Source organism: Aeromonas sp. FL131 (genome assembly GCF_049860615.1).
Taxonomy (GTDB): Bacteria; Pseudomonadota; Gammaproteobacteria; order Enterobacterales; family Aeromonadaceae; genus Aeromonas; species Aeromonas hydrophila.
This window is the reverse complement of record NZ_CP187595.1, coordinates 1-54,012: the sequence shown is the minus strand read 5'-3', so window position 1 is coordinate 54,012 and position 54,012 is coordinate 1. Positions and strand designations below refer to the sequence as shown.

Below are 54,012 nucleotides of genomic sequence, written 5' to 3'. Positions count from 1 at the left end.
GAGTCCCCTGCTGGCCCTGCTGGGCTGCGCCTGTGTCCAGGCTGCCGATGTTCCACCCGGCACCCAGCTCGCCGCCGAACAGGCCGTCGTGCGTCATCTGAAAGACGAGCCCGCGAGCCTGAGCCCGCTCAAGCTGGTCGGCCTGCCCGAGTTGCAGGTACTGCGGGATCTCTACGAGGGGCTGCTGACCCAGGGACCGGACGGCAAGGTACAGCCCGGGGTCGCCGCCAGCTGGGACAACCAGGGCAATCAGCGCTTCACCTTCCATCTGCGCCCGGACGCCCGCTGGTCCAACGGCGATCCCGTGCAGGCCGCCGACTTCGTCTACGGCTGGCGCAAACTGGTCGATCCCAAAGAAGCCGCCACCTTTGCCTGGTTCGCTCAGCTGGCTCGCTTCGACAAGGTGGATGAGATCGTGGCCGGCAAGCTGCCCCCCGCAGAGCTCGGGGTGAAGGCCCTCGACCAGCATACCCTGCAGGTGACCCTCTCCCAGCCGGTGCCCTACTTCCTGAGCCTGCTGACCCACCCCAGCCTGTCTCCACTGCATCGTGCCAGCATGGAGCAATACGGCAACCAGTGGACCCAGCCCGGCAAGCTGGTCGGCAACGGTGCCTTCGTGCTGAGTCACCGGGTGGTGAACGAGAAGCTGGAGCTGACCCCCAACCCCTACTACTGGGATCGCGCCCATACCGTGCTGACCAAGGTCACCTTCGTGCCCATCAACCAGGAGAGCGCGGCCACCAACCGCTACCTGGCCGGCGACCTGCACATCACCGAATCCTTCCCCAAGGAGCAGTATCACAAACTGATGCAGCAGATCCCGGGCGAGGTCTATACCCCGGATCAGCTCGGCACCTACTACTACGCCTTCAATACCCAGCGCGCCCCCCTCAACGACGTGCGGGTGCGCAAGGCGCTCTCCTACACCATTGACCGGGGCCTCATCGCCAGCAAGATCCTGGGCACCGGAGAAAAACCGGCCTATCACTTCACCCCGGACGTGGTTGCCGGCTTCGAGCCCAAGGCCAACCTGCTCTCCAGCAGCAGTCAGCAGGAGCTGGACGACAAGGCCAGAGCCCTGCTCAAGGCGGCGGGCTACGGCCCGGCCAACCCGCTCAAGCTGACCCTGCTCTACAACACGGCCGAGGTACACAAGAAGATGGCGCTGGCCATCGCCAACCTGTGGAAACAGAAGCTGGGAGCCCGGGTCGAGCTCACCAATCAGGAGTGGAAAACCTATCTCGACAGCCGCCAGAGCGGCCAGTTCGAGGTGATCCGCTCCTCCTGGGTGGCCGACTACAATGACCCGTCCGCCTTCCTCGGCCTGTGGGGCTCCCACCACAGCGGCAACATGGCCCGCTTCGCCAACGCCGGCTACGATGCCCTGCTGGCCAAGGCTGCCAACAGCCAGGATCCCCGTGAACGGGCCCGCCTGTTCGATGAGGCCGAAACCATACTGCAGGACGAGGCGCCCATCACCCCCATCTATCAGTACACCAACGCCCGGCTGATCAAGCCCTGGCTCAAGGGCTATCCCATCAACAATCCGGAAGACGTGGCCTACAGCCGCCAGCTCTACCTCGTCAAGCACTGACCCTGTGGGGGCCGACCATGCCGGCTCCCTCTCTTCCCCTGTTCATGCTCAAGTTTTCGGCATAGAATGCCGCCCTTTCAGACAACCCTCCCTCAGTCACCGATGTTGTTATGCGCTATTTATTGATCATCGCCCTGCTGGCGGCCCTGCCCGCCCAGGCGGCCAGCGAGGCACAGTGCCGCCAGGCCTTCACCGAGTGGATGCTGGCCCAGCACAAGCAGTTCAGCGACCGCAAGGCCAGCAAGATGGAGCGGCGCAGCGCGGAGCGGGCCATCGATCAGGTGCGCAGCGAGTTCTCGAAGCGGGAGAGCTTCTGTCAGGCCATGGAGTGGGTGGAACACAACCGGGATCAGGATCCCCGCTTCACCCCGCGGATCGGGGAGATCCACGACTTCACCCCGCCGGCCGACTCGCCGTCATGAAAAAAGCCCCGAACCTGCGTTCGGGGCTTTTTCTGGGCATGACAGGTACCGATATCAATCGACGTAGAAGGTCTGCTGGAAAGTCAGCGTCTGCTGCTGCCCCTCCCCCATGATCTTCAGGGTGAACTGGTAGGTATCCTCGTTGCGATAGGGCAGCACCGCCAGATAGTAGATGGCATCCCCCTCCTTGACCTCCTGGAAGCTCAGGTTGCGGATGGTGCCGGTGAGGTTCTTGGCCTCGCCGCTGATCCCCACCGCCTGGGCGACCCCCTGCTTGTTCTGCACCGCGATGTTGACGATGCCGTTGTAGCGGCTGCGCTCCAGGCCATAGGCCTTGGCCACCTCGGGAGTGAGGAAGCTGGAGTTGAAGGCGCTGTAGTGCACCTGCCAGGGGCCCAGCTCCTTCATCTGTTCGGCCCGCAGGGGCAAGGTCAGCAGCAGTGCCAGCAGGCAGCTTATCCAGGCTGTTTTCATGGTGTCATCCTTCTCGTGTTAACCCTGATTGTCCAGCAGGGCACTGACCTCGGCGGGGATCTGCCTGGGCGCCTCGATGGCGACCGTCTTGTGCCGTCCCAGCTCCCCCCGCACGATGCGAACCTGCCCCTTGGCCACCTTGAACTGCTTGGCCAGATACTTGATCAAGTGGCTGTTGGCCTGGCCATCCACCGGCGGCGCCGTGATGGCCACTTTCAACTCTTCTCCATGCAATCCGACGATCTGATCCCGACTCGCCTTGGGCTGGATCATCAGATGCATTATCAGCTCATCCCCTTCCCGCAGGACGGCTGCCATCAAATCATCCACCACAGCTGGCCGAACAGATCACCCAACAGATAGTTTATGGCCTGCAGCCCGATAAAGGCGACCAGCACGGAGAGATCCAGCCCGCCCAGTGCCGGCAGAATGCGGCGGATGGGGGCCAGGAAGGGCTCGGTCAGCTGGTGCATCACGTATTCGATGGGGTTACGACCCTGGCTGACCCAGCTCAGGATGGCGCGGATCAGCAACACCCAGAAGATCATGGAGCCGGCCTTCTTCAGCACAGTCAGCCCGGCAAACAGGCTGAGGGTGAGCCAGTCGGCCAGCAGCACGTTCATGCTCTTGAGCAGCGCCAGTTTGGCGAAGGCGATGATGATGGCCAGCAGCACAGAGGCCATGTCGAGCCCGCCAAACCCGGGAATGACCCGGCGCAGCGGCACCACCAGCGGATTGGTCAGCTTGACCACCATCTGGCTCATGGGGTTGTAGAAGTCTGCGCGGGCCCACTGCAGCCAGACGCGCAACAGCACCACCATGAGATAGAGGTCAAAAATCGTGTTAATCAGAAAGTAAGCAGTGTTCATCTGGGCTCCAGGTTGAGACAGAGAGTAAGAGAAATCGGGTTCAGAACAGGGTTTCCATTTCGCCGGCCCGGGCAACGGCCGCCTGCATGGCGTGTGCCGTCAGCGGCATCAGTCCCTGCTGCTGGAAAGTCTTGATCGCCTCGGCGGTGGTGCCGCCCTTGCTGGTCACCTGCTCGCGCAGGGCCTGCAGCGACAGCTCGGGATTCTGCTCGACCATGGCGGCCGCCCCAAGGGCAGTCTGCTGCACCAGCAGGCGGGCCTGCTCGGGGGAGAAGCCCATGGCCTCGGCCTCCTCGGCGATGGCCTGCATGAACAGGAAGAAGTAGGCAGGTGCACTGCCGGCCGCGGCGATGACGCCGTTGATGGCTGACTCCTGCTCCACCCACAGGGTTTTGCCCACCGCCTGCATCATCTGCTCGGCCAGCTCCCGGTCAGCCTTATCGATGCCGGGCGGGGCGTACAGCCCGGTCATGCCCAGCCCCAGCAGAGAGGGGGTGTTCGGCATGGTGCGGATGATCCGGCCGTGGCCGCCCGCCATCTCGGCCAGCCGCGCCACCTTGATGCCGGCAGCGATGGAGATGAGCAGCTTGCCCTCCAGCGTGCCCAGCTGTGCCACCAGCGCGCTCAGCATGGCGGCCATCAGCTGCGGCTTGACCGCCAGCACGATCACCTCCGCCGCCCGGGCCGCCTCGGCGTTGTCCTGGGTGATGCGGATGCCATAGTCGTTGGCCAGCGCATCCAGCTTGGGCCGACTGGGGTTGGCTGCGATGATCCGGTCGGCCGGATAGCCCGCCTGAACCAGGCCGGCAATGATACTGCGGCTCATGTTGCCCGCCCCGATAAAGGCGAGGATTCTATGCTGCATCAAACGCTCCTGTTACCTGAAAAAAGCACTGCCCGATGCATCGCATCCCGGGCCTTGCTCATGAATAGTCGCGGGCACCGAAGATGGCGGTACCGACCCGCACCATGGTGCTGCCGTGGCCGATCGCCAGTTCGAGATCCTCGGTCATCCCCATCGAGAGGGTATCGACACCCGGGTATTGTTGCGCAAGCTCGGTGAACAGAGTCTGCATGCGCACCATCTGGGCGGCCAGCACCGCCTCGTCGCTGGTGTGCTCCGGAATCGCCATCAGGCCGCGCAGCCGCAGCCGTTCACAGCGGGAGACCAGTTCGGCCAGGCGGAAAATCTCTTGCTCCGACGTTCCGGATTTGCTGCTCTCTCCGCTAATATTGATTTGCAGACAGACATTTAGCGGCGCGAGCCCGCTCGGGCGCTGGTTGTTCAGGCGTTCGATCAGCTTCTCTCTGTCCACGCTCTGCACCCAGTCGAAACGCTCGGCCACCAGCCTGGACTTGTTCGATTGCAGCGGGCCGATAAAGTGCCACTCGATGTCTGCACAGATCCCTTGCTCACGCAGGGTATCTATCTTGGTCGCCGCTTCCTGGGCGTAGGATTCGCCAAAGCGGCGCTGACCGGCGGCATAGGCCTCGCAAACGGCCTCCAGCGGTTTGGTCTTGCTGACCGCCAGCAGTTGGATGTGATCGCGGCTTCGGCCCGCGCGACTGGCGGCTTGTACAATACGTTCCTTGACCTGAAGCAGGTGCTCGGCAATCTGGTTCATGTTTCGTTAGTGATCTTGTGATGGGAGAATGACAAATCTATGGATATCACAGAGTTATTGGCTTTCAGTGTAAAACATAAAGCCTCGGATCTACACCTCTCGGCCGGGGTTCCCCCGATGATCAGGGTTGATGGCGAGGTTCGCAAGATCAATTTGCCCGCCCTGGAACACCGGGAAGTGCACGCCCTCATCTACGACATCATGAACGATCACCAGCGCAAGGAACTGGAAGAGAACTTCGAGGTGGACTTCTCGTTCGAGGTGCCGAACCTGGCTCGCTTCCGGGTCAACGCCTTCCAGCAGGCACGCGGCTCAGGCGCGGTATTTCGTACCATCCCCAGCACTGTGCTGAGCCTCGAAGATTTGGACGCGCCGGAGATCTTTCGCAAGATTGCCGAATACCCGCGCGGCCTGGTGCTGGTGACCGGCCCGACCGGCTCGGGTAAATCCACCACCCTGGCGGCCATGGTCAACTACATCAACGAGAACTTTCATCACCACATCCTCACCATCGAGGATCCCATCGAATTCGTGCACGAGAACAAGCGCTGCCTGGTGAACCAGCGGGAAGTGCACCGCGACACCAAGAGCTTCAGCAACGCCCTGCGCTCGGCGCTGCGGGAAGACCCGGACATCATCCTGGTGGGCGAGATGCGCGACCTGGAAACCATTCGCCTCGCCATGACCGCGGCCGAGACCGGTCACCTGGTGTTCGGCACCCTGCACACCTCGTCGGCGGCCAAGACCATCGACCGGATCATCGACGTCTTCCCCGGTGCGGAAAAAGACATGGTGCGCTCCATGCTCTCAGAGTCGCTGCGGGCGGTCATCTCCCAGACCCTGCTCAAGCGCATCGGTGGCGGCCGGGTGGCGGCCCACGAGATCATGATGGGCATTCCCGCCGTGCGTAACCTCATCCGGGAAGACAAGATCGCCCAGCTCTACTCGGTGATCCAGACCGGGATGACCCACGGCATGCAGACCATGGACCAGAGCCTCAAGCAGCTGGTGAGCCGCGGCGTAGTGGCGGCGCTGGATGCCAAGGCCAAGGCGGTCGATCCCAACACCATCTAACCACGACGAATCTAGGGAAGGAGTCGTTATGAATCTGGATGCCCTGCTGACCGAGCTGGTCGCCCGTAAAGGCTCGGATCTGTTCATCACGGTCGGCACGCCGCCGACCCTCAAGGTCAACGGCCATCTGCAGTCGCTGGCAGAAGCCCCCCTCGACAAGGCAAGGGCGCTGGCGCTGGTCAAGGAGACCCTGAGCCAGGAGCACTTCGAGCGCTACCTGCACACCAAGGAGGCCAACTACGCCATCCACCGCGAGGAGCTTGGCCGCTTTCGGGTCAGCGCCTTCTGGCAGCAGGAGCTGCCGGGCATGGTGCTGCGCCGTATCGAGACCCGCATCCCCACCTTCGACGAGCTGGCGCTGCCCCCCATCCTACAGGAGATCGCCCTGGCCAAACGCGGGCTGGTGCTGTTCGTCGGTGCCACCGGCGCTGGCAAATCCACCACCCAGGCGGCCATGATCGGCTATCGCAACCAGCATGTGGACGGCCACATCCTGACGGTGGAAGATCCGGTGGAATTCGTGCATCAGCACGGCCGCAGCCTGATCACCCAGCGCGAGGTGGGCATAGACACAGCGTCATTCGACGTGGCGCTGAAGAGTTCGCTGCGCCAGGCGCCAGATGTGATCCTGATCGGCGAAATTCGCAGCCAGGAGACCATGGAGTTTGCCCTCCAGTTTGCCGAGACCGGCCACCTCTGCCTCGCCACCCTGCACGCCAACAATGCCAACCAGGCGCTGGACCGCATCCTGCACCTGGTCCCTCAGGAGAAACACCGCCAGTTCCTGTTCGATCTCTCCTTCAACCTGCGTGCCATCGTGGCCCAGCAACTGCTGCCCAGCCTAGACGGGCGCCGTCGCTGTGCGGCCTTCGAGGTGCTGCTCAACACCCCGCTCATCACCGACATCGTCCGCAAGGGGGAGATGCACCGGCTCAAGGAAGTGATGACCAAGTCCACCGAGCTCGGCATGCAGACCTTCGATCAGGCGCTGTTCGCCCTGTTCTGTGCCGGCCAAATTGGCTACAGTGAGGCCCTTGCCCATGCCGACTCGGCCAACGACCTGCGACTGCTGATCAAGCTGTCGGGGCGCGAGCAGCTGGGTGCAGGCACTCTCGACAACGTTACCCTGGATGAATGAGGGGCGTGCGTCACCGCTATAAAGGATCGTTATGCTGATTGTGGTTTCCCCGGCCAAGACGCTGGACTACGAGTCGCCGCTGGTGACTTCCCGTTTCACCCAACCCGAGCTGCTGGACCACTCCGCCGAGCTGATCGGCCGGGCCCGCCAGCTGAGCCCGGACCAGATCGCCAGCCTGATGAAGATCAGCGACAAGCTGGCCGGCCTCAACACCGCCCGCTTTGCCGACTGGCAACCCGACTTCAGCCCGGCCAACGCCCGCCAGGCGCTGCTAGCCTTCAAGGGGGATGTCTATACGGGGCTGGCGGTGGAAGATTTCAGCGAGGCAGATCTCGACTTCGCCCAGGCACACCTGCGCATGCTCTCCGGTCTCTACGGGGTGCTGCGCCCGCTCGATCTGATGATGTCCTACCGGCTGGAGATGGGGATCCGCCTCAACAACGCGCGTGGCAAGGATCTCTACCAGTTCTGGGGCGACATCATCACCGCCCACCTGAACAAGGCGCTGGCTGCCCAGGGAGACGAGGTGTTGATCAACCTGGCTTCCGACGAGTACTTCAAGTCGGTACGCCCCAAGGCCCTGCAGGGGCGCATTATCACGCCGGTGTTCAAGGACGAGAAGAACGGCCAGTTCAAGATCATCAGCTTCTACGCCAAGAAGGCGCGCGGCATGATGGCCCGTCACATCATCAAGCACCGGCTCACCAAGGTGGAGCAGCTGACCGGGTTCAACGCCGATGGCTACTACTTCGTACCGGAAGAGTCCGACGCCAATACCCTGATGTTCAAACGCGCTGAAAATTAATTACGGCCCGAGGGAACCAAATTCAGGATCCCCAAGTCTGAATAGGTGAATCCTCTGTTGTAAGCACTTTTTATTGGCCGACGTTTATACGTCGGCTTTTTTCTTTTCTGGCCCCCGTCGAGTGAGCAGCAGATAGCACAACGGCCATCCGGGGATGGCCGTTGTGGCGGGCAGGCTTACTTCTTTTTCTTCTTGGCCGACTTCTTCTTGTCGTCCTTCGGCTTTTTCTTCTTCACCGGTACCCGTGCCTCTTTATGTTTGGGGCGCAGTTCGTCGATCACCCGACGCTTGAGACGCTCTTCGGTGTAGCGCTCGATCTTGGCGACCATCGCCATGTCGTGAGCTTCCACCAGGCTGATGGCGCAACCGCGGTTGCCGGCACGGCCGGTGCGGCCGATCCGGTGGACGTAGACATCGGCGCCGTAGGGCATGTCGTAGTTGATGACATGGCTGACGTTGGGCAGGTCGATGCCGCGGGCGGCCACATCGGTGGCGATGAGGAAGGGCACTTCCCCTTCATGGAACTTGCGGATCGACTCGATGCGCTTGCTCTGCTCCATCTCGCCGCGGATCCAGGCGCAGGAGACGCCAGCCGCCTGCAGCTGACCGGACAGCTCCGCCAGCCGCTCACGGGTCTTGACGAAGATGATGGCCTTCTGGGTCTCGGGATCTTTCAGAATATGCACCAGCAGGGCCAGCTTGTGAGCAGCATCGTCGGCCAGGTGCACCCACTGGGTGATGGGGCGACGTTCGCTGCGGGGCGGCTCGGCGTGCAGCTCCACCGGCTCCTTCAGGATATCGTTGGCGAATTTCTCAAGCCCAGCCCCTTCCAGGGTGGCGGAGAAGAGCATGGTGTGCTTGCGGTAGCGCGCCTCTTCCACGATGCGGTTCACATCCTTGATGAAGCCCATGTCCAGCATGCGGTCCGCTTCGTCCAGCACCAGTACCTCGATGTCGTGGCTCTCGAACTCCTCTTTCTCGATGTACTCGAGCAGACGGCCCGGGGTGGCCACCACAATGTCGGTGGTTTTGGTCAGGGCCGGCAATTGCTCTTCATGGCTGACACCGCCGATGATGGTCTCGATGCTGAGGTTGGTGTGAGCCGCCAGCGCCTTGGCGTGGGCGGTAACCTGCAGCGCCAGCTCGCGGGTCGGGGTCAGCACCAGCATCCGGCACGGGCCCGGCTTGCGGCGCGGGAAGTCCAGCAGGTGCTGCAGAGCAGGCAGCAGGAAGGCGGCGGTCTTGCCGGTACCGGTCGGAGCGGATGCCAGAATATCGCGGCCGTCCAGGGCTGGCTCCAGCACCATCTGCTGAATGGTGGTGGGGCGGGTGAAACCCATCTCGGCCAAGGCCCGGTTGAGGGCTGGATTCAGGTCGAAATCATCAAAGGACTGGCTCATGGCAATACTCGGTCATTAAGGAAACGGCAGATTATAGGCGATTATGTCGTCGGCTCCTATGGCGACTGTGGCTTAGTCGCTATAATCGCCGACCATTTTCTGCGGCGCTGGCACAGGACGGGAGTCGGATGGGACGAAACAGCGGTTTTACCTTCAAGCAATTTCACGTCGCGCACGATCGCTGCGCCATGAAAGTCGGCACCGATGGCATCCTGCTCGGCGCCTGGGCACCTGTCACCAACGCCCGCCGGGTGCTCGACATTGGCAGCGGCAGCGGCCTCATCGCCCTGATGCTGGCCCAGCGCAGCCCTGCCGACTGTCGCATCGATGCGGTAGAGCTGGATAGCAATGCAGCCCGGCAGGCTCGCGAGAATGCGGCAGCCTCCCCCTGGCATGAACGGGTCACCGTCATCGAGAGTGCCATTCAAACCTATCAGGCCGCCCCTTACGATCTCATCGTCTCCAACCCGCCCTACTTCGTGGCGGGCCAGTCATTTCGCGATCCGGCCAGGGCACTGGCACGTCATACCGGCGGCCTCGACAGCCGGGATCTGCTGGCCGCCTGTGACCGACTATTGGCCCCCAACGGCGAGGTTGCGCTGGTCGTGCCAACGGCCATGGCCGATGAAATTTTATGCATCTCGGCGGATTATGATCTGCACGCCGTTTGTTATACAGCTGTTATCACCAGAGCTGGAAAAGAGGCAAATCGTGTTTTATTGCGACTTGGCAGAGGATTAAACAAGTGTGAGCAGGGTGAAATTGTGATCCATTCTGCTGATGGAACCTATTCCGACAGATACATCCAACTAACCAGCCCCTTCTATTTGAAGATGTAAATTTCGTCTTGAACTATTTTTTCACGCCATTATGCTGACTCCTAAACGAGCGCCCGCTCAAGACCAGCTCAAACCACTGGTTGCGATGAAAAAACAAGCGGGGCTCCTTTTTTTTACCCCTGAACAATATCGGTCACTGACCAATAAAAAACTATAACAAGCAATAGTTTACAAGACAGACGAGGTTGAACTTGACGAAATCACTCACATTGTCCGACGTGCTCGGATTGGGCTTCATGACCTTCGCCTTCTATCTGGGCGCCGGCAACATCATCTTCCCGCCGCTGGCTGGTTACATGGCAGGTGAGCACCTCTCTCTCGCCATGCTGGGTTTCCTGGTCACTGCCGTCGGTCTGCCCCTCATCACCATCATCGCCGTCGCCAAGGCAGGCAACGGCTGGGCCGGCATGACCAAGCTGCTGCCGGCCGGCGTCGCCACCGCACTGGCCGTCGCCATCTACATCATCATCGGTCCGGCCTTCGCCGCCCCCCGTACCGGGCTGGTGGCCTACGAAATGGGCCTCAAACCCTTCATCGGTGACATGGGTCAGGCCGGTCTGGCTGCCTACACAGTGCTGTTCTTCGGCGTGGCCATCCTGGTCTCCATGAATCAGGGCAAGCTGATGGATGCCATCGGCAAATACCTGACCCCGGTGCTGATGCTGTTGCTGCTGACCCTCGCCATCGGTGTGTTCGTCGCCCCGCAAGGTGATATGCCGGCCTCTTCCGGTGACTATCAGAACGGCCCCTTCGTGAAAGGGATCCTGGAAGGCTACAACACCATGGACACCCTGGCGTCCCTGATGTTCGGTGCCCTGATCGTCGACCTGCTGCGCCAGAAAGGCATTCATGACTACCAGAGCCAGTTCAAGTACCTGGCCATTGCCGGCATCATCTCCGCCATCGGTCTGTCCGTGGTCTACGTCTCCCTGTTCCAGCTGGGCAACACCGCAGCCGGCGTCGCCACCGACATCAGCAACGGCGGCGCCATCGTCAACGCCTACGTGTTGAGCCTGTTCGGTCAGCCGGGTCAGTTCATCCTGGCCGCCATCATCACCCTGGCCTGTTTCACCACCGCCGTGGGCCTGATCTCCGCCTGCTCCGACTTCTTCCACAACCTCACCGGCATGAGCTACAAGAAGCTGGTGGTGTTGCTGGGGGTCATCTGCGCCGTGGTCGCCAACGTGGGCCTGAGCCAGCTCATCAGCCTCTCCATCCCGGTGCTGGTCGCCATCTACCCGGTTGCCGTGGCACTGGTGCTGGTCACCTTCCTGAAGGGTTACTTCGGTCGTCCGCGCCTGGTGTTCCGCGCCGTGCTGATGGTCGCCTTCCTGTTCGGCTGCCTGGACGGCCTGGGCGCCGCCGGCATGAAGATGGATGCGTTTGCCTTCCTGCCGCTGTTCGACAAGGGCCTGGCCTGGCTGCTGCCGACGCTGCTGGCCTGTGGCCTCGGCATGGCGGTACGCTCCGGCGAGAAACTGGCCGCCGAAGCCGCCTGATTTCACTCCCGTCCGTATTAAAGAGCCTGCCTTGCGCAGGCTCTTTTGTTTGTCTGTCCACAGCCTTTTACCACCCGTTACCCCTTTCCTGCGGCCAGCCCCCTGCCGCCATGCCGACCTCTTTCACTGCTGCCAACCGCTGGCTAATCGGTGATTTATTCTGGCCAATTAAATTGTTTCAAGATATTAATGTGTGATTGAGATCAAATTTCTCTTCTTTATGCTCAGAAGAGAACTCCTTCGCCGATGTGCTCATCGTGGAGGAGAGGGAAGCATTGTTATCCGGTTATCTGCCAGGCAGTGGGTGCAATCAACAAGAACAAGCTGATAAGGCAGATGAGGTCAGGTTTGACGAAATCACTGAAGTTGTCCGACGTATTCGGACTGGGTTTTATGACGTTTGCTTTCTATCTGGGGGCAGGCAACATCATTTTTCCACCGCTCGCCGGCTTTATGGCCGGTGAACATTTGATGCCAGCCATGGTCGGCTTTCTGCTGACAGCGGTGGGCCTCCCTCTGCTGACGCTGGTCGCCGTTGCCAGAGGCAGCGCCGGACAAGGCAGCAGCGGCTGGACGGCAATGACCCGCTATCTGCCGACGTGGGCAGCCACGGCGCTGGCCATCGCCATCTACATCATCATGGGGCCGGCCTTTGCCACCCCCCGCACCGGGCTGGTGGCTTATGAAATGGGGCTCAAGCCCTGGCTCGGTGAAGCTGGCCAACACGGGCTGCTGCTCTACAGCCTGCTCTTCTTCGCGCTGGTGATCCTGGTATCGCTGGATCGGGGCAGGCTGCTCGATGCGGTGGGCAAGTACATGACACCTGTCTTGATGGTGATGTTGCTGATCCTGGCGGTCGGAGTCTTGGTTGACCCGCAAGGCACCCTGCCAGAGGCCAGCGGCGACTATACGGATACGCCGCTCATCAAGGGGATGCTGGAGGGGTACAACACCATGGATACCCTCGGCTCGCTGATGTTCGGTGCTCTCATCATCGGTCTGCTGCAACGCAGGGGCATCGAGGGCTACCCGAGCCAGTTCAAGTACCTGACCATCGCGGGCCTCATCTCGGCGGTTGGCCTCTCAGCGGTCTACATCTCCCTGTTCTACCTGGGCAACAGTGCAGCGGGCGTGGTGACCAACGTCGACAATGGCGGCGCCATCGTCAACGCCTATGTTCTGAGCCTGTTCGGCCACTACGGCCAGTTGATCCTGGCCGCCATCATCACCCTGGCCTGCTTCACCAGCGCGGTCGGCCTGCTCTGCGCCAGCGCCGACTACTTCCACGGTCTGGCCGGCTGGACATACCGCAAGTGGGTACTGCTGATGGGATGCGTCTCCATCCTGGTGGCCAACGTCGGGCTGAGCCAGCTCATCAGCCTCTCCATCCCGGTGCTGGTCGCCATCTACCCGGTCGCCATCGCACTGGTGCTGGTGACCTTTGTACAGGGCTATTTTGGCCGGCCACAGCTGGCGTTTCGTGCCGTGCTGCTGGTGGCGTTTCTGTTCGGCTGTCTGGACGGGCTGGGCGCGGCCGGCATGCAGATGGATGCGTTCGCCTTCCTGCCGCTGTTCGACAAGGGGCTGGCCTGGCTGCTGCCCACCCTGCTGACCTGCGGCTTCGGCATGCTGCTGCGCCCCCGCGAAGATCTGGCCGCCGAAGCGGCCTGATCAACCGGGCGACCAACGACAAGAGGCCAGCATCAGCTGGCCTCTTGCATTGCATCCGTCATCCTGGCTGCTACAGCAGCGGGTCTACCTGCTTGGGTCTGCCTGCCAGGCCATACCAATGGGCCTCAACCTGCCCGGCATGCCACTCAAAGGTGCCCCAGGGCTGGTCTGCCTGCCAGCGCGGAAAGTTCACCACCACCCGGTTGTCTTCGTACTTGTAGAGCGAGGTGGTGATCTGGAGATCAGACAGGATGAGCAGCAGGGCCCAACCGATGAAGAACCATTTCAGCGCTTTCCACATAGGGTTACTCGAAACAGATCTCGATGGTGGCACGACCGTAATCTGATTCGAATGGCATCATGATCTTGGTGCCGTCGGCGCGATGGGTGATGGTGTGATTGGGGCCGGAGACGATGATGGGGGTCGCCATGTCGAACTCATACCCCTTCTCCCCCAGCATGCGCTTGGCGCCGCCAGTCACCATGTTGGTGATCTCGCCCACCATGTCGGTCACTTCTTCATTGATGGTGGCCGGAGCCTCGCCCAGCATCCGGCGCATGATCTCCAGCGCCAGCCCCTTCTCGAAGCTGATGGAGAGCGAGCCACGGGTCTGCGGGCCGACCATGCCGATGAGGCCAGAGACATCGCCGCGCGCCAGCTCGTCCATCTTGCGTTTGGGTTTGCCCGGCTTGAGCTCGAGCTGTGCCATGGTGGAGAGCACATTGAGCAGGGAGAGCAGGAACGGGTTTACAAAATCAGCCTTCATGTTGACTTCCTACGGTGGGCGTACAGCGAGCACATTGGCCATGTGCCTCTATTGTCTTATTGGTAATAGTAAAGCCATGCAAGTGGGCTTGCTCGGAAAACGCGCCATCGATCGCCGCGTCATGCAACTCGACCACCTCGCCACACCGATCGCAGATGAGCAGTTGCATCGGGTGGGCATGATCGAAGTGACAGCAGAAAATGAAGGCGTTGAGCGACTCCACCTTGTGGGCAAAGCCCTGTTCGAGCAGAAAATCCAATGCCCGATAAACGGTCGGCGGCTTGGCATGGGCCTCGGTCTGCTGCAACTGGGCCAACAGATCATAGGCGCTGATGGCATTGCCGTGGGCAGCCAGCAGCCTGAATACCTGACGTCGGGTAGGGGTGAAGCGGATCCCGCGTTGTTCGCAGAGTCGTTCGGCTCGTTGTAAAAGTTGGTCTTGATTCATGATCACGCAATTACCCTTTTTATTAGCCGGATACTATCACAGGGCCTCGCATGGCGCGGCGACAAAATTCATTTTCTGGGGCTGCCTCACGTTGTGGTAAAATCCGCCCCCTTTGTTTAGCCAACCCGGATGATTTTTATGCAGGCGCAGCGTTTTTCCATCGCCCCCATGCTGGACTGGACCGATCGGCATTGCCGTTATTTCCATCGTCTGATGACTCGCCAGACCTTGCTTTATACCGAAATGGTGACCACCGGTGCCATCATCCACGGCAAGGGAGATTATCTGGGTTACAGCGAGCAGGAGCACCCCATCTCCCTGCAGCTGGGTGGTAGCAATCCGGCCGATCTGGCGCGCTGTGCCAAGCTGGCCGAGGAGCGCGGCTATGACGAGGTGAACATCAACGTCGGCTGTCCCTCCGATCGAGTGCAGAATGGTCGCTTTGGTGCCTGCCTGATGGGTGAGCCCGCCCTGGTGGCTGACTGCGTCAAGGCGATGCGCGATGTGGTAGGCATACCGGTAACGGTGAAGACCCGCATCGGCATCGACGATCAGGACTCCTACGAATTTCTGCAGGCCTTCATCGAACAGGTTCGTGACGCCGGTTGCGACACCTTCATCGTCCATGCCCGCAAGGCGTGGCTGAGCGGCCTGAGCCCCAAGGAAAACCGCGAGATCCCGCCGCTCGATTATCCCCGTGTCTATCGGGTCAAGCAGGATTACCCGGAGCTGACCATCGCCATCAACGGCGGCGTCACCTCCATGGAGCAGACTCTCGAGCACCTGCAGCACCTGGATGGTGTCATGATGGGGCGCGAAGCCTATCAGAATCCCTACATTCTGGCGCAGGTGGATAACCTGGTGTTCGGCCAGAACAATGCCGTGCCGAGCCGCCACGAGGTGGTGCGGATGATGCTGCCCTATATCGAGCAGGAGCTGGCCAAGGGTAACTATCTCTCCCACATGACCCGCCACATGCTGGGGCTGTTCCAGAACATGCAGGGAGCTCGCGCCTGGCGCCGTCACCTGAGTGAAAACGCCTGCAAGCCGGGAGCGGATATCCAGGTGGTGCTGGATGCCATGGCCAAGGTGCCGGAATTCGCCACCACGGAGGCGGCGGAGTAACCATGTACCGTTTCACCGGCTCCTGGCTGCACAAGGCCATCGTCCGGCTCTGCGCCGGCCTGCTTGCCATTCTGGGCATCAAACTCAGCGCCTTTTACTTCCTCGGCTTGCTCATCGTGCTGGGGCTGCATCGGGATCAGTTGCTCGGCTGAGTTAGCCCCACGTCGACCAATAAAAAAACCGGCAACACCCTGTGTTGCCGGTTTTTTATTGTCTCTTCAGCCTCGCTAATCGCCTTTGTCCACGAACTGCAGCTCGGGCGCTCTGGACGTCAGCACATCGGCGCAATAATCCCAGGTCGAGATGCGGTAGTGCTGCAGATCTTCGTCCAGGTGCAGACCATCCGACTCCTGATGGAACCAGCTGGCAAATCGGGACGGGGTGATGAGCTGGATCTGCTCCTCGATGGCATGGCTATCCTTGCCCTCCGCCAGATCGCAATCCTCCATCACTCGCACCGCAAAGATATGCCGAAAATAGACCCGACAGAGGATCTGCGGCGGCAGATCGATGCTGCGAGCCCTGCCCAGCATGATGGTAAGGGAGTCGCTCCAGATATCCTGATGAAGTTCGGCCACAACCAGGCCCGGGGGGAGTTGGCGGGACGGAGCCCAAGGTACGGCAACCTGCCGAATGGCATTTTTCTGTTCCATCATCCACCTCACTACGGCGCACGCCATATCTTGAGTGTATCTGAAACAATTTCCGCTGACGATGGCAATAAAAAACCCGGCTGGCGCCGGGTTTTTGGGGATTACTTGACGGCGTCTTTGAGCGCCTTGCCTGCCACAAAGGACGGCACATTCGCGGCTGCAATCTGGATCTCTTTACCAGTTTGCGGATTGCGACCGGTACGGCCAGCACGATGGTTCACCTTGAAGGTGCCAAAACCCACCAACTGCACAGCATCACCTTCTTTCAGGCTCTGGGTAATACCATTGATGATCTCTTCCAGAGCGACTTTGGCCTGAGCTTTGCTCAGATCTGCTTTGGCTGCAATTGCATCGACAAGTTGAGCTTTGTTCATAACATTTCCTTTATGATCGGGCATTTAGCACCGGGCCACTCTATTCAAAAAAAAACACTCAGGCAAAGGCTTTATCAGCCGGATTGGCTTGAATGCTGGGGTTTTCATCAAGATCTGCGGAAATAGTCACATATCTCGCCCCTTCGTGATCGTAATTGACGGGAAGAGGAGAGCAAATGATGGTGCCTTGTAACCAAAACGCCACCCGGTGTAACAATATCCCCATGCCCCTATTGACGGTCAACTGGATTTTCCCTAGTTATAGGAGGGTGTCGTCAGTCAATAAAAAGGCCGGAGGCCCGTCACGATAGCACTCCATGCCTATGCCCCACGGAGGGACTATGTTAACTGAACTGGAACAAACCAAACGCGCATTGGCAGGAAAGCACAGAGCTATCGACGACTGGCTGGATGCCAGGCAGGCATTGCTGGTCGAATACATGCGACTTGCCGGACTGACTCCCGCCCGCACCAAGCAGCGTTCGCTGCCCGGCCATGTGGAACTGCAAGGCTTCTGTGAACGCCTGGTCGACTACGTCAGCGCCGGACACTTCGAGATCTACAACCACGTGGTGACCGCCTTCGAACAGGCCAGCGGCGACAAGCTGGAACTGGCGAAACGCATCTATCCCCACATCCGGGCCTGCACCGAGTTCGCGCTGGAGTTCAACGACAAGTACAGCAATGCCGATGAGGCCCAGTTGCTGTTGCTGGATGAGGATCTGAACCAGCTAGGTCCCGTGCTGGAAGATCGTTTCAAACAGGAAGATCGGCTGATCAAAGCATTGCAGGTCGTGGAGTCACTCAGCGCCCAGCAGGTTTGATATCCAATTTCGGAGCCAGTTCAAGATCCTGATGTGCAAGGTGCATTACACTCTATGTCATGACCTTTAGCTCCAATTCCTATTGCTGACAGGAGATGAGAATGTCCGAGCGTCGCCGTTTTTCACGGATCCTCTACTTGACCATGGCCGACCTCGTCCAGGGAGATAAGAAATGGCGGACCCAGCTGGTGGATATCTCCCTGCAGGGCGCCCTGTTGATCCGGCCCGATGACTGGGAAAGCCACGACAACAAAGAGTATTCACTCAGCTTCGTGCTGAGCGGCAGCGACATCGAGATCAAGATGCAGGTCATGCTGACCCATGAAGCCAGCAAGAAGCTGGGGTTCTACTGCCATCACATCGACATCGACAGCGCCACCCACCTCAAGCGGATGATCGAGCTCAACGTCGGGGATGAAGACTTGCTGCACCGGGAGCTGGAGCAGCTGCTGAGCGAACATCTCGAACACCCCCACCCCTGAGCGGTATACCCGATGTAAAAAGGAGCGCCATTGCGCTCCTTTTTATTGCCTGCCTACGGCCACCATGCCGATTACAAAGCCTCCAGGGCATCGGCCAGCTTCTTGACCGGCACCACTTCCATGCCTTCGATGGGATGCTTGGGTGCGTTGGCGTACGGCACTATGGCCCGGCGGAAGCCATGCTTGGCGGCCTCCTGCAACCGCTCCTGGCCGGAGGGCACGGGCCGGATCTCGCCGGACAGCCCCACTTCCCCGAACACCACCAGATCCTTGGGCAGGGATTGATCCCGGAAACTGGAGACCATGGAGAGCAGCAGGGCCAGATCCGCGCTGGTCTCTTCGACCTTGACCCCGCCAACCACGTTGATGAAGACATCCTGATCCGCCATCTGCAGGCCGCCGTGGCGATGCAGCACCGCCAGCAACATGGCGAGACGGTTGTGATCCATCCCCACCGCCACCCGGCGCGGGTTGGAGAGCTGGGAATAATCAACCAGCGCCTGCAGTTCCACCAGCAGGGGACGGGTGCCCTCCCAGATCACCATCACCACCGACCCCGGCGCCTGCTCTTCACCGCGGCTGAGGAAGATGGCGGAGGGGTTGCTCACCTCCCGCATCCCCTGCCCGGTCATGGCGAAGACACCGAGCTCGTTGACCGCCCCGAAGCGGTTCTTGTGGGAGCGCAGGGTCCGGAAGCGGGAGTCGTGGCCGCCATCGAGCAACACGGAGCAGTCGATGCAGTGCTCCAGTACCTTGGGGCCGGCCAGGGTGCCATCCTTGGTCACGTGGCCCACCATGAAGATGGCGACATGATTCTGTTTGGCATAGCGGGTCAGCAGGGCGGCGGCTTCCCGCACCTGAGACACTGAACCCGGCGCCGACTGCACATCCGCCACATGCATCACCTGGATGGAGTCGATGACCATGATCTGTGGCTGCTCCTGCTGGGCAATCAGGCAGATCTGCTCGACCGAGGTCTCCGACAGCATGCGCAGCTTGTCGGTCGGCAGGCCGAGGCGAGAGGCCCGCATCGCCACCTGCTGCAGCGACTCCTCGCCGGTGACATAGAGGGTCTTCATCCGCTCCGCCAGACCGCACATGGTCTGCAGCAGCAGGGTCGACTTGCCCGCCCCCGGGTTGCCACCGATCAGGATTGCCGAGCCCGGCACCACCCCGCCACCCAGGACCCGGTCCAGCTCCTTGAAACCGGAAGAGAAGCGTGGGATCTCGGTGGTGGCGATCTCCGCCAGCGTCTGCACCTGGCTGCCGATGGCGCCGGCATAACCGGTATAACGGGCACTCTTGCCCGGGGTCACCGAGCCGAGGCGCACCTCGCTGATGGTGTTCCACTCCTTGCACTCACTGCACTGGCCCTGCCAGCGTGTGAAGTCGGCGCCACATTCAGTACAAACATAGGCAGTTTTGTTTTTGGCCATGGATAACTCGGGGACAGGATGAATTCCTGCTTGATATACTTGTTTGCGACCGACAGATCAAACCCAGAATCGGAAAAGTGACTTTCCGTGGCAGGAACACATGGATTCAGAACAACAACAGCACCTTATTGAACAGCTCATCCCCCTGCTCAGAGAAAAGGATTTCGATGACATCTTCAATCGCCTGACCCAGGATGAAAACAGCAACAGCCGTTTTCTGATCAAGATGGAGATCAAGCGCAGATGCACCCCCTGCCGTCGCGTGATCGACATGCGGGACGAACTGGGTGACGAGTGTCTGGTCCATGAATCCGACGGGATCACCCACTTCATGCCGGCCGAAGCCATCGGTCTGTTCCAGTCCCAATGCTATCTCTACAAAGACGATTACACCCTGGGAGTCTATGAGGCACTGCAATACTGGCAGAAACACCACCATGGCAAGAGCGATGGCCCGCTGCAGCCACCTGCCAGCCCGTTTCGCCAGTACGATGTCAACCCCATCGCCTTTGCCAGCTACTATGGCCGACGTCAGGAGCGGATGCACTTCAGCTCCCCCGTGCTGATCAAGTTTGCCGATGGCGACAAGCTGTTTGCCAAAAGCTCCGATCTTTCCCTCGGCGGGATCCGGGTCTCGGTGCCCTATCTGCCCAACTACCAGACCGGCGCCCAGGTCGAGGTGTTCTTCACCGGGCTGGAGCGGGATCATGCCAACCCGGTCCTGCACCATTCGGTCAGCTACCAGATCCTCGGGGAAGAGAGCAAGGAGGGCAAGTTCTGGCTCAGGCTGGTCAAAACCGGCGAACACCCCGGCTTCGACCAGTTTCTTAGCGAGTTCATCGAGAGCAACAAGAGCCGCTATCGGGTCAGCGTCGACTACCTGCTCTCCGCCGCCATCATCAAGGGGTATGAGCAGTTCTATCTGCCGCGCATGACCGGCATGCCGCTGTTTTTCGGCTCGGGCGACAGCCCCAGCCTCGAGATCGCCCTGCGCACCGAGAACAACCAGCACATCCTGGAATACTGGCGCGATGCCAAGAACCGCGACATGCTCGCCAGCCTGTTCTCCGCCACCCGCATGCAGGCCCTGCTGCCGGCAGCGGGGGAATTGAAAGAGACCCTGATCTACTGCTTCACCCACTCGGTACGCAGTCACCTCTATTTCTTCTCCGCCACCCGGGAAGAGCTGTTGCAGAGCGGGCTGATGTCGCTCTTCTTCCAGGTCGGCGCCCGGCGCCCCAGCTGGCGAGTCTACAAATTCAGCCTGGAGCGCTGTGACCTGCACGAGGCCGATCTGGCCAGCCAGCAGAGCAAGGAGAGCCCCCAGCTGCAAGACATGCTGCTGCAGGAGCGGCTCAAGCAGATAAGCTATGTCGGCCTGCTGCAGGATGTCGGCCTCGACAGCCAGCGGGAAGAGTTCCAGTACGATGCCAGCGCCCAGCACAATGCCAACGAACTGCAGCGCTTCGGCCACGACAGCAGTGCCGCCCCCTTCGAAATAGAGACGCTGCACTATGTCCAGCTGCGCAAGGAGGCCCGCTACATCCACAAGACGGCCGTGGCCATCAAGCACAATGGTCGCGCCTGGCTCGGCTGGACCCGCGACATCTCGGCTCACGGCATGCAGATCGAGCTGGAAGAGCCGTTCGAGGGGGTGAAGGACGACATCGTCACCATCGCCCTGCCGCGCCTGCAGGAGCTCTCCAAGAGCATGGATCTGCAGCGCCTGCCCTACCGGCTGGTCAGCATCAACCTGACCCGCACCTTGCTGCACCTGTGCATCGAGGGCGATCCGGAGCGCCACACCGGCCGCCAGTTCTTCAAGCTGCTGATCGAGAGCAACCAGAACAAGCTCAAAGCAGCCCAGGAGCAGCGCCGCTATCGCGGCATGGCACGGGCGCTGCGCAACATCTACACCCACCACGTCTTCAGCACCCCGGTCTACATCAACAAGCTGAAGGGCGCCCCCAGGCCGGCCTCCATCGGACATGCCCCGCAGGCGCGCAGCCTGTCGCGGCTGCTGAAAGCCTGTGCCGAGCAGGGTGACCAGGACAACCTCTATCCCCTGTTCCAGGGCGAATTGCTCAAACAGCTCATCATGAACCCGCTGCGGGCCATCGAGCGGGAGGATCAGCCCCAGGAGGAGGAGGTCTACATTGCCAGTCTGCAGACGGCGGCCGGCCTGCCCATCTTCACCAGCCGGCTCGCCAGCAGCTTCAAGAATGTGGCGGAGAAGCGCAGCTTCATCGAACAGGCGCTGCGCCAAGGGGAGTTCTACTCGGTGCTGGTGGGCATCTCCCGCACCGGCCGCCCCGACACCAACTTCATCGCCAACGAGCTGGACTACATCGCCAAGTTCGCCATTCACAAGGCCAAGAAGCTGGAAGAGGAGTTGTGGAGCGTGGTGGGAGTGGGCGAGCTGACCGATACCAGCCAGGCGACCCTGTTCCGGCTCGGCATCACGGCGCCCGTCAATTGAGCAGCCCTCTGCAAACCACGGCCCTCAACCAGGCGGGCAGGCAATAAAACCATGGCCGGCCTCTGGCCCGCCATGGTTTGTGCATCCATCAGTACACCGGATGACCGGCGCCACCAGCCCGGTCTTTGTCAGGCCGCCTGCGGGTTGAGCAGCCATTCAAGGATCTGCGGGAAGTGATCTTCCTGCGCCTGCGGGGCGGTCAACATGTTGATGTGGTCGTAATCGAGCCGGTTGCCGTTGTCCCGGCCGAGGCGGGTATGGCGGGCGGCCGAGCCCATCTCGGCACTGAAACGGCGCACGTCGGTCGGGTGACCCAGCACCTTGTCCGCCTTGGCCGAGATCATCCAGAGCGGTGGCCAGTTGACCCGGGCGGCCGCCTCGTCATAGGCGAACCCGTCGCTGGGATCCTGCCAGGGGCCGCATTTGACCCAGGGGATGGTCTCCTGCAGGTAACGCAGCGGCTCATCATCCGCCCCGATCTTCAGACTGCGCGCGGCCAGAAAGCCGTTGCGCCTGGCCAGCCAGGGGGCCAGCCGGTTCCAGATCAGATCCACCTTCAGCCAGCGCTCCGGATTTTGTACCGACACGCCGCGCTTGGTGCCAAAGAACACCAGACTGGCCACCTGCTCCGCCAACTCGGGGAAGCGCACCAGGGTCGACGCCATGATGACGCCGCCCCAGGAGTGGGCCATCCAGTGCAGCTTGAAGCCAGCATGGCGGGCGGCAATCCAGCGGTGCAGGGCCGGCAGATCCTCGGTGATGAGCTCATGCTGGCCATGTTCGGCCTGCTCGGCGATGGCCGGCGTGCTCAGCCCCCGTCCCCGCAGGTCGGCCACATAGACCTGATAGCCGTGGCGGGCCAGAAAGCAGGCCAGTCCCTTGCCCGATTCGGTGTAGAAGATGCGGCCGTTCTCGATGGCACCGTGCACCATCAGGATCGGCTCGCCATGTACCGCGACCCGCGGCTGAATGTGGCGCACGTGCAGCCGATGTGCGCCGCAGGGAATAAACAGGGATTGCTGTAACAGTTCCATTTTGAGACTACGTCCTCCGTGACGTGGGGGCCTTGTCGAGGCGCCGCGACTAGCGGCGATCCCAGCGCTGCTGGCGGCAGGCCAGCGCACCGAGCAGGCAGATCACCCCTTCCAGATCGTGGTAATTGAGGGTAGCCGCCGCCTGCGCCCGCACCAGCGGCTTGGCGTGAATGGCGATGCCGAGCCCGGCCACTCCCATCATCTTGAGATCGTTGGCGCCATCGCCGACGGCCACGGTCTGGCCAGCGGCGATGCCATACTCCTGCGCCAGCTGCTGCAGTACCTCGGCCTTGACGGCGGCATCGACGATACGCCCGCTCACCTTGCCGGTCAGCTGTTGCCCTTCCACCGCCAGCTCGTTGGCGAAGATGGCGTCCAGCCCCAGCTCCCGCTGCAACTGGCCAGCAAAACGGGTGAAACCACCGGAGGCGATCGCCACCTTCCAACCGGCCTGTTTGAGGGTATCGACCATCAACTGCAGGCCCGGCATCCAGGGCATGTCGGCCGCCACCTGGTCGAGAAGGGTGACCGGCGCCCCTTCCAGCAGGGCGACCCTGGCCCGCAGGCTGTCGGCAAACTCCAGCTGGCCCTGCATGGCAGCCGCCGTGACCGCCGCCACCTGCTCGCCGACCCCGGCCAACCGGGCGATCTCGTCGATGCACTCGATGCGGATGGCGGTGGAGTCCATGTCCATCACCAGCAAACCGGGCTCCGCCAGACTGGGCAGGGCTGGCAGATGACACAGATCGATGTCCCACTCCTCCCCCTTGAGCGCCTGTACCAGAGCGGGTGAGAAGCGATCCGTGCCCAGCAGCAGCAGAGGCACTCCGGCCGGCATGGCGGGCGGATAGAGCCTGGCCTGCAACGCGTGCTGCGCCAGCAGCCCGGCCAGCCGCCCGAGATGATGACCGGCCAGCGCGCGCCCGAACAGCACCAGCCAGCCGCCATCCAGCGCACTGGCGGCAGGCAGCAGCGCCTGCGGCGTCGCCTCCCACCAGGGGGCGCCGGACAGGCACTCGGGCCACTCTGAAATCTCTGCGGGCAATTGGGACAACAACATAGGGATAACGCCTTCCTTGGTGATCATGGGGTTAACAATGCTGGCCCAGAGTAGCGTATTGCTTTTTGTACAGGCAAGCGCCAAGATCCCGCCACCCCTTGTTAGCAAAAGGCTCAACGCTTGCGTCATCTCCCCATCAAACGCGTGCTCAGTCTCGGTGCCGGCGTCCTGCTCGGGCTCTGGGTGCTCGCGGTACTCATCCACATGCAGGGTGAGAGCCAGGCTTCGCTGCACAGCGAGGCACGCAACCGGGCCCAGGCGCTGGTGGCCTACGCTGCCCGCGACATGAAGCGCTGGCTCAAGGAGGACAAGAACAGCGAGCTGGAGCGGCTGGCCCAGGATCTGGCCGCCGAGCCCGAGATCCTCGATGTCACCCTCTACGATGCCCGTGGCATCCCCCTCGCCCAGTCGGACAATGCGGTGCCGCTGGACAGCCTGCTGCCCATCGGCGACAGCAACAAGTCGATACCGGAACAGGGCAAGGGGCGCATCCAGTTCGTGCAGGAGATCCTGGATGGGGAGCAGACCCTGGGGTATCTGCGCATTACGCTGGAAGAGCAGCAGATGCTGGCGGACAAGGATACCCGACTCAAGGTGGTACAGGAGAAGCAGCGGCTGATGCTGCTGGTCGCCCTGCTGGCCGGGTTGCTCATCTCCTACGGGATCCGTCGCAACTACATGCGGGTGCGCAAGCACAAGAAGAAAAGCAAACCGGTCGAGCCGCAATAAGGCGGCGCGATCCCCCGACCCGAAACTGGCAATGCCACCAGCAGGAGCGCTGTATGATTGCCCCCTCTCTGCCGCTGGATGAAGAGAGTCGACTGGAACGACTCCGCATCCTCGGCCTGCTTGACCGCGAGCCCATCGATCAGCTGGATCGCCTGACCCGGCTCATTACCCGCCATTTCTCGCTGCCCATCGCCATGGTCTCGCTGACCGACGTGAACCGGCAGTGGTTTCTTGCCCGCACCGGCGTCGCCCTGTGCGAGATCAGCCGGGAGCACTCCTTTTGCGGCCACGCCATCCTGCGTCCCGACATCATGCAGGTGCCGGATGCCCGGCTCGACCCGCGGTTTGCCGACAACCCGCTGGTGACCGAGGAGCCGCACGTGGTCTTCTATGCCGGGCGGCCACTGCGGGCGCTGGATGGCGTGGTGCTCGGCACCCTCTGTCTGGTGGATCATGCCCCGCGTCACCTCGACCAGGAGGCCTGCCGCGATCTCGATGACTTCGGCCGCCTGGTGGAGAACACCCTGCACGATCTGGAGCGGCGCCATCAGGTGCGCAGCCTCAATCAGGTGCTGGAGGACAAGGATCACCTGTTCACCCTCACCTTCAACCAGTCGTCGGTGGGCATGGCCCTCTCCTCCCTCGAAGGCAAGTGGCTGCGGGCCAACCCGGGGCTGGAGCGGCTGCTCGGCTACAGCGAGCAGGCGATGCTGAGCCGCACCTGGCACGCCATGACACATCCCGAGGATCTGCCGCGCGAGCTGCCCCTGTTCAACGCCCTGCTCGCGGGGCAACGGCAGGACTACCGGCTGGAGAAGCGGATGATCCGGGCCGACGGCAGCCAGTGCTGGGTCCAGCTCAGCGTGACCCTGTGCCATAGCCGCACCATGGCGCCGCACCTGATCGCCGTGTTCGCCGACCTTACCGAGCGCAAGCAGGCCGAAGCCGAGCTGCTGCAACTGCAGCAGGGGCTCGAGCGGCAGGTCCGTGAGCGCACCCGCGAGCTGTCGAGCACGGTGGAGCAACTGCATCGCGAGATGCAGGAGCGCGGCGCCATGCAGCAGCGCCTGTGGCAAGAGCAGCGCCGCCTGCAGCACATGCTGGAACACACCAGCAACGCCTTCCTCGAACTCGACGAGGCGCTGGTCATCACCGGCTGGAACCCGGCCTCCACCACCCTGCTTGGCTGGCACCCCGAAGAGATGCTGGGGCGTACCCTGCCCGCCCTGCTCGGCAGCGCTCACCCCCTGCTGGCCCAGCTGACCCATCCCCAGAGTGCTGCGCGCCGTCTGGAGTGCGAGATCGGCACCCACGATGGCCGGCGCATCCCGGTGGAGGTGATTGCCGAGCGTTACCAGTTCGACGGCAAGGTGCGCATCGCCCTGTTTTTGCACGACATCACGGCTCGCCGCCAGGTGCTGGCCGAGATTGAGCGCGGGCGGGCCAGGCTGCGGGCCATCACCGACGGCCTGCCGGTCACCATCAGCATGGTCTCGCCCGAGGGGCGCTACCTGTTCGCCAACCAGGCCTACTGCCGCTACTTCGGGCTCGATACCGAGCGGATGCGGGAGATGAGCGTGCGGGAGGTGATCGGCGACGCGGCCTACGGCCGGGCCATCGCCCATCTGGAACGGGCCCTCGCCGGCGAGCAGGTGAGCTTCGAGAACCGTTTCGAGCTGCCCATCGGCCCGCGCGATCTCAGGATCACCATGATCCCGAGCCGGGGCGATGAGCCGGGGGTCTACATTCTCGGCAGCGACATCACCGAGTTCAAGGCGCTGCAGAACCAGCTGGAGCACGAGGCGGCCCACGACCCCCTCACCGGCCTGCCCAATCGGCGCGCCTTCAGCCTGCGCCTCTCCCGGGAGCTGGAGCGGGTGCGCCAGAATGCCGAGACCCTGGGCCTGCTGTTTCTCGATCTCGACGGCTTCAAGCGGATCAACGATCAGCTCGGCCATCACGTCGGCGACGCTCTGCTGCAACGCTTCGCCAGCGTGCTGAGTGCCGAGGTACGCCCCGGCGACATGGTGGCGCGCTTGGCTGGCGACGAGTTCACCATCATACTGCCGGCCCTGCGCCAGCCAGAGCTCGAGCTGCCCGCCCTGTGCGAGCGGTTGCTGGCGGCCATGGCGGTGCCGGCCGACGTGGCCGGCCACCTGTTGCCCCTCGCCGGCAGCATTGGCGGTGCGCTCTGTCACTCGGGCCAGTATTGTCACATCGACGATCTGCTGCACCGGGCCGACAGCGCCATGTACCAAGCCAAGCAGGCCGGCAAGGGGCGCTTCGCCCTCGACCTCTGAGCTGCCATCCTTGCAATGCAAAACGGCGGCCCGAAGGCCGCCGTTGTCATTATTCATGCGCGAGGGGGATTAGTTGTCGCCCAGCAGGACGGAATCCAGCGCGATTTCGATCATGTCGTTGAAGGTCAGCTGACGCTCTTCGGAGGTGGTCTGCTCACCGGTACGGATATGGTCGGAGACGGTGCAGATGGTCAGTGCCTTGGCACCGTACTCTGCAGCCACGCCGTAGATGCCGGCGGCTTCCATCTCGACACCCAGGATGCCGTACTTTTCCATGACGTCGAACATGGAGGGGTCCGGGGTGTAGAACAGGTCGGCGGAGAAGATGTTGCCCACGCGCACGGCGACGCCCTTGTTCTTGGCGGCCTGTACGGCATTGGCAACCAGATCGAAGTCGGCGATGGCGGCGAAGTCGTGATCCTTGAAGCGCAGACGGTTCACTTTGGAGTCAGTACAGGCACCCATGCCGATCACCACGTCACGCAGTTTCACGTCTTCACGCACGGCTCCGCAGGAACCGACACGGATCAGGGTCTTCACGCCGTAATCGGTGATCAGCTCTTTTGCATAGATGGAGCAGGACGGGATGCCCATGCCGTGACCCATGATGGAGATGCGACGACCCTTGTAGGTACCGGTGAAACCGAACATGTTGCGCACGTCGCACACCTGCTCGACGTTCTCCAGGAAAGTCTCGGCGATGTACTTGGCGCGCAGGGGGTCGCCCGGCATCAGCACGGTATCAGCAAAGGCGCCATCTTTCGCATTGATATGAGGAGTTGCCATTCTCTTGATTCCTTCACACTAGGTTGAGTTTTATTGTCTTTATTGGTTGCCCGCCGCCGAGGCGGCGGGCGGGTAAATTACAGGAAGCTGGTACCGTATGCCAGTTTGGGCAGGCCGTGGTACGCCGCGATGCTCTGGCCGATGTCGGCGAACGTCTCGCGACGACCGACGGAGCCGGCCTTGACCGGCTTGCCGTAGAACAGCACCGGAATGTACTCGCGGGTGTGATCGGTACCACCCCAGGTCGGATCGCAGCCGTGGTCGGCGGTCAGCACTACCACGTCGCCATCTTCCAGCAACTCGAACAGCTCCGGCAGGCGGGAGTCGAAATACTCCAGCGCATCGGCGTAGCCCTTCACGTCGCGACGGTGACCGTAGGAGGAGTCGAAGTCGACGAAGTTGGTGAAGACGATGGTCTGGTCACCGGCCGCTTTCACCTCTTCCAGAGTACGATCCCACAGCTCGGTCAGACCGGTCCCCTTCACCTGCTTGGTGATGCCCTGCTGGGCATAGATATCGGCGATCTTGCCGATGGAGACCACCTGGCCGCCCGCTTCCTTCATGTAGTCCAGCACGGTCGGTGCCGGCGGCAGCACGGAGTAGTCGTGGCGGTTGCCGGTGCGCTTGAAGTTGCCCTTGCCGCTGCCCACGAACGGACGCGCGATGACGCGGCCGATGTTGTAGGGCTCCAGCAGCTCGCGCACTATGTGGCACAGCTCATAGAGCTTCTCGAGGCCGTAAGTCTCTTCGTGGCAGGCGATCTGGAACACGGAGTCGGCAGAGGTGTAGAGGATCGGCTTGCCGGTGCGCATGTGCTCTTCGCCCAGATCATCCAGCACCTGGGTACCGGAGGCGTGGCAGTTGCCCAGATACCCCGGCAGACCGGCCTTCTCGACGATGGCGTCCAGCAGCTCCTGCGGGAAGCTGTTGTGGTGGTCATGGAAGTAACCCCACTCGAACAGCACGGGCACACCGGCGATCTCCCAGTGACCGGACGGGGTATCCTTGCCGGAGGAGAGCTCCTGGGCAAAGCCGTAGGCGCCGACCACGTCGATGTCCTTGTTCAGACCGGCCGGGAAGGTGCCGCTGGCGAGTTCGCCTGCGTGACCCAGACCCAGCTTGCTGAGGTTCGGCAGATTGAGGGCGCCACGGCCTTCGATCTCACCGGCGGCGCAGGCCTTGGCGATATGGCCAAGGGTATTGGCGCCCACATCTCCGAACTTGTCGGCGTCGGCGGCAGCGCCAATACCGAAAGAGTCCATCATCAGAATAAAGGTACGTTTCATGGGACTTCCCCTTGTTACAAATCAGCCAGACCGATGCGACGGTAGACCTCGGGCAGCGCCTCTGGTCGGGTGTCACCGATCTTGACGGCGGCCTGCACCATGCTGGCAGCCTGAGCGAATTGCTCTTCAGTTTGAGCGTGGATCAGGGCGAGCGGCTTGTCTGCCTCGACGCTTTGACCCAGGCGGATAAAGTCGGTCAGACCGACCGCATAATCAAGTTTGTCACCGGCAGCGCGACGGCCACCGCCCATGGCGACCACGGCCAGACCCAGTTCACGGGTGTCCATGGCGGTCACGAAACCGCTGTTGGCAGCATAGACGGGGCGCACGATGGCGGCTTTCGGCAGGTGGTGATCGTAGCGCTCCATGAAGTCGCCCGGGCCGCCGAGGCCGGTCACCATGCGACCGAAGATCTCGGCCGCCTTGCCGTTGTCCAGCACCGCCTGCAGTTTGCGACGGGCCTCGCCGTCATCGCTGGCCAGGCCGGCGGAGATCAGCATCTCGGCACACAGTGCCATGGTCACGGCGTGAATGCGCGGGTTGCGGTATTCACCGGTCAGGTAGCGCACCGCTTCACGCACTTCCACCGCGTTGCCGGCGCTGGAGGCCAGCACCTGGTTCATGTCGGTCAAGAGCGCCGAAGTACGGCAGCCAGCACCGTTGGCCACCGCGACTATGCTCTTGGCCAGCTCTTCGGAGGCTTCAAAGGTCGGCATAAAGGCACCGGAGCCAACTTTCACATCCATCACCAGCGCTTCGAGCCCGGAGGCGAGCTTCTTGGAGAGGATGGAGCCGGTGATCATCGCGATGGATTCAACGGTGGCGGTGATGTCCCGTACTGCATAGATACGCTTGTCAGCCGGGGCCAGATCGCCGGTCTGGCCGATGATGGCGACACCAGCCTCTTTCACCACTTTCAGGAAACGATCGTTGTCGACCGAGGTCTGGTAGCCGGGAATGGCATCCAGCTTGTCGAGGGTACCGCCGGTGTGGCCCAGACCACGGCCGGAGATCATCGGCACGAAACCGCCGCAGGCGGCGACCATCGGGCCAAGCATCAGGGAGACCACATCACCCACACCGCCAGTGGAGTGCTTGTCGACAATCGGGCCACCCAGATTGAGGTGATCCCAGGTTAGCACCATGCCGGAGTCGCGCATGGCGCAGGTCAGGGCAACCCGCTCATCCATGGTCATGTCTTTGAAGTAGACCGCCATCGCCAGCGCGGCGATCTGCCCCTCGCCGATGGTGTTGTTGGTAATGCCCTGAACGAAGAATTGAATTTCTTGGGTACTGAGCGCTTCACCGTTGCGCTTCTTGCGAATAATTTCTTGAGGCAAAAACATCTTTCATTCCCTCCGCCATTGCTGGCGTTACACAAGCCTGAATCCTTGCCCACACACCGCATGGTGGGGGCTAACAGGGCGGACAGCCGTCCGCCCTCTCATCAACCTATTAGTAACCGCTGGTGTTGGCCGGCTTGTCGCCATGCCCCAGAGTGGCCAGCAGACTGGCCAGCAGGCTGGATGCACCAAAGCGGAAGGTACGGGCGGATACCCAGTCGTTGCCGAGGATCTCTTCGGCCATGGCCAGGTACTGACCGGCAACGGCGGCATCTTTCACGCCACCGGCAGGCTTGAAGCCGACTTTCGGATTCTTGGCCTTGATCACTTCCATCATGATCCGCGCCGCTTCCGGAGTCGCATTGACCGGCACCTTGCCGGTGGAGGTCTTGATGAAGTCGGCACCGGCATCGATACAGATTTCGGAAGCGCGACGGATCAGCGCCTCTTCTTTAAGTTCACCAGTTTCGATGATCACTTTCAGCAGCACGTTGGCACCGCAGGCCTCTTTACAGGCTTTGACCAGATCAAAACCGATCTGTTCATTACCGGCCATGAAGGCGCGATACGGGAACACCACGTCCACTTCATCAGCACCGTAGGCGACAGCGGCACGGGTTTCGGCCACGGCGATCTCGATGTCGTCGTTGCCGTGCGGGAAGTTGGTCACGGTCGCAATGCGTACGTCGGCAGCGCCGATCTCACGCAGGGTTTTGCGAGCGATAGGGATAAAACGGGGGTAGATGCAGACGGCGGCGGTCAGGCCAGCCGGTGACTTGGCCTTATGGCACAGGTCGATCACCTTCTGATCGGTGTCGTCATCGTTCAGGGTGGTCAGGTCCATCAGATTCAGGGCGCGCTGAGCGGCCAGTTTCAGATCAGTCATTCTGTTCTCCAAAGTCTCGATTTAGTCCGGATTCCAGGGCATGGGTCCGCCTGTCGCAACGCAACCGGCAAGACACGACTCCCAAAGAAACGGGAATGGAATTGCAGCGCAATTGCACGGGCAATGAGGCTGCAAATAAGGCAAGAGCCCTGTCACTTTCTTACAAAAGTGCGGACTTGGTTCCATGAAGACTTGAGAAAGGCAGACAAGGTCTGACCCGACTTCCCAATCAATTCCATTTGACCGCCAACACCCGATTTCATCGGGCATTAGTCAATGCCAGCACCCTGCTGGCAATGCCTATTTCAGCCGAGATACCCCTTGTTTGCAAGCCGGATTTGCCATTTTCAGAGGTACCTCACATCTGGCAAATCCGGTACTGAAAAGTGCGTTAAGAGAAGAAGCGAGTGAGTATCCAGGAGTATGCCAGCCCCCCCAGATAGACTCCGACGATCCCCATTACCCCGGACAACACGGGCGGGGCCGGGATCGGCAATTTGAGGAAAGAAAACAACAAGCCAACGATAAAGCCGGCCGCCATCGCCAGTAGCACTTCATTCATATAACCTCCGATTTGACTCATTTTATTATTAGTTTAGAAAGGAAAACGGTTGTCACCGCCCCAAACGCGAACGCCACAGCTTCTCGCTGTGGCGTTCGTCTTTACCCTGACAGTCAGGCGATATTACATGCCGGACAGCGCCAGGAAGAAGCCTGCGATGGTCGCAGACATCAGGTTGGACAGAGAGCCAGCCAGTACGGCTTTCAGACCAAATTTGGCAATGGTGCCGCGACGGTTCGGTGCCATGGAGCCCAGACCACCCAGCAGGATGGCAACGGAGGACAGGTTGGCGAAGCCGCACAGGGCGAAGGAGATGATGGCCTTGGTGTGGTCGGACATGGCCACGCCATTGATCAGCACTTCATCTTTCAGATACGGGGCAAAGTTCAGGTAGGCCACGAACTCGTTGACCACCAGTTTCTGACCGATGAAGGAACCGGCCACGATGGCTTCGCTCCAAGGCACCCCGATCAGGAAGGCCAGCGGGGAGAAGATCCAGCCCAGCAGCAGTTCCAGGGAGAGCTGCGGATAACCGAACCAGCCACCCACACCGGAGAAGATGCCGTTGATCATGGCGATCAGGCCGATGAAGGCCAGCAGCATGGCACCGACGTTCAGGGCCAGTTGCAGACCGGCAGAAGCACCGGCGGCAGCGGCATCGATCACGTTGGCAGGCTTGTCTTCCAGCTCGCCATCGGCATTGTTCTCGTCGTAGCTCGGGGTCTCGGTTTCCGGCACCAGCAGCTTGGCGAACAGCAGACCACCCGGAGCGGCCATGAAGGAGGCGGCGATCAGGTATTCCATCTTGACGCCCATGGAGGCGTAGCCAGCCAGTACGGAACCGGCAACGGAGGCCAAACCACCACACATGACGGCAAACAGCTCGGAGTCAGTCATCTTGGAGATGAAGGGACGCACCACCAGCGGGGCTTCAGTCTGACCCACGAAGATGTTGGCAGTAGCGGAGAGGGATTCGGTACGGGAAGTGCCCAGTACTTTTTGCAGGCCACCACCCAGCAGTTTGATGACCCACTGCATGATGCCCAGGTAATAAAGAACGGCGATCAGCGAGGAGAAGAAGATGATGACCGGCAATACGCGGAAGGCGAAGATAAAGCCGCCGCCACCGAATACTTCGAACATCTTGTTGCTGACCAGACCACCGAACAGGAATTCGATACCGTTTTGGCCATAACCGATGACGCTGGAAACGGCATCGGATACACCCACCAGAATATCTCGGCCAACCGGGACGTACAGCACGAATGCACCCAGTCCAGCTTGAATTGCAAAGGCACCGACAACGGTGCGAATTTTTATTGCTTTGCGATTACTGGAGAACAGCACCGCGATAAGGACGAGCGTTGCCATCCCTACCAGACCCATTATCAAATTCATTATTAACACTTCCTCTTTAGTAGCACCTTCCAGCTTGTTAACAACTTGTATCTCAAAGCCATCAATCAAGGGTGCGCATTATACTAATTACGGTGCGACAAAGTAGAATGCTGGTCACATTTTATAAGCATGAAATGCGCTAGGGGTCGTCAAATTAGACCGCAAACGATTTTTACTTATCCCGTTTTTTATCATGCCGCTATCAATAGTTAATCAGCTGTTAATTTGTGACTTGCCCAGTTGGAAAGCGTGCAAAGTGGATTCACGTAACACCGAGGCAACATGGGCCAGCGGTTGTTGCCGCAAATCGGCCAGCAGTTGCGCAATTTTCGGCAGGTTGGCGGGGGTGTTGGGCGCCCCCTGCTGACCCTGCAGCGGCATGTCGGGGGCGTCGGTTTCCAGCAGCAAGGATTCCAGCGGCATGTCGCGCACAGCCTCTCGGGTCTTGTTGGCCCGCTCGAAGCTGATGACCCCGCCGATACCGAGCCGAAATCCCAATTGCCAGAACGCCTCTGCCTGCTGCAGAGAACCGCTGAAGGCGTGGATGACGCCCCCTCTGGCCGGACGCAGGCGCCTGAGGATCTTGGCGACAGTGTCGTTGGCACGCACCGAATGGACGATCAAGGGCAGCTCATGCTCCATAGCCAGCTTGATTTGAGCCTCGAACATCTCGAGTTGCCCCTCCTGTGGCACATGAGAGCGCAGATCCAGCCCGCACTCGCCCACCGCCACCAGCCCGCGTGGACGCTCGGCCAGCAGTCGTCGCAACCGGGTCAATACCGCCGGAGTCTGCCCCCCCACATACCAGGGGTGCACACCCAGGGCATAGGAAATACCGTCGTGCTCTGCCGCCAGCGCCATCACCCGGCCCCAGTTTTCCTCTCCCACGGCGGGGATGATATACTCGCTCACCCCCAGCTGGCGGCACTCGGCCAGCAGCGCCGCCCGATCGGGATCGAAGACCGGAAAATCGAGATGGCAATGGGTGTCGATCAGTTGCATGTCGCTCTCACCTGTTTGTCGTAATTAATGGGTCCATATCATGATGAAACGCACAAGCCACGGCTTTACCCTGATAGAACTGGTGCTGGTCATCATAGTGCTGGGGATCCTGGCCGTCACCGCCCTGCCCCGTTTCATCAATCTCAAGGATGACGCTCTCAAGAGTACGGTCGCCACCACCGCCACCAGCTTTGCCAGCGCGGTGCAGCTGGCCCATGCCGGCTGGGCGGTCAAGGCGCAGGATCAGGCGCTCTACAATCTCGGCAGCATGGGGCAGCGCAATCTCGACATCAACCGCTATGGCTGGCCCGCCGGCACCGACGAAGATCAGGGCCGCAAGGGGATAGATGAGCCCTATGTCGCAGGTCAGGGTGACTACATCTCGGTGAGCAACCAGTCAGACTGCCGCCTACTGTTTCAGGGACTGCTGGACAGCAGCTATACCGTCGCCTCGGTCGATCAGGATCCCGAGATCCAGCTCAACGCCGACTACCTGTCCAGCGAACTGCCTGCCAACCAGGTAGATGCGGATGGGGAGCCGCACAGCAACTGCCGCTATACCCTGCGTGACTCCATCGGCCGCTTCCCGGCCTATCCAGCTGGCCTCTCCTTCGACTACAACAGCGTCACTGGTGCCGTGACCCGCAATTTCCAGTGAGCGATTCCGACTCGCCCTGCCGCTCCGTCTGCGGCGCGTCATCCTGCTCGCGGCGCACCGGCACGCAGCAGCGCCGGTTCTCCGGTGTGAGTCCCCACTCCTCGCACCAGCCATCGTAGCGAGCCAGCCAGCGTAACAAGATGCCTTTCATGGTCTGTTCCTCGTCTCTGTCGTCCCCTTGCCGTTTCTGCCTATCTGCTCCGAATCAGCTAATGCCACGACTCGATACCGGAATGACAGGTATAAAAAAACGACTCCATTTGGAGTCGTTTTTATCAGAGCCATCTGGCTAATTCAATTCACGCCTGTGTGGACAGGCTCAGACGGCTGACACGAGGGAGCATGTCCAACGGCGATCAGCCCTTGGCCGGCAGGCTCAGGCGGGCAACCGCTTCCACGTGCATGGAGTGCGGGAACATGTCGACCGGCTGCACCTCATCCAGCACGAAGCCCTGCTTGACCAGCCAGGCGAGATCGCGGGCCAGGGTCTGCGGGTTGCAGGAGACATAGACCAGCCGGCGCGGCGCCATGGCCACCAGGGTCTGCAGCACGGCCTTGTCACAGCCCTTGCGCGGCGGATCCATCACCACCACGTCAGCAGTCACGCCCTGAGCGTGCAGCTCGGGCATCAGCTGCTCGGCCTTGCCGACGTGGAATTCGGTGTGCTCGATGCCGTTGAGGGCGGCGTTGCGACGGGCATCGCTGATGGCGCTCTCCACCGACTCGATCCCCACCACCTTGGCAGCCTTGCCGGCCAGGAACAGGGAGATGGTGCCGATACCGCAATAGATGTCGAACACCGTCTCGTTGCCGGTCAGTTCGGCATACTCGAGGGCGCTGGAGTAGAGCACATCGGTCTGGCTCGGGTTGTTCTGGAAGAAGGAGAGTGGCGAGATCTCGAACTCGAGCTCGTGGATCTTGTCGCGGATCACCCCTTCACCCAGCAGCACCCGGTTGGTGGCACCCAGTATGCGGTTGGTGCGCTCCTCGTTGATGTTCTGCACCAGGGTGGTAACCGACAGATCGCTTAAGCTCGCCAGCAGTTCGGCTTCGAACGGCAGCTCCTCGCCCAGGGTCACCAGCACCACCATCAGCTCGCCGCTCTTGAAACCCTTGCGGGTCATCAGGTTGCGCACGCAGCCGGTGTGGTTTACCTCGTCATAGGCGGCGATGTCGTGCTCGCGCATCCAGTTGCGTACCCGGGCGTTCAGCTCCACGTGCAGGGAATCTTGCACCGCGCAATCATCGGCGGTGATGAGGTCATGAGAGTGTTTGCGATAAAAGCCGATCTCGGCGCCGGCGTCACAACCGCGCACCGCATATTGGGCCTTGTTGCGATAGGCAAACGGGCTGTCCATGCCGAGGATCGTCCTGACGGTGGTATCACCCAGCCCGGCCTGTTCCAGCGCACTCTCCACCAGCGCCTGCTTGAGCTTGAGCTGGGCCGGATAGGCCAGCGGGCGCACCTGGCAGCCACCGCATTCGGTGTTGGGGCAGAAGTCGGCGACCCGATCGGCGGAGGGCTGGAGCAGCTCGGTCACCTTGCCGTGCAGATAGTTGGGCTTGACCTCGGTCAGCTCCACCAGCGCCTGCTCACCGGGCAGCAAACCTTCGACAAACAGGGGGCGGTCGAACAGGCGTCCTTTGCCATCTCCTTTGTCGGTCAGTTCCAGGATCTCGATCTGGTGTTGATGTCCCACTAACGGCATGAGCGGCTCCAAAAGTACATATAAAGAGGGGCGATGGAACCGGCCCGGCCAGCCCCATCAAGAAAAGGTGGCAGAGTTTAGCGGAGATCCGGCCAAATTGCAGGCATAAAACAGCAACAAGACCGAGGACATTGCCCCGCCTAGCGTTATCTGCCGAAAAAGCCGGAATCCCCCGGCGCGATTCAGGGGCTGTCCTAATAAGAGGGCATGGTGACCACGGACGGGCCATCATCGCCGCTGGCCAGACATCAAACAGGATGCTCGGCCTGGTGGGCGGACATAAAAAAGCCGCCGGCATGGCCGGCGGCAATATTGCTGACTAACAGATGGCGGATTACAGGCTGTAGGCCTTCTCGCCGTGGGTGGTGACATCCAGCCCCTCCCGCTCCGCGTCTTCTTTCACTCGCAGGCCGATCAGCAGATCCACCAGCTTGTAGGCCACCACCGAGATGATGCCGGACCAGAGGATGGTCACCCCGACCCCGATGGCCTGAATTTTGACCTGCGCCAAGATGGAGTAGCCCTCCGCCACATGGTTGGTGACGTAGTCCCACACCCCGGTACCGCCCAGATCCGGGCTGGCGAAGACGCCGGTCAGCAGCGCCCCCAGGATACCGCACACCCCGTGCACGCCGAACACGTCCAGACTGTCATCGGCGCCCAGCAGCCGCTTGAGACCGTGGACCCCCCACAGCCCTGCAACACCGCTGATGAGGCCCATCACCAGACCGCCGCCCACTCCGACGAAGCCGGCCGCCGGAGTGATCACCACCAGCCCGGAGACGGCGCCGGAAGCCGCCCCCAGCAGGGAGGGACGACCCTTCATCACCCACTCGGCCAGGGTCCAGGAGAGGGCTGCCGCCGCCGGAGCCACCCAGGTATTGATGAAGGCCAGTGCCGCCGTGCCGTTGGCTTCCAGCGCGGAGCCGGCGTTGAAACCGAACCAGCCGAACCAGAGCAGGGAAGCCCCGATCATGGTCATGGTGAGGCTGTGCGGAGTCATGGGATCACGGCCATAGCCCAGGCGTTTGCCCACCAGATAGGCACCGACCAGACCGGCCACCGCCGCGTTGATGTGCACCACTGTGCCGCCCGCAAAGTCCAGCGCACCGTGCTGGAACAGATACCCGGCGGTCGCGGTGGCCGCTGCCGCGGCATCGGCTGTGGTATAGGCATCCGGACCCGCCCAGTACCACACCATGTGGGCCAGTGGGATATAGGCGAAGGTGAACCAGATCACCGAGAACAGCAGCACGGCGGCAAACTTGATGCGCTCGGCGAAGGCCCCCACGATCAGACCGCAGGTGATGGCGGCAAAGGCGCCCTGGAACACCACATAGATGAACTCGCTGATGCCGACCCCCTTGCTGAAGGTGGCGGCGATGGAATCAGGGGTGACTCCCTTGAGCAGCGCCTTGCTGAAGGAGCCATAAACGCTGTTGCCCTCGGTAAAGGCCAGTGAATAGCCGTAGAGGATCCACAACACGCAGATGAGCGAGAACAGGGTGAACACCTGCATCAGCACGCTCAGCATGTTCTTGCTGCGCACCAGGCCGCCATAAAACAGGGCCAAGCCCGGAATGGACATCAGGATCACCAGGGCTGCCGACAGCAGCATCCAGGTATTGTCCCCCTTGTTGATGGTCACTACTGCCGGTGCCGCAGCCTGCACGACCTCGGCCGAGGCGGCCACCACCTCTTCAGCCCAACTGGGGGCGGCCAGCAAGGCGGCAAGCGCCAACAGGCCAGTCATCACGAGTCTCTTGAGCATACAGCCATCTCCTTCCCTGTCGTCCCGGCTCCCGGCCGGGTCCATTTCCTGATATGAACATCGAAACCGACGATTCACGTACATCCACATTCGCTACACACTGGTGACCGCCCCGCCCATCATTCCTCGGATGAGCGGTATCATGGCGACATAAGTGCTTCAAAGCACAAAGCAGGCCAACTTAATAAATAGATTAAAATCATTGATTTATGCTGGTACCGGCGAAGTAACGCACCAGATTGGCGCACGGGACGCGCTAACTTGAGCAAGTGCGCACTTCCGCTGTGCACACACATACTGCCGCACCGAAATGGCGCAGAGGGACGCCATGCAGGACATCGGCGAGTAGCCGGCTTGTCGGTATCAGCCAGAGAACGGAAGAGCGATGAGAAAGGGGAAAAGCGGAAAAACAAAAGGCCATCATTGCTGATGGCCTTTTGTTTTGGAATTTGATGGTGCCCGGGGTCGGACTCGAACCGACACGGTTATTCACCGGCGGATTTTGAAACCGTCGAACACCCCTTACAATCAATAAGTTACTGATTTTCAACAGGTCAAAAATCTCAATATGACCACATATAGCTAAATATGGAGCGGCTAGATGGACCGATTATGGACACCAAAGCGGGCTTACCATCCCATCAATTGTTACTAAGCAATCTATCTGAGATGATTGACTCTTCGTCAGACTCTTCTGTGCACATCCACAGTAGTGATAAGATCAAAAAACCAACAACTCACGGCGTAACTACATGAATGCAGACCAGATAAAATCGGCGGTCCTAAGTGCAATACAAGTTGTAACGGATGAGATGGGCCTAGAACTCGCAGTTGGGCCACTAAACGATCTCGATTGGGCCTACCTATCTGGAGGGTTCGGTCACCTAAACTGGGATGCAGGGCTTACAGAGTACGGCAACAAGGAATGGTCCTTTGACGTTGCTCTCAAACGACAGTCGGATACTCGCCTACTGAATGCTGCAATACTCGGAGTTTTCCGGCCCGAAACCGATACATTAGAAATGCACTTTGTGGAGTCGTTCATAAGGCGTGAGGAACAGCATCAGTTGAAAGGGCGAGTTTTTGAGATGATGATCATCGCATCTTTCCTGTATGTTGCGGCTGTTGGTGGTAGTACTGTAAGGCTCATGGATGTCGAACCAGAACTCATGGCTTACTACAGCATCTATGGCTTTCAAGTTGATGGCCAAGACATGCATCAGTCGCGAGCAGACCTAGCCTCCACCTTTCGTAGGATTACAGAAGGGGGCTAGTTGGCCGATAAAACTAGCAGGAACAGCGTGTAGTTCTTGTGCAGTTATAACTCGACATCGTACACTTTCAGTGTAGAATCACTTACCCAAACTAGTAACAGAGATGAGTTACTCATACAGGTAGCTCAAGCACAATGAAGTAACTACTAGTCACTTCCATAGAGATGTAACGCACTTTACAGCTATCAAAAGCTTGACTTTACTAGTAGAAAGTCAGATCAAGTAATTACGCGTTAGTAACAGCATTTTAGGCCAACGCAAAAGAGAGCATGACATGACACATACTCAGCATTGCGCCGTAGAACGTAAGCTCGGCGCTCAAGATGTTTATAGCCGCCTGGGTGAGGCCCTCGGCCATGTAATGGCAGCAGCTCCAGAGCTCAAAAAAGATAAGTTTAAGTTCAACGGCCCCGAGATTAGCGGCCCCAAAAAGTGCACTAAAGAAGCTGCATGAATCTTACAAGACATAAAAAAGCACCTTTAATGGTGCTTTTTTTTTTGGCAAAAAAACACTTCCACCCCTGAAAAAACTTACTTTTCAATATCTTAAGTTTGCACCAAAAGTGAGGTGTGACTTGCGTCTTTCAGGGCCGTAATGGGGTTTAACCGTACCGCATCCTCTAGGTGATCTGGTGCAAAATGGCTGTATCTCATGGTCATTTTGATATCGGTGTGGCCGAGGATTCGCTGCAACACCAAGATGTTGCCACCGTTCATCATGAAGTGGCTGGCGAAGGTATGGCGCAGCACATGGGTGCTCTGGCCAGCCGGCAGCTTGATCCCCGCTCGCCTGATAGCTTTCTCGAACTCGGCATAGCAATCATCGAACAGACGGCCAGTGCACTTGGGCAACATGGCCAGCAACCAGGGGGCGACCGGGACAGTCCGGTTTCGCTTTCCCTTTGTCTTGGTGAAGGTGATCCGCCCCATGCCGATCTGTGACCGACTTACTTTCTCAATCTCTGACCAGCGAGCACCGGTCGAAAGGCAGAGCATCACAACCAGCCACAGATCCCGCTGCTCCTTACAGGCATCGAGTAGTTGCTCGATTTCATCCTGGGACAGATAGGCAAGCTCGCTCTCCTGCACCTTGTACTGGCGCAAGTCAGAAAGCGGATTGCCGCCGTGCCAAACCCCGAGGCGGGCCAGCTCATTGAACACCGCTTGCAAATAGAGCTGCTCTCGGTTGATGGTGGTGGGGGTGACCTGCTTGCGCTGCCCAGGAACATAAAGTTCACCCGCCAAGCGTCGTTCACGGTAGGCAGAGAAGTGCTCAGATGTGAACTCGCTGGCCAGAGGGTTATCCAGCGCCTCGCACAACCAAACCAGCTTGTCGCGGCGCCGGTCGCCATCAGCCAAGGTCTGCCCGTGGCGGCCAAACCAGAGGTGAACCAGATCGAGCAGCCGCTGGCCGCTCTGCTCTGGCTCGGGTTCCTCCTCTTTCAGCCACGGCTTGTTCAGCATCTGGTGCCGTTCCCACGCCAGCGCCTCCCCCTTCGTCATAAAGGATTTGCGCAGGCGGGGACCGTTTACCCCATCAGGGCGAACGTCTGCCCGCCACGGCTTGGCTTGCCCCTCAATTTTTTTGACTGTCATCGCACACCGCACGGGCTTGCTTGTGGGATTCAATGGCCTGCGCCAACAGATCGCGCGCAGACTTCAACGACACATCATCGCCAGTTCTGGCCGCGGTATATAGCTGGCCAACAAATGAATAGGTGCGTTGAACGAGGGAAGCAGCATGCCGGATAACCACATCATCATCCATATGGCTGGTGCGAAGGCCGCTCATCGAATCGCTGGCAGCAGATATAACCGGATTGACAGTGCTGAACCGATACTCTGCGAACTGGTTGGGGTCGATCTGCTGGCCATTGAGCAGGCCACCAAAGCGCGCCATCACTCCATCCGTGACCTGGTTCATCTTCTGATAGATATCCTGCTCCAGTCGGCACTGCTCAGCGAGTGGCAGTGCCCGAAGTACCCTGGCTGGGTGCTGATCGGATGATTGTTGCTCCCGCTGTTCATCCGCACTATCAGCCGGTGGCATGGGGGCATCAAGCGGAACAGGCCTGGACAGCCAAGCCCCAGCGCCAGCAGAAAGGAACAAAAGCACAACCCCGACCGCTGCTTTGCCTGGGCGAACCTGCGCCCGTTCCTCTTTGCTCATCTTGAGTACAGACAGGGCATGACTGAAGAACAGCAGGATCCCATGTACGGCAGCCAACACGGCCAGCAGCACCAATCCGCCAGACAGCTCGATTTTTCCATCCGGCACCATGCTAAGCAGCGCAAAACCGAGGAATGCATAAAGCCCTATAAATAGCGCATTCAGCCGGCGCTTCTGTCCAAATAAAGCCGGTTTGAACAAACTGACCACCGTCAGCAGCAAGCATAAAAGGGCTGTCCAGATAGCCAACACAGAAAGCATGAGAACTCCTTAAAACTTCTTGCCAGCCCACACCACCCGGCCAACCAGATCCAGCTCGGCCAGCTCTGCTTTGCTAAGGTCACGGGATTTATACAGGGGGTTGTCGGAAATGATGCGCACCCCACCCAGGTCGAACTGCAGGCGTTTGACGAACAGACCGCCATCGAGGCGCAGCACATAAAGGCCATCACGTGGGGCTTCACCATTTTTCAAACGCACCAGGATCACATCGCCGTCATTGATGGTAGGTTCCATGCTGTCGCCCTTGGCTCGGATGACCGCCATCTTGGCCGGGTCGAATCCTTCACGGCGCAGCCAATCGGTACGGAACGCCATCGGCTCGGCCAGTGGCTCGTCTGTGATATTGGCGCCATGGCCTGCACTCGCAAACACCTGATAGGCGGGAATCGTGGTGAACTCGTCTGTTAAATGGGAGCCTTGAACATCAGAGGTTGGTGAGATAGGCAGATTCGCTCGAACGCTGCTCCCAGCGTCGCCGATGCCAAATACCAGCCACTCAAATGTCACTCCTCCTGCGCGCGCCAGATTGAGAGCGCGATCAACTGGTGGGATGGTCCCTTCATGCAAATAACGTCTTAACCCACCATCAGTCATATCAGCCCTGCGAGCGAAAGCTCGCAATGGTTCATTACCAATGATCCTTTCAAGCCGTTTCGCGAAATCCGACTGGTTGAATGCAATCTCCTGTGCGCGCACATCATTCATTAGTCATCACCATTGATTTTTAGTGAGAATAGAGAGTCACCCACTTGACCAATGCTTTTTTTGGATCAATCATGCAATCGCCAGAAAGCAATGAGCAACCAAGAACAGCAAATAGCAATAGGTGAAAGGGTTTCTATCATGTCAGAGATTGCACTTCAGATCGACACACCAGTAAAAACCATCGAGCGCTACAGCGCCGACTCCGGCATTCCTGTGGGTACGGTCAGAAAAATGATTGCCTGCGGTGAACTGCAAATCATGCCCAAGGCAGGCCCCAAGCACCGCGTCCTGATCAACATGGTCGCGCTGTACCACAAAGCAGCCGCAGCAGCATACCTGCCTGCAATCTCCTGATAACTATGGCACTCAATGGAGCGAGAACCATGTTTATCAGTGACGACTGCAAACATCCGCACTTTGAATCCGCATGCAGCAGATTTCGCGAGAAATACACGATCAGCAAAGTGGCCGCCGCAGCTGGTATAGATGCTCAGGATTTAAGGAACAAGTTAAATCCTGAGCAAGAGCACCAGCTCAAGGTCACTGACCTCATTGCGCTGTACCACGCCACCGAAGGGGACGAAACCCTGATCGACGGCATGCTGATGGAATGCGGGCTGACCGCCATCGCCATTCCAAACGCTGAACGTGCGCCATCCCTCCCCCATCAAGCGATCGACCTCAATGCCAAGGTGGCCAGCATTGGCCAGCGAGCGCTGGAGCTGGCCGAGCGGGGGCGTGTGTCGCGCACCGAACGCAACACCATCGTCAGTGTGGCCACCTCTGCAATGGGGTCGTTGGCACTGCTTATCCACGACATCGAGGCCCGCTTTCAGGCTGTGCCGACTGTCGCCTGCGCATCAGACATCCTGATGCAAACCATGACCATGTAAGGGGAAACCCATGCAACAGACAACCATCAACCACGAAGAACGCAACCTCGCGGGCCTGACTCCGCTGGAGCAGGTGGCCATGAATACCGCCGGCTGCCTGATGCTGCGCGAGCTGTTCGGTAAGACCCGTTCCAGTTTGGATACCGACTGGCTGGCCATGAGCCAGGCCAAGAAAGCGGCCATCTGTGCCATCGCCCGCCAGCCACGTGGCGAGTTGATGACAGCCACCTTGTCAGCCCTGCCACATGCCCAACGCGAGGCGGTCAGGATGGCGGTGATCGCTCTGGAGTACCAGGGGGAGTTTCGCGGCGGCTGTGACACCAAGGTGTGGCACCAGGCACCAGTGACCAGGCCAATAGGAGATATAGAAAGAGAGAAGAAGGAACGCGCCGCAAAGCTGCGGATGAAGCGCGCCGTCATGGCCGCCAACCAGATGACACAAAGCGGCCCGCGAGCAATCGGGCAATAAAAAACCCGCTATCGGTGCGCCAACACCAGCGGGCTTTCATCAATCAGTTATCGACTAGGAGGTCGAATGCCAACTTTAGCCATTCTCAACACAGTGCGCAACCTGCGCCTGCAAAACCGCAAGCTGGCCCGCCTGGGCAGCCGCTACAACTCAAGCCCTGACCTGATTCATGCAGTAGAACGCCCGGCCGCCATCGCCTGGCGAGCGGTCTGGTCATGCGTCAACAGCCGAGGGGGGATCTGATCATGGCTACAGCTATCACTCGCCGCACCGTTCCAACCATCAAAGACGCCAGCGCCTATCTGGTGCAGCAGGGTTACATCAACTGCGGCACCACCTGGCTGCGCGGCCAGAACGGGTACGCCCGCATGGAGCGCATGACCTCTGGCGCGATCCGCATCATCGAGGGGGTGGCATGAAAAAGCTGTTCCACCCCATCACCCCGCAGGCGGCTTTGGCCGATTTGGCAGAGCTGCCGCATCGCATCAAGGCAAATACATACAACACCAAGCGCGGCCCAGAGGGCCGCAATCTACGCGAGCAGGCCCGCCAGCAGCTGCGCTGGCTCAAGGTGTTCCGCTCAATGAACGGGAGGGTTGGCGCATGAGCATCGATGCAATCCATATCGCCAAGCGCGCCGAGCAGGCCGTGCTGCCGCTGCTGACCGAACTGCTGGCCACCGGCGAGCAGGAAAACCGGATCGCCCTGGGCGATCTCTACTCGGGGGATGAGTACATCCAGGTGCAGCTGGTCGTGACTAGCCGCCCTGCGGATCTGCTCGATGATGACTCCGTGATGGGGGATGAGGCATGACAGATCTGTTTGAACTGGAGCCGCCGATCGACGAGCTGGGTGGAGCCGAACCTGGCCCCGCCCATATGCAGCCGCCGGCACCGGTCAGCCAGCTGACCAAGCACTTGGAAGTCGCCCAGGAAGAATTCAACACCTCGGGCAGCGATGACCGACGAAACCGCAACATCGCCCAAGAGCTGCTAGCCCTTGGCGCCATCCGCGCTGTGTACTGGCTGGCGCTGGGCAGCAACGAGGTTGCGCTGGCCAAAGAGATTGCCGAGTGGTGGGCAGAGTGCGAACCGCTCCACGGACTGGGGGAGACCATCAGATGAGCCACCGCCTGATCTCTGACCTGCAAACTCGCGTGGATAGATGGTTCAACACCCTGATGGGTGATGAGGCCCGTTTGCGCAGCTACCAGCGAGACCTGCTGGCAATGCGCCAGCTATCCCCTCGCCCACGCTGCACGGTATCCCTGACCCTGCGCCAGTGTGCCGCCGCAAGAAAAATGGCGAGGCATGCCCGCCATACGCTGGCGTCCTGCAGAAACAACATCAAAGAGCTGCCGGGTAACTACTACCAATGACCAACAAAAACAACAAAGGGCCAGCCGCCGAGGCTGGCCAACTTGGTTTTGCCATCTCTCGCCTGCCTACGCCAAAGCGCAACCAGCTGCAGCTGTCTAAAAAGGCCCTGCGGTCGCGCATCGATGCGCTCGCCAACGCCATGCCGGGTACCAAACTGGAAGCCGCCTTTGTGGGCACCCCTGGTGAATCCGATCTGGTCTGGGCGGTGCAGTTGCTCGATGGCCTCTCCATGCAGTTCACCCAGGTGCTGTTCAAGCAGTACGTACGCCGCCGCAAAGATGGCACCGCCCGCAACTGCCGTAGCGCAAATATCTGGCTGCGGGAGCGGGTGAAGTGGGTTCGCTCTCTGGTAATGGCGCTGCCGGTCGATGCCAACCACCTGCGTGATGACGAGGGCCGTAAACGGGTCTCCCACCAGTTCGCCAACCAGACGGCCGCCATCTGGAAAAATATCGAGCAGAACGCGCCCGCCGGTGAACTGGATCTGATGGAGACATGGGAAGCCATCAAGCAGCCAGCAGACCAGTGGGGCTTTATCGGCAAGATGCCGGACTTCAAAACCAGAGAGGCTCGGGATAACTGGATCCTGAGTGTCATGGTACGCCTGCTATCTGCCAAGTGGTGGGAGAGGCGCGTCAACCGCTGCTGGGATCGCCTGCAAGAGCACATCGCCATTCTGTTGGGCAAGGTGCGCAAGGGCGTTTCTGCCTACGTCTCGAACGCCACCATGAAGGTGGTGCGCGAGCGTAAGCGGGCCATGATGCGCTGGCTGGCCGAGTCGGAAGTGATGAACGAGCAGCACGACCTGGTTGTCTCGATGAAGGATTGCTGGGAGGCCAGCATCTCCAACCCGGTCAACCGCCGCAAAGAGATGATGACCAGGATGCGCGGCTTTGAGGACTACGCCGAGGAACAGGGCCACGTTGGGGTGTTCTTCACCTGGACGGCGCCGAGCCGCTTCCATGCCTGGAAGACAGGCCGCAACGGCAGGACCATCAAAAATGATAAATACCAGGGCACTACCCCGCGTGAAACCTGCGCCTATCTGGCCAAGCTGTGGAGCCTGACCCGCGCCTCACTCAAGCGAAATGACTTACCTGTCTACGGCTTTCGGGTGTGCGAGCCGCACCATGACGGCACCCCGCATTGGCACATGCTGCTGTTTATGCGCCCAAGCGATCGCAACAAGGTGATCAGCACCCTACAGTATTACGCCCTGCACGATGACAAATCCGAGCTGGAACGTACCACGGCAGAGGCTGCCGCCTTTACCGACATCACCCCCCGCTTTGACTGGAAAGTCGTTGACCCCGACAAGGGGGACGCTACCGGTTATATCGCCGCCTATATCGCCAAGAACATCGACGGAGAACACGTGGATGGCGATGACGAGTCGGGTACCACGGCAGACGTGGGCGCCCAGCATGCCTGCGCGTGGGCCAGTTGGTGGGGGATCCGCACCTTTCAGCAGATCGGCGGCGCACCGGTCGGGGTCTGGCGCGAGCTGCGCCGCATCAGCAACGCCAAGAAGAATGGCGATCTGGTGGGGCCACCTAAGCCTGTTCTGCAAGACCCCCGCTTTGAGGCCGCCCGCTATGCCGCCGATAACGGCATCTTTCGCTGCTACCTGCAAGCCATGGGCGGCGCGCTGGCTACCCGTGCCGAACACCCCATCAAGCTGGCCCACCTCATCGAGGAGCAGGCCAACTGCTACGGAGAAGACATCAAGCGCCTGATGGGGCTGCACACCGCACGTATGGGCGTGCGCACTCGCCTTACTGGTTGGGAAGTAGTGCCAGCAGGCACCTATGAGGCCACCAAGGCCGCCAGGGGTTCGGCTTGGGGGGTTGGGGTTAAGACGGGCGACAGCCCGGCACCTTGGAGCTCTGACAATAACTGTACGCAGCCGGATCCAACGGCCTACGCGGATCAGTTAATGGCAGAGCAATGGGATTTATCTCCCTTCTCTATCAGCCGTTTGCGCTCTGGCTCTAGCGTCAGCGTGGACGGTTTCAGCCTCTGGCTTGAGAACGGTCAGGTGCAATCGGGCCGAACGATCCCGAGCGAGTCGGATTGGCTGCCAGAGGGACAGCGACCAGCCGAACAGGGCCAACCGGATGAATACGCGCTGCCGGAAGGCGATGAAGACTGGCCGATGCTGGTTGAGCTGTGCGGCAAGGTTTACCAGGCACAGGGCCATGCCGGCGCATTCCGCTGGATTGAAATGCTGCCGGAGCCATATCAGTCACACATGTGGGCAGAACTGGAGAAGCTGGACACCCAGGAGTGGCTACAAGAACAGAACGACTACAGCGAGGAGTGGGTATGAACAACACGCAGACCGTCAGCCGAGAAGAGTACCGCCGCCTGGATAATCGGATGACCTGCATCCTGCAGCAGCGCTGGCCAGCCAACGAGATCAGCCAGTGGGTGGGGATGCTCAAGGGGAAACAGCAGTCCGTGGCCTGCGCCATCCTGCGCCGCCGGCACCCTCGCCCCGCGCAGCTGGCCCTGCCGGCCATCGCCGCCGAGGTGCCGAACCCATTTCAGGCCAAGTCAAACCGCCACACTGTACCGGTACTCACAGCCGATGGCCGCCAAACTGGTAGACGCCACATTGTGGAGGGGCTAACCCCTGTGGCCATCGACCAGAGCGGCACCATCCGGTGCGCCGTAACCGGCTGCACCCTCTTTATCGCACCGGGCAGCGCCATCGATCGCGCCAACCCGGGCGCCGCCGAACAGCTCAACTCTACTTATCAGCCAGCCTTACACCAGGTAGTGGCTGACCATCGCAAGGAGACAATATGAATCCAGCCACCAAACGCAAGCGGGACCAGCGCCAGCGAAATGCAGCTCTAGGCATCACGCGCGTGGAGGTTAGGATGTCAGAACGGGAGCGCCAGCAGTTGGAAACGCTGCGCATCGCTCGGGCTGGCAGTGGTAAGCCATATTCCTCCGACGAGTACATCAGCACCCTAATCAGGAGAGACTGGGAACGCTGGCTGGAACAGGAGGCTACATTGAAGACCAGCACCTGCCAGCACTGTGGCCACGCCCTACCAAGGGGATGTAGCGGAACCTACAAGGGCGAAGCTGCGTGTTGGCTCACATCAGGCGAAAGAACAATCGCTTTGTGATGAAGCATCAGGAGCCTCTAAACAAAGAGGCTCCATCTGTTCAAAATAAACAATTACACATAGCGTGTATGCCATATATCAACTTGAGTTGAATTCGAAATGAATTAAAGTTGATAAATCCCGCTTCAAACTGAATTTTGATAGCAAAAATCACACATTCCAAGCAGCCATATTAATGTGAGTTTACTTTTGCTATCTCAACACGCCATTACCATGCCAGCAGTCAGTGAAATATATTTCGCATATTCGTTTAGGATGTTCACGAAATGTGTAACCAATTGAACAAACAACACTTTAAGCAAACAAAAACAACCTAGCAACACAAGGTAGCTATCAGAGAAAAATCTGATAGAAATCAGATTGAAATATATATTGACCAGAAAGATGAGGCATGGATACCATGCGCCTCTCGCTAATCAATTAAAAACAATCCTGCCATGCTGGAGGGGATTTATTTGCCAATTCATGGCCCAAGCGTGTCTGAATTGGTGTGCCTATTCCAGTGGTTTATGATGGTGCAGCAGTCAACCAGGTGTAAACATGACATCAGCGATAACAAGCCACGGCTCCAGCCCGAACGGCCAGCAACCAGTCGACCTCATCATCGCTCAAGGCGATCAGTTGATCTCGTCGCTGGCTCTGGTGGCTTATCTGATGGTTTTCAATCAGCCAATCGCTGGGGGGGAGAATGTGAGAAACGGGGATCCCGAGATAGATACAGATGGCGGCCGCATGCTCCAAGTCGAAAAAAGCACGATGACGACCATCAAGCCACCGGCCGACTGTTGCAGGAGCCACATCAATGATCTTGCCTACAGCGGAATTCGTCAGACCATGCCGCTTCAAGACTGCTTTGGTGGTGCTTTTTGCACGAGTCACATAGGCCCGGGCAGCATTCGATCTTTTATTCATGGGGCGCCTCCATCAGGTGCCCGTGCTCGGGGTCTTGCTGACTGTCAAATCTGACAGGTGTTTATTAACAGATATGAAAAATCTAGTCGGCGATCGTCGAGATATGCAATCCGGTTATAGATAAAATCATCAGGTCTAACCAGTCGTAGGAGGCAATGTGCAGGTTGGGATTCAAACAGAGATTTACAGTTCAATCAGGGACATAGCAAAAGTCACCCCTGACCTGAATCTGGAGGACAGAGAAGGCATGTGCAGGGCGATCATCACCTTGTGTGAACTGGGCGAAATGCTCCAGGGAACCGAGAAGAACAAAACAGAGTCGTGAGGCAACGCGACCACGGGATGCAGAAACAACTAGGGGCGCTATTGCGCCCCTAGTCCTTTCAGTACCAGTTGCCGACCCTCCGGCGTGAGTGACCCCATCAAACTGAGCACCAGCTGGTTGGTCGTTCTGGCCGACGGGCTAAGCGTATGGGTAAATGACAAGGTGGCAACCCAACTATGGCCACACTCGGCATCAGTGCACTGGCAATAGAGATCTGACACCTCATCGCTCAGTCGATTGGTCTTGGTAATGCGGCCCCGCTGGCCACACTCTTTGCAAAATACCCGCATCACCCCTCCCTAAAAATCACATTCTCAATCTATAGGTTGCATCTTACATCAGAAGGGCTGTGTTTTTATACAGACACCCCCACTGTTTCCCGAAAGTTGACCCATAGCGCCCGAGGCAGCCCCGCGCTGTTGATGGCGTCCTGCACCAGCTCACAGAGCGGTAGCACCTCGTTCCTGGAATAAGTCGAATCGTACTTTTCGGGATCACCCAGCCCGCCCCCGTTGATCGGGATGATGCCGGCCAGTGCCGCCGGGAACCGGTGCGCCGTCAGCACGTCCTGAGAGGTGATCCCCTTGATGGCCGCGAACTCGTCCTTGGTCGCAATGTCCCCCACCGGGATCAGCTTGATGCCATCGGGTTTGCCATCTGGGATGTTCACGAACATGGAGCGGAAGTTCCCCACCCCCTTGGAGTTGGCGATCATCTGCTTCATTTCTTCTTCGGTGTCATCGTCCATGTTCGGGTCGGTGGCGTAGAAGATGAACCCCATGTGGGCACCATTGAGGAAGTATTTGCGCCGAAACAGGGTGGCATCCTGGTTGAGCAGGGCCGACTGCAGGCCGCCCAGGTAATCCGGCATGCCATAGACCTGCTGCTCGGGGTCGTACTGGGCCAGCCAGATGACATTATCCGGCTGATAGATGATGTTCGGCTTTCCCTGCTGCAGGTAAACAAAGCAGCCATCCTCCCGCCGGCGCAGATAGACACTGGAGAGCGGGTGCAGCCCCACCACCTGGCCGAAGCTGTTGCGCAGCTTAAGCAGGCCCGCGTCCCCGAACTGCAGGTAGTTGTGCACGAATGCCGTGATGGTTGCGCGCTGGTTGGTGAAACGCCCCGCCACCATGTTGCGGCGCGCCATCAGGATGGCCCCATGGTGGGCATTCGCTCGAGCCACTTTGGCCAGCCCCTTGCGGTCAATTGGCGGCTGGTAGTATTCCCCATAAGGGTTGTAAAACACCCCGGTGTAATCGGTCATCCAGGCCGTCGGGTCGATGGCCTCCGGCAAGCTGAACGCCACGGCGCTCTTTGCGGGTGTGGCCACCTTGGCCTGTGGCTGCTGTCGTTTGGTCATTGTTATTCCTGTGAATAGAGGTTGCACATAAAGAGGCGCTCGAACACATCTTTCGGGTATTCGTCTTTCAGCTCATCAATGTCGATGAGGTCGCAGCCCAATCGAATGGCATCCTCAATGGTGATGACGTAACGCCACTGCCGATCGGGGCAGATACGGCCTCCATCTCGCAACTCATCATTCCCGGGGAAATCGCACCTAAGTCGATGGGTGAGGTTCATTTGTCGCCACGTTTCACCAGACCAGAACAGTCTTGCTGTACCGCGGCGCTCAGATACTGTGGAAAAGTAAGTTTTGCGCCAGCGCTTATGCATGGCCATGGAACTAGCCAGAGATAAAATCTTTCCGCAGTCTTCAGACCAGAAATATTCATCGACATACACATGGCCAAACCTGCCAGCGAACGTATGCATGTCGAGCGAGAGGAAGTGTAATTCGGCCCCGTTGGAAAGGGCGATGGGGTTACTGTCGGTCAGGTCGACGCCGAGGTAGTTCTTGGCAATAAAGCAAACATAGGAGCGATACACATCAGCCATTTCTTGGGTTTCAGCAAGAAAGATCTGATTGTCTCCAGTCAATACCGCATCCTCCAACGCCTCGCCGGAGAAGTAGTAAGACATGCCCACCTGATGGGCCTTCAAGATGTTGCGGGTGCGCGGCAGCACCGGGTCGTTCTTCGCCTCCCGACAGCGCAACTGATAGCCAAACAGGGTGTTTAACCATCCATCAAAGTGCTCTTGGGTTATGTGACTGATATCGTTTTTCATGCGGCCTTCTTGCTGGTTACCCAGGTGGACTGACGTTTGCGGGTGGTATCGAGCGGCTCGTTGGCCACGGCGTGGGCGATGGCAAAAAACACGTCAGCGTGTCCGGTCACATTGTCCCGAGCTGCACGGAACGTCATCTGGCCGCCGCCGGTGGTGCTGCGCTTGATGGCGAGGAACGCCAGTGGAATATCCCGATCAGAGCTGTCCCACTCGATGCGGTTCGCCTCCACCACATCGATCATCTTGAGGACCAGCCGCGATTTGCTCTCGATGCTGTAATTGATGGGGTGGCACACCCCTTTGAACTCCGGTTTCAACAGGTCATAGACCCCTGAGCCAATGCCGGACACATCAACCCCGAGATAGGTGACCCGGAACTTCTTGGCAATGCGCACGATCTCCTGCGCCTGAAACTGGAAGTTAAGCCCGCGCCAGTAGTGCTTTTCCAACACCCGGAACCGCTCACCGGCGACCATGGGCGGGGCAACCACCACCAGGGTGGCGTTGTCGCGGGTGCGGCTCGGGTCGTAGCCCATCCACACCTCACGTCGGCCGAACGGGTCAGGCCGCCCGGGCTTGTAGTCTTCCCAGCGGCTGGGGTCTACCCCTGCCCGTTCCATGTCCTGGAACTTGAACACCGACAAGGCATCGTCGATAAACCGGCACATGTAGAGGCGATCAAACACCTCCTCCGGGTACTCGTCTTTGAGCTCCTCAATGTCGATGAGGTTGCAGCCGAGGCGTATGGCATCCTCAATGGTGATGACGTAACGCCACTGTCGATCGGGGCAGATACGGCCTCCGTCGCGCAGGTCATCTTCACCCGGGAAGTCGATCGCCACCCGGCTCGGGCGCTGACCCTTCCAACGATCCCCGGTCCAGAACCGGTACGCTTCGTGAACCTTGCTCGATGGCGTCGAAAAGTAGGTCTTGCGCCAGCGGGATTGCGTTGCCATGGCGCTGGCCACGTCCGACAGCTTCTCGAAGTTGGGGATCCAGAAATACTCGTCGATGTAGACGTTACCCGAGCGGGACTGGGCGCTGTTGGAGTTGGTAGAGCAGAAATGCAACTCGGCCCCGTTCGACAGGACGATGGGGTTACCGGTCAGGGTGACACCGAGGAAGGTCTGGGCAATCTTGCAGATGTAGGAGCGGAACACCTCCGCTTGGGCGCGGGTGGCCGACAGGAATATCTGGTTACCGCCGGTAAGAATGGCATCTTCCAGCGCCTCGCCGGCGAAGTAGTAGGTCATGCCGATCTGGCGTGACTTCAAGATGTTGCGGGTACGCGGCAGCGCCGGGTCGTTCTTCGCCTCCCGACAGCGCAACTGATAGCCAAACAGAGTACCCAGCCACTCGGCAAAGTCATCGGCCGTCAGGTGGCCGACTTCGTTCTTGGCCTTCTTGCCGCCCTTGCCTTTGCGGCCTCCCCCATCCTGACCACCTCTACCACGCCGAGGCGCCTCGGCCGCAGGTTCATCGCTATGCTCGCGCCGGTCGGCCAGCGCCTGCTGGCGCTCGGCCCATTTGATGGCCTTCTCTTTGAGGCTAACATGGTGGCCGATAAGCCGGTCCAGCTCGTCCAGCTCGGCGCTGGTTTTCTTCTCTCGCCCGAGTAACGACTGCACCCGGCGGGCGATGGCATCCTCTACCGCTTCTTCGGTCAGCAGGTCGCGCCAACCGAGCTTTTTGGCCCAGTAGTAGATGATGCGACAGGAGTTGAGCCCCAGTTCGTCCTTGATCTCCTGGGGTGTCCATCGTTTAAGGTAGAGTCCCCGCGCGGCATTGCGGATCTCTTCGGGATACGCCAC

The 54,012-nt window shown here is 60.0% G+C and carries 62 protein-coding genes (1 of these 62 only partly in view); 29 read left to right on the top strand and 33 right to left on the bottom strand.

Features of this window, described 5'->3' with window-relative positions; genetic code table 11:
• Positions 1 to 1,594, top strand: partial view of a peptide ABC transporter substrate-binding protein gene (locus ACPW75_RS00310; protein WP_077095138.1) — the 3' portion only. 11 nt of this gene lie to the left of the window's left edge; the window shows 1,594 of its 1,605 coding nt (coding positions 12–1,605); the start codon falls outside the window, past its left edge; its stop codon occupies positions 1,592 to 1,594.
• A gap of 110 nt (positions 1,595 to 1,704) precedes the next feature.
• Positions 1,705 to 2,016 carry a hypothetical protein gene (locus ACPW75_RS00305; RefSeq protein WP_039213697.1) on the top strand — a complete coding sequence of 104 codons (312 nt, stop codon included), beginning with the start codon at positions 1,705 to 1,707 and terminating at the stop codon, positions 2,014 to 2,016.
• 54 nt (positions 2,017 to 2,070) lie between these two features.
• On the opposite strand, the gene ACPW75_RS00300 is transcribed toward ACPW75_RS00305, so the two are convergent.
• From ACPW75_RS00300 to ACPW75_RS00280, 5 genes are read right to left on the bottom strand one after another with little or no spacing between them, the layout of a single operon-like run.
• Positions 2,071 to 2,490, bottom strand: coding sequence for a DUF4426 domain-containing protein (locus ACPW75_RS00300; protein WP_011707384.1), 420 nt, complete (start codon positions 2,488 to 2,490; stop codon positions 2,071 to 2,073).
• An 18-nt stretch (positions 2,491 to 2,508) separates the two neighbouring features.
• The gene (gene yggU, locus ACPW75_RS00295) at positions 2,509 to 2,808 is read right to left on the bottom strand and encodes a DUF167 family protein YggU (protein WP_011707385.1); all 300 of its coding nucleotides are present in this window, start codon (positions 2,806 to 2,808) and stop codon (positions 2,509 to 2,511) included.
• On the bottom strand, positions 2,808 to 3,359 hold the full coding sequence (locus tag ACPW75_RS00290; RefSeq protein WP_016351969.1) for a YggT family protein: 552 nt from the start codon (positions 3,357 to 3,359) through the stop codon (positions 2,808 to 2,810). Before ACPW75_RS00290 ends, yggU begins: the two co-directional genes overlap by 1 nt.
• A 40-nt stretch (positions 3,360 to 3,399) precedes the next feature.
• Positions 3,400 to 4,224 carry a pyrroline-5-carboxylate reductase gene (gene proC / locus ACPW75_RS00285; protein ID WP_077095139.1) on the bottom strand — a complete coding sequence of 275 codons (825 nt, stop codon included), beginning with the start codon at positions 4,222 to 4,224 and terminating at the stop codon, positions 3,400 to 3,402.
• Between the two features lie 58 nt (positions 4,225 to 4,282).
• Entirely contained in the window at positions 4,283 to 4,984 is a 702-nt protein-coding gene (locus ACPW75_RS00280; RefSeq protein WP_077095140.1) for a YggS family pyridoxal phosphate-dependent enzyme, read from the bottom strand.
• A gap of 39 nt (positions 4,985 to 5,023) precedes the next feature.
• Between ACPW75_RS00280 and tapT the strand changes: the two genes are divergently transcribed.
• Genes tapT through yaaA form a run of 3 tightly spaced genes read left to right on the top strand, consistent with a single transcriptional unit; the run spans position 5,024 to position 8,001 of the window.
• Positions 5,024 to 6,058, top strand: a complete 1,035-nt coding sequence (gene tapT / locus ACPW75_RS00275; protein ID WP_011707389.1) for a type IVa pilus ATPase TapT — start codon at positions 5,024 to 5,026, stop codon at positions 6,056 to 6,058.
• Between the two features lie 28 nt (positions 6,059 to 6,086).
• Positions 6,087 to 7,196, top strand: a complete 1,110-nt coding sequence (tapU, locus tag ACPW75_RS00270; RefSeq protein WP_017411211.1) for a type IVa pilus ATPase TapU — start codon at positions 6,087 to 6,089, stop codon at positions 7,194 to 7,196.
• Positions 7,197 to 7,227: 31 nt separating this feature from the next.
• A complete protein-coding gene (gene yaaA, locus ACPW75_RS00265) occupies positions 7,228 to 8,001 on the top strand; it encodes a peroxide stress protein YaaA (protein ID WP_077095141.1) in 774 nt (257 codons plus the stop codon).
• 176 nt (positions 8,002 to 8,177) lie between these two features.
• Here the strand turns inward: yaaA and srmB are convergent, their stop codons facing one another.
• Positions 8,178 to 9,401, bottom strand: a complete 1,224-nt coding sequence (srmB, locus tag ACPW75_RS00260; protein ID WP_016351974.1) for an ATP-dependent RNA helicase SrmB — start codon at positions 9,399 to 9,401, stop codon at positions 8,178 to 8,180.
• Positions 9,402 to 9,529: 128 nt separating this feature from the next.
• Between srmB and ACPW75_RS00255 the strand changes: the two genes are divergently transcribed.
• The 3 genes from ACPW75_RS00255 to brnQ (ACPW75_RS00245) all read left to right on the top strand — a co-directional run bounded on the left by ACPW75_RS00255 (position 9,530) and on the right by brnQ (ACPW75_RS00245) (position 13,410).
• A complete protein-coding gene (locus ACPW75_RS00255; protein ID WP_077095142.1) occupies positions 9,530 to 10,240 on the top strand; it encodes a tRNA1(Val) (adenine(37)-N6)-methyltransferase in 711 nt (236 codons plus the stop codon).
• A gap of 191 nt (positions 10,241 to 10,431) precedes the next feature.
• Positions 10,432 to 11,739: a branched-chain amino acid transport system II carrier protein gene (brnQ, locus tag ACPW75_RS00250; protein ID WP_011707394.1), complete on the top strand. Its 1,308-nt coding sequence runs from the start codon at positions 10,432 to 10,434 to the stop codon at positions 11,737 to 11,739.
• A gap of 393 nt (positions 11,740 to 12,132) precedes the next feature.
• Positions 12,133 to 13,410 (top strand): branched-chain amino acid transport system II carrier protein, encoded by a 1,278-nt coding sequence (gene brnQ / locus ACPW75_RS00245; protein ID WP_232105266.1) that lies wholly within the window; start codon positions 12,133 to 12,135, stop codon positions 13,408 to 13,410.
• A 70-nt stretch (positions 13,411 to 13,480) separates the two neighbouring features.
• Here the strand turns inward: brnQ (ACPW75_RS00245) and ACPW75_RS00240 are convergent, their stop codons facing one another.
• The 3 genes from ACPW75_RS00240 to zur are packed head-to-tail and all read right to left on the bottom strand — an operon-like array spanning position 13,481 to position 14,625.
• On the bottom strand, positions 13,481 to 13,711 hold the full coding sequence (locus ACPW75_RS00240) for a hypothetical protein (protein ID WP_179101286.1): 231 nt from the start codon (positions 13,709 to 13,711) through the stop codon (positions 13,481 to 13,483).
• A gap of 4 nt (positions 13,712 to 13,715) precedes the next feature.
• The gene (locus ACPW75_RS00235) at positions 13,716 to 14,177 is read right to left on the bottom strand and encodes a chemotaxis protein CheX (protein ID WP_016351979.1); all 462 of its coding nucleotides are present in this window, start codon (positions 14,175 to 14,177) and stop codon (positions 13,716 to 13,718) included.
• The gene (gene zur / locus ACPW75_RS00230) at positions 14,167 to 14,625 is read right to left on the bottom strand and encodes a zinc uptake transcriptional repressor Zur (protein WP_075384504.1); all 459 of its coding nucleotides are present in this window, start codon (positions 14,623 to 14,625) and stop codon (positions 14,167 to 14,169) included. The genes ACPW75_RS00235 and zur overlap by 11 nt, the downstream gene beginning before the upstream one ends.
• 138 nt (positions 14,626 to 14,763) lie before the next feature.
• On the opposite strand from zur, the gene dusA reads away from it, so the two are divergent.
• Both dusA and ACPW75_RS00220 read left to right on the top strand, forming a co-directional pair.
• Positions 14,764 to 15,750 carry a tRNA dihydrouridine(20/20a) synthase DusA gene (gene dusA / locus ACPW75_RS00225; protein ID WP_077095144.1) on the top strand — a complete coding sequence of 329 codons (987 nt, stop codon included), beginning with the start codon at positions 14,764 to 14,766 and terminating at the stop codon, positions 15,748 to 15,750.
• A gap of 2 nt (positions 15,751 to 15,752) precedes the next feature.
• A complete protein-coding gene (locus ACPW75_RS00220) occupies positions 15,753 to 15,902 on the top strand; it encodes a hypothetical protein (RefSeq protein ID WP_011707400.1) in 150 nt (49 codons plus the stop codon).
• 75 nt (positions 15,903 to 15,977) lie between these two features.
• Here ACPW75_RS00220 and ACPW75_RS00215 read toward each other — a convergent pair whose 3' ends face one another.
• The 3 genes from ACPW75_RS00215 to ACPW75_RS00205 form a co-directional block, all read right to left on the bottom strand.
• Entirely contained in the window at positions 15,978 to 16,403 is a 426-nt protein-coding gene (locus ACPW75_RS00215; protein WP_010636148.1) for a hypothetical protein, read from the bottom strand.
• Positions 16,404 to 16,504: 101 nt separating this feature from the next.
• Positions 16,505 to 16,777, bottom strand: a complete 273-nt coding sequence (gene hupA / locus ACPW75_RS00210) for a nucleoid-associated protein HU-alpha (RefSeq protein ID WP_005305063.1) — start codon at positions 16,775 to 16,777, stop codon at positions 16,505 to 16,507.
• A 58-nt stretch (positions 16,778 to 16,835) separates the two neighbouring features.
• The gene (locus tag ACPW75_RS00205) at positions 16,836 to 17,021 is read right to left on the bottom strand and encodes a hypothetical protein (protein WP_130631666.1); all 186 of its coding nucleotides are present in this window, start codon (positions 17,019 to 17,021) and stop codon (positions 16,836 to 16,838) included.
• Between the two features lie 97 nt (positions 17,022 to 17,118).
• Between ACPW75_RS00205 and ACPW75_RS00200 the strand changes: the two genes are divergently transcribed.
• Positions 17,119 to 17,601, top strand: coding sequence for an Rsd/AlgQ family anti-sigma factor (locus tag ACPW75_RS00200; protein ID WP_011707403.1), 483 nt, complete (start codon positions 17,119 to 17,121; stop codon positions 17,599 to 17,601).
• Positions 17,602 to 17,702: 101 nt separating this feature from the next.
• Positions 17,703 to 18,083: a PilZ domain-containing protein gene (locus tag ACPW75_RS00195; protein WP_011707404.1), complete on the top strand. Its 381-nt coding sequence runs from the start codon at positions 17,703 to 17,705 to the stop codon at positions 18,081 to 18,083.
• Between the two features lie 71 nt (positions 18,084 to 18,154).
• Here ACPW75_RS00195 and radA read toward each other — a convergent pair whose 3' ends face one another.
• On the bottom strand, positions 18,155 to 19,519 hold the full coding sequence (gene radA / locus ACPW75_RS00190; RefSeq protein WP_024945847.1) for a DNA repair protein RadA: 1,365 nt from the start codon (positions 19,517 to 19,519) through the stop codon (positions 18,155 to 18,157).
• 100 nt (positions 19,520 to 19,619) lie between these two features.
• On the opposite strand from radA, the gene ACPW75_RS00185 reads away from it, so the two are divergent.
• Positions 19,620 to 21,998: a PilZ domain-containing protein gene (locus ACPW75_RS00185; protein ID WP_077095145.1), complete on the top strand. Its 2,379-nt coding sequence runs from the start codon at positions 19,620 to 19,622 to the stop codon at positions 21,996 to 21,998.
• A gap of 128 nt (positions 21,999 to 22,126) precedes the next feature.
• On the opposite strand, the gene ACPW75_RS00180 is transcribed toward ACPW75_RS00185, so the two are convergent.
• Together ACPW75_RS00180 and serB are read right to left on the bottom strand one after the other, a co-directional pair.
• Positions 22,127 to 23,032, bottom strand: coding sequence for an alpha/beta fold hydrolase (locus ACPW75_RS00180; RefSeq protein ID WP_011707407.1), 906 nt, complete (start codon positions 23,030 to 23,032; stop codon positions 22,127 to 22,129).
• Positions 23,033 to 23,081: 49 nt separating this feature from the next.
• Entirely contained in the window at positions 23,082 to 24,092 is a 1,011-nt protein-coding gene (serB, locus tag ACPW75_RS00175; protein ID WP_077095146.1) for a phosphoserine phosphatase SerB, read from the bottom strand.
• A gap of 120 nt (positions 24,093 to 24,212) precedes the next feature.
• On the opposite strand from serB, the gene ACPW75_RS00170 reads away from it, so the two are divergent.
• Both ACPW75_RS00170 and ACPW75_RS00165 read left to right on the top strand, forming a co-directional pair.
• Positions 24,213 to 24,821 carry an AhpA/YtjB family protein gene (locus tag ACPW75_RS00170; protein WP_017411238.1) on the top strand — a complete coding sequence of 203 codons (609 nt, stop codon included), beginning with the start codon at positions 24,213 to 24,215 and terminating at the stop codon, positions 24,819 to 24,821.
• Positions 24,822 to 24,874: 53 nt separating this feature from the next.
• Positions 24,875 to 27,121: a sensor domain-containing diguanylate cyclase gene (locus tag ACPW75_RS00165; protein WP_077095147.1), complete on the top strand. Its 2,247-nt coding sequence runs from the start codon at positions 24,875 to 24,877 to the stop codon at positions 27,119 to 27,121.
• Between the two features lie 69 nt (positions 27,122 to 27,190).
• Here ACPW75_RS00165 and deoD read toward each other — a convergent pair whose 3' ends face one another.
• The 7 genes from deoD to ACPW75_RS00130 all read right to left on the bottom strand — a co-directional run bounded on the left by deoD (position 27,191) and on the right by ACPW75_RS00130 (position 34,384).
• The gene (deoD, locus tag ACPW75_RS00160; protein ID WP_011707410.1) at positions 27,191 to 27,907 is read right to left on the bottom strand and encodes a purine-nucleoside phosphorylase; all 717 of its coding nucleotides are present in this window, start codon (positions 27,905 to 27,907) and stop codon (positions 27,191 to 27,193) included.
• 77 nt (positions 27,908 to 27,984) lie between these two features.
• The gene (locus ACPW75_RS00155) at positions 27,985 to 29,193 is read right to left on the bottom strand and encodes a phosphopentomutase (RefSeq protein ID WP_011707411.1); all 1,209 of its coding nucleotides are present in this window, start codon (positions 29,191 to 29,193) and stop codon (positions 27,985 to 27,987) included.
• A gap of 14 nt (positions 29,194 to 29,207) precedes the next feature.
• Complete coding sequence (deoA, locus tag ACPW75_RS00150) at positions 29,208 to 30,539, bottom strand: thymidine phosphorylase (RefSeq protein ID WP_016351989.1); 1,332 nt, start codon at positions 30,537 to 30,539, stop codon at positions 29,208 to 29,210.
• 109 nt (positions 30,540 to 30,648) lie between these two features.
• Positions 30,649 to 31,422 (bottom strand): deoxyribose-phosphate aldolase, encoded by a 774-nt coding sequence (gene deoC, locus ACPW75_RS00145; RefSeq protein WP_077095148.1) that lies wholly within the window; start codon positions 31,420 to 31,422, stop codon positions 30,649 to 30,651.
• Between the two features lie 391 nt (positions 31,423 to 31,813).
• Positions 31,814 to 31,984: a XapX domain-containing protein gene (locus ACPW75_RS00140; RefSeq protein ID WP_005305103.1), complete on the bottom strand. Its 171-nt coding sequence runs from the start codon at positions 31,982 to 31,984 to the stop codon at positions 31,814 to 31,816.
• Between the two features lie 123 nt (positions 31,985 to 32,107).
• On the bottom strand, positions 32,108 to 33,382 hold the full coding sequence (locus ACPW75_RS00135) for a NupC/NupG family nucleoside CNT transporter (RefSeq protein WP_011707414.1): 1,275 nt from the start codon (positions 33,380 to 33,382) through the stop codon (positions 32,108 to 32,110).
• A 213-nt stretch (positions 33,383 to 33,595) separates the two neighbouring features.
• Positions 33,596 to 34,384, bottom strand: a complete 789-nt coding sequence (locus ACPW75_RS00130) for a TatD family hydrolase (RefSeq protein ID WP_060390690.1) — start codon at positions 34,382 to 34,384, stop codon at positions 33,596 to 33,598.
• A gap of 40 nt (positions 34,385 to 34,424) precedes the next feature.
• Here ACPW75_RS00130 and tppF point away from each other — a divergent pair, with 40 nt between their 5' ends.
• Positions 34,425 to 35,042, top strand: a complete 618-nt coding sequence (gene tppF / locus ACPW75_RS00125; RefSeq protein ID WP_011707416.1) for a type IVa pilus pseudopilin TppF — start codon at positions 34,425 to 34,427, stop codon at positions 35,040 to 35,042.
• Here tppF and ACPW75_RS00120 read toward each other — a convergent pair.
• The 3 genes from ACPW75_RS00120 to amt form a co-directional block, all read right to left on the bottom strand.
• On the bottom strand, positions 35,011 to 35,193 hold the full coding sequence (locus ACPW75_RS00120) for a DUF5363 family protein (RefSeq protein ID WP_077095149.1): 183 nt from the start codon (positions 35,191 to 35,193) through the stop codon (positions 35,011 to 35,013). The two genes, tppF and ACPW75_RS00120, sit on opposite strands and share 32 nt — an antisense overlap.
• Before the next feature lie 205 nt (positions 35,194 to 35,398).
• Entirely contained in the window at positions 35,399 to 36,751 is a 1,353-nt protein-coding gene (gene rlmD / locus ACPW75_RS00115) for a 23S rRNA (uracil(1939)-C(5))-methyltransferase RlmD (protein WP_077095150.1), read from the bottom strand.
• A 334-nt stretch (positions 36,752 to 37,085) separates the two neighbouring features.
• Positions 37,086 to 38,522, bottom strand: coding sequence for an ammonium transporter (amt, locus tag ACPW75_RS00110; RefSeq protein WP_077095151.1), 1,437 nt, complete (start codon positions 38,520 to 38,522; stop codon positions 37,086 to 37,088).
• Positions 38,523 to 39,274: 752 nt separating this feature from the next.
• Between amt and ACPW75_RS00105 the strand changes: the two genes are divergently transcribed.
• Together ACPW75_RS00105 and ACPW75_RS00100 are read left to right on the top strand one after the other, a co-directional pair.
• Entirely contained in the window at positions 39,275 to 39,796 is a 522-nt protein-coding gene (locus ACPW75_RS00105) for a hypothetical protein (protein WP_425904400.1), read from the top strand.
• Between the two features lie 274 nt (positions 39,797 to 40,070).
• Positions 40,071 to 40,250: a hypothetical protein gene (locus ACPW75_RS00100; RefSeq protein WP_425904399.1), complete on the top strand. Its 180-nt coding sequence runs from the start codon at positions 40,071 to 40,073 to the stop codon at positions 40,248 to 40,250.
• A gap of 92 nt (positions 40,251 to 40,342) precedes the next feature.
• On the opposite strand, the gene ACPW75_RS00095 is transcribed toward ACPW75_RS00100, so the two are convergent.
• From ACPW75_RS00095 to ACPW75_RS00085, 3 genes are read right to left on the bottom strand one after another with little or no spacing between them, the layout of a single operon-like run.
• Complete coding sequence (locus ACPW75_RS00095) at positions 40,343 to 41,392, bottom strand: site-specific integrase (protein ID WP_425904398.1); 1,050 nt, start codon at positions 41,390 to 41,392, stop codon at positions 40,343 to 40,345.
• Positions 41,373 to 42,227, bottom strand: a complete 855-nt coding sequence (locus ACPW75_RS00090) for a hypothetical protein (protein ID WP_425904397.1) — start codon at positions 42,225 to 42,227, stop codon at positions 41,373 to 41,375. The genes ACPW75_RS00095 and ACPW75_RS00090 overlap by 20 nt, the downstream gene beginning before the upstream one ends.
• Before the next feature lie 9 nt (positions 42,228 to 42,236).
• On the bottom strand, positions 42,237 to 42,953 hold the full coding sequence (locus tag ACPW75_RS00085) for a LexA family transcriptional regulator (RefSeq protein ID WP_045525328.1): 717 nt from the start codon (positions 42,951 to 42,953) through the stop codon (positions 42,237 to 42,239).
• A 90-nt stretch (positions 42,954 to 43,043) separates the two neighbouring features.
• Here ACPW75_RS00085 and ACPW75_RS00080 point away from each other — a divergent pair, with 90 nt between their 5' ends.
• The 11 genes from ACPW75_RS00080 (at position 43,044) to ACPW75_RS00030 (ending at position 48,505) form a co-directional block, all read left to right on the top strand.
• Positions 43,044 to 43,307, top strand: coding sequence for a hypothetical protein (locus ACPW75_RS00080; protein WP_408823703.1), 264 nt, complete (start codon positions 43,044 to 43,046; stop codon positions 43,305 to 43,307).
• Positions 43,308 to 43,336: 29 nt separating this feature from the next.
• A complete protein-coding gene (locus tag ACPW75_RS00075; RefSeq protein ID WP_425904396.1) occupies positions 43,337 to 43,846 on the top strand; it encodes a phage regulatory CII family protein in 510 nt (169 codons plus the stop codon).
• Between the two features lie 10 nt (positions 43,847 to 43,856).
• Complete coding sequence (locus ACPW75_RS00070) at positions 43,857 to 44,315, top strand: hypothetical protein (RefSeq protein ID WP_425904395.1); 459 nt, start codon at positions 43,857 to 43,859, stop codon at positions 44,313 to 44,315.
• 66 nt (positions 44,316 to 44,381) lie between these two features.
• The gene (locus tag ACPW75_RS00065) at positions 44,382 to 44,558 is read left to right on the top strand and encodes a hypothetical protein (protein WP_421170937.1); all 177 of its coding nucleotides are present in this window, start codon (positions 44,382 to 44,384) and stop codon (positions 44,556 to 44,558) included.
• Between the two features lie 2 nt (positions 44,559 to 44,560).
• Entirely contained in the window at positions 44,561 to 44,734 is a 174-nt protein-coding gene (locus tag ACPW75_RS00060) for a hypothetical protein (RefSeq protein ID WP_425904394.1), read from the top strand.
• Positions 44,731 to 44,922 carry a hypothetical protein gene (locus ACPW75_RS00055; RefSeq protein WP_411659459.1) on the top strand — a complete coding sequence of 64 codons (192 nt, stop codon included), beginning with the start codon at positions 44,731 to 44,733 and terminating at the stop codon, positions 44,920 to 44,922. The genes ACPW75_RS00060 and ACPW75_RS00055 overlap by 4 nt, the downstream gene beginning before the upstream one ends.
• On the top strand, positions 44,919 to 45,128 hold the full coding sequence (locus tag ACPW75_RS00050) for a hypothetical protein (protein ID WP_324006252.1): 210 nt from the start codon (positions 44,919 to 44,921) through the stop codon (positions 45,126 to 45,128). The genes ACPW75_RS00055 and ACPW75_RS00050 overlap by 4 nt, the downstream gene beginning before the upstream one ends.
• Positions 45,125 to 45,439, top strand: coding sequence for a hypothetical protein (locus tag ACPW75_RS00045; protein ID WP_425904393.1), 315 nt, complete (start codon positions 45,125 to 45,127; stop codon positions 45,437 to 45,439). Before ACPW75_RS00050 ends, ACPW75_RS00045 begins: the two co-directional genes overlap by 4 nt.
• Positions 45,436 to 45,693, top strand: coding sequence for a hypothetical protein (locus ACPW75_RS00040; RefSeq protein WP_425904392.1), 258 nt, complete (start codon positions 45,436 to 45,438; stop codon positions 45,691 to 45,693). The genes ACPW75_RS00045 and ACPW75_RS00040 overlap by 4 nt, the downstream gene beginning before the upstream one ends.
• Positions 45,690 to 48,023, top strand: coding sequence for a replication endonuclease (locus ACPW75_RS00035; protein ID WP_425904391.1), 2,334 nt, complete (start codon positions 45,690 to 45,692; stop codon positions 48,021 to 48,023). Before ACPW75_RS00040 ends, ACPW75_RS00035 begins: the two co-directional genes overlap by 4 nt.
• On the top strand, positions 48,020 to 48,505 hold the full coding sequence (locus tag ACPW75_RS00030) for a hypothetical protein (protein ID WP_425904390.1): 486 nt from the start codon (positions 48,020 to 48,022) through the stop codon (positions 48,503 to 48,505). The genes ACPW75_RS00035 and ACPW75_RS00030 overlap by 4 nt, the downstream gene beginning before the upstream one ends.
• Before the next feature lie 875 nt (positions 48,506 to 49,380).
• Here ACPW75_RS00030 and ACPW75_RS00025 read toward each other — a convergent pair.
• The 5 genes from ACPW75_RS00025 to ACPW75_RS00005 all read right to left on the bottom strand — a co-directional run bounded on the left by ACPW75_RS00025 (position 49,381) and on the right by ACPW75_RS00005 (position 54,012).
• Entirely contained in the window at positions 49,381 to 49,746 is a 366-nt protein-coding gene (locus tag ACPW75_RS00025; RefSeq protein WP_323094170.1) for an XRE family transcriptional regulator, read from the bottom strand.
• A gap of 363 nt (positions 49,747 to 50,109) precedes the next feature.
• Positions 50,110 to 50,361 carry an ogr/Delta-like zinc finger family protein gene (locus tag ACPW75_RS00020; RefSeq protein ID WP_139731506.1) on the bottom strand — a complete coding sequence of 84 codons (252 nt, stop codon included), beginning with the start codon at positions 50,359 to 50,361 and terminating at the stop codon, positions 50,110 to 50,112.
• A 65-nt stretch (positions 50,362 to 50,426) separates the two neighbouring features.
• Positions 50,427 to 51,434: a phage portal protein gene (locus ACPW75_RS00015; RefSeq protein WP_323965789.1), complete on the bottom strand. Its 1,008-nt coding sequence runs from the start codon at positions 51,432 to 51,434 to the stop codon at positions 50,427 to 50,429.
• A 2-nt stretch (positions 51,435 to 51,436) separates the two neighbouring features.
• On the bottom strand, positions 51,437 to 52,201 hold the full coding sequence (locus ACPW75_RS00010) for a terminase large subunit domain-containing protein (RefSeq protein ID WP_425904389.1): 765 nt from the start codon (positions 52,199 to 52,201) through the stop codon (positions 51,437 to 51,439).
• Positions 52,198 to 54,012 (bottom strand): terminase large subunit domain-containing protein, encoded by a 1,815-nt coding sequence (locus ACPW75_RS00005; protein WP_425904388.1) that lies wholly within the window; start codon positions 54,010 to 54,012, stop codon positions 52,198 to 52,200. Before ACPW75_RS00005 ends, ACPW75_RS00010 begins: the two co-directional genes overlap by 4 nt.

Bases quoted from the DNA above. Each gene is read 5' to 3' on its own strand.
- ACPW75_RS00185 (WP_077095145.1), top strand. From the start codon at position 19,620: ATGGATTCAGAACAACAACAGCACCTTATTGAACAGCTCATCCCCCTG.
- ACPW75_RS00240 (WP_179101286.1), bottom strand. From the start codon at position 13,711: ATGTGGAAAGCGCTGAAATGGTTCTTCATCGGTTGGGCCCTGCTGCTC.
- ACPW75_RS00080 (WP_408823703.1), top strand. From the start codon at position 43,044: ATGAGCAACCAAGAACAGCAAATAGCAATAGGTGAAAGGGTTTCTATC.
- ACPW75_RS00015 (WP_323965789.1), bottom strand. From the start codon at position 51,434: ATGACCAAACGACAGCAGCCACAGGCCAAGGTGGCCACACCCGCAAAG.
- ACPW75_RS00050 (WP_324006252.1), top strand. From the start codon at position 44,919: ATGAGCATCGATGCAATCCATATCGCCAAGCGCGCCGAGCAGGCCGTG.
- ACPW75_RS00280 (WP_077095140.1), bottom strand. From the start codon at position 4,984: ATGAACCAGATTGCCGAGCACCTGCTTCAGGTCAAGGAACGTATTGTA.
- ACPW75_RS00180 (WP_011707407.1), bottom strand. From the start codon at position 23,032: ATGGAACTGTTACAGCAATCCCTGTTTATTCCCTGCGGCGCACATCGG.
- ACPW75_RS00130 (WP_060390690.1), bottom strand. From the start codon at position 34,384: ATGCAACTGATCGACACCCATTGCCATCTCGATTTTCCGGTCTTCGAT.
- ACPW75_RS00165 (WP_077095147.1), top strand. From the start codon at position 24,875: ATGATTGCCCCCTCTCTGCCGCTGGATGAAGAGAGTCGACTGGAACGA.
- ACPW75_RS00030 (WP_425904390.1), top strand. From the start codon at position 48,020: ATGAACAACACGCAGACCGTCAGCCGAGAAGAGTACCGCCGCCTGGAT.
- ACPW75_RS00020 (WP_139731506.1), bottom strand. From the start codon at position 50,361: ATGCGGGTATTTTGCAAAGAGTGTGGCCAGCGGGGCCGCATTACCAAG.
- ACPW75_RS00195 (WP_011707404.1), top strand. From the start codon at position 17,703: ATGTCCGAGCGTCGCCGTTTTTCACGGATCCTCTACTTGACCATGGCC.
- ACPW75_RS00065 (WP_421170937.1), top strand. From the start codon at position 44,382: ATGCCAACTTTAGCCATTCTCAACACAGTGCGCAACCTGCGCCTGCAA.
- rlmD (WP_077095150.1), bottom strand. From the start codon at position 36,751: ATGCCGTTAGTGGGACATCAACACCAGATCGAGATCCTGGAACTGACC.
- dusA (WP_077095144.1), top strand. From the start codon at position 14,764: ATGCAGGCGCAGCGTTTTTCCATCGCCCCCATGCTGGACTGGACCGAT.
- proC (WP_077095139.1), bottom strand. From the start codon at position 4,224: ATGCAGCATAGAATCCTCGCCTTTATCGGGGCGGGCAACATGAGCCGC.
- ACPW75_RS00135 (WP_011707414.1), bottom strand. From the start codon at position 33,382: ATGAATTTGATAATGGGTCTGGTAGGGATGGCAACGCTCGTCCTTATC.
- zur (WP_075384504.1), bottom strand. From the start codon at position 14,625: ATGAATCAAGACCAACTTTTACAACGAGCCGAACGACTCTGCGAACAA.
- serB (WP_077095146.1), bottom strand. From the start codon at position 24,092: ATGTTGTTGTCCCAATTGCCCGCAGAGATTTCAGAGTGGCCCGAGTGC.
- deoC (WP_077095148.1), bottom strand. From the start codon at position 31,422: ATGACTGATCTGAAACTGGCCGCTCAGCGCGCCCTGAATCTGATGGAC.
- tapT (WP_011707389.1), top strand. From the start codon at position 5,024: ATGGATATCACAGAGTTATTGGCTTTCAGTGTAAAACATAAAGCCTCG.
- ACPW75_RS00100 (WP_425904399.1), top strand. From the start codon at position 40,071: ATGACACATACTCAGCATTGCGCCGTAGAACGTAAGCTCGGCGCTCAA.
- srmB (WP_016351974.1), bottom strand. From the start codon at position 9,401: ATGAGCCAGTCCTTTGATGATTTCGACCTGAATCCAGCCCTCAACCGG.
- tppF (WP_011707416.1), top strand. From the start codon at position 34,425: ATGATGAAACGCACAAGCCACGGCTTTACCCTGATAGAACTGGTGCTG.
- hupA (WP_005305063.1), bottom strand. From the start codon at position 16,777: ATGAACAAAGCTCAACTTGTCGATGCAATTGCAGCCAAAGCAGATCTG.
- ACPW75_RS00085 (WP_045525328.1), bottom strand. From the start codon at position 42,953: ATGAATGATGTGCGCGCACAGGAGATTGCATTCAACCAGTCGGATTTC.
- ACPW75_RS00200 (WP_011707403.1), top strand. From the start codon at position 17,119: ATGTTAACTGAACTGGAACAAACCAAACGCGCATTGGCAGGAAAGCAC.
- ACPW75_RS00055 (WP_411659459.1), top strand. From the start codon at position 44,731: ATGAAAAAGCTGTTCCACCCCATCACCCCGCAGGCGGCTTTGGCCGAT.
- ACPW75_RS00220 (WP_011707400.1), top strand. From the start codon at position 15,753: ATGTACCGTTTCACCGGCTCCTGGCTGCACAAGGCCATCGTCCGGCTC.
- ACPW75_RS00095 (WP_425904398.1), bottom strand. From the start codon at position 41,392: ATGACAGTCAAAAAAATTGAGGGGCAAGCCAAGCCGTGGCGGGCAGAC.
- ACPW75_RS00035 (WP_425904391.1), top strand. From the start codon at position 45,690: ATGACCAACAAAAACAACAAAGGGCCAGCCGCCGAGGCTGGCCAACTT.
- yggU (WP_011707385.1), bottom strand. From the start codon at position 2,808: ATGGCAGCCGTCCTGCGGGAAGGGGATGAGCTGATAATGCATCTGATG.
- ACPW75_RS00290 (WP_016351969.1), bottom strand. From the start codon at position 3,359: ATGAACACTGCTTACTTTCTGATTAACACGATTTTTGACCTCTATCTC.
- ACPW75_RS00120 (WP_077095149.1), bottom strand. From the start codon at position 35,193: ATGAAAGGCATCTTGTTACGCTGGCTGGCTCGCTACGATGGCTGGTGC.
- ACPW75_RS00235 (WP_016351979.1), bottom strand. From the start codon at position 14,177: ATGAAGGCTGATTTTGTAAACCCGTTCCTGCTCTCCCTGCTCAATGTG.
- ACPW75_RS00060 (WP_425904394.1), top strand. From the start codon at position 44,561: ATGGCTACAGCTATCACTCGCCGCACCGTTCCAACCATCAAAGACGCC.
- ACPW75_RS00255 (WP_077095142.1), top strand. From the start codon at position 9,530: ATGGGACGAAACAGCGGTTTTACCTTCAAGCAATTTCACGTCGCGCAC.
- ACPW75_RS00305 (WP_039213697.1), top strand. From the start codon at position 1,705: ATGCGCTATTTATTGATCATCGCCCTGCTGGCGGCCCTGCCCGCCCAG.
- ACPW75_RS00105 (WP_425904400.1), top strand. From the start codon at position 39,275: ATGAATGCAGACCAGATAAAATCGGCGGTCCTAAGTGCAATACAAGTT.
- ACPW75_RS00070 (WP_425904395.1), top strand. From the start codon at position 43,857: ATGCAACAGACAACCATCAACCACGAAGAACGCAACCTCGCGGGCCTG.
- deoA (WP_016351989.1), bottom strand. From the start codon at position 30,539: ATGTTTTTGCCTCAAGAAATTATTCGCAAGAAGCGCAACGGTGAAGCG.
- ACPW75_RS00300 (WP_011707384.1), bottom strand. From the start codon at position 2,490: ATGAAAACAGCCTGGATAAGCTGCCTGCTGGCACTGCTGCTGACCTTG.
- tapU (WP_017411211.1), top strand. From the start codon at position 6,087: ATGAATCTGGATGCCCTGCTGACCGAGCTGGTCGCCCGTAAAGGCTCG.
- amt (WP_077095151.1), bottom strand. From the start codon at position 38,522: ATGCTCAAGAGACTCGTGATGACTGGCCTGTTGGCGCTTGCCGCCTTG.
- ACPW75_RS00025 (WP_323094170.1), bottom strand. From the start codon at position 49,746: ATGAATAAAAGATCGAATGCTGCCCGGGCCTATGTGACTCGTGCAAAA.
- ACPW75_RS00155 (WP_011707411.1), bottom strand. From the start codon at position 29,193: ATGAAACGTACCTTTATTCTGATGATGGACTCTTTCGGTATTGGCGCT.
- ACPW75_RS00010 (WP_425904389.1), bottom strand. From the start codon at position 52,201: ATGAAAAACGATATCAGTCACATAACCCAAGAGCACTTTGATGGATGG.
- radA (WP_024945847.1), bottom strand. From the start codon at position 19,519: ATGGCCAAAAACAAAACTGCCTATGTTTGTACTGAATGTGGCGCCGAC.
- yaaA (WP_077095141.1), top strand. From the start codon at position 7,228: ATGCTGATTGTGGTTTCCCCGGCCAAGACGCTGGACTACGAGTCGCCG.
- brnQ (WP_232105266.1), top strand. From the start codon at position 12,133: ATGACGTTTGCTTTCTATCTGGGGGCAGGCAACATCATTTTTCCACCG.
- ACPW75_RS00040 (WP_425904392.1), top strand. From the start codon at position 45,436: ATGAGCCACCGCCTGATCTCTGACCTGCAAACTCGCGTGGATAGATGG.
- deoD (WP_011707410.1), bottom strand. From the start codon at position 27,907: ATGGCAACTCCTCATATCAATGCGAAAGATGGCGCCTTTGCTGATACC.
- ACPW75_RS00075 (WP_425904396.1), top strand. From the start codon at position 43,337: ATGTTTATCAGTGACGACTGCAAACATCCGCACTTTGAATCCGCATGC.
- ACPW75_RS00140 (WP_005305103.1), bottom strand. From the start codon at position 31,984: ATGAATGAAGTGCTACTGGCGATGGCGGCCGGCTTTATCGTTGGCTTG.
- ACPW75_RS00045 (WP_425904393.1), top strand. From the start codon at position 45,125: ATGACAGATCTGTTTGAACTGGAGCCGCCGATCGACGAGCTGGGTGGA.
- ACPW75_RS00215 (WP_010636148.1), bottom strand. From the start codon at position 16,403: ATGGAACAGAAAAATGCCATTCGGCAGGTTGCCGTACCTTGGGCTCCG.
- ACPW75_RS00090 (WP_425904397.1), bottom strand. From the start codon at position 42,227: ATGCTTTCTGTGTTGGCTATCTGGACAGCCCTTTTATGCTTGCTGCTG.